The organism is Gracilimonas amylolytica, assembly GCF_002911695.1.
GTDB lineage: Bacteria > Bacteroidota > Rhodothermia > Balneolales > Balneolaceae > Gracilimonas > Gracilimonas amylolytica.
In genome coordinates this window covers 1-57,671 of the sequence record NZ_PQBS01000016.1, presented here as the reverse complement: position 1 = coordinate 57,671, position 57,671 = coordinate 1, and the positions used below count along the sequence as shown (strand labels likewise).

50 protein-coding genes and 1 tRNA gene (1 of these 51 running past the window's edge) are annotated in these 57,671 nt (G+C 43.3%); 22 read left to right on the top strand and 29 right to left on the bottom strand.

What is annotated here, in order from left to right:
• The 15 genes from C3B73_RS04965 to paaA all read right to left on the bottom strand — a co-directional run.
• On the bottom strand, window positions 1-1,692 hold the 5' portion of the coding sequence (locus C3B73_RS04965) for an amidohydrolase family protein (protein ID WP_103664522.1). It extends 1,581 nt beyond the left edge of the window; the window shows 1,692 of its 3,273 coding nt (coding positions 1-1,692); it begins with the start codon at window positions 1,690-1,692; its stop codon lies off the left edge, out of view.
• Between the two features lie 56 nt (window positions 1,693-1,748).
• Window positions 1,749-2,516 carry an enoyl-CoA hydratase/isomerase family protein gene (locus C3B73_RS04960; RefSeq protein ID WP_103664521.1) on the bottom strand — a complete coding sequence of 256 codons (768 nt, stop codon included), beginning with the start codon at window positions 2,514-2,516 and terminating at the stop codon, window positions 1,749-1,751.
• A gap of 116 nt (window positions 2,517-2,632) precedes the next feature.
• Window positions 2,633-4,675 carry a phenylacetic acid degradation bifunctional protein PaaZ gene (paaZ, locus tag C3B73_RS04955; protein ID WP_103664520.1) on the bottom strand — a complete coding sequence of 681 codons (2,043 nt, stop codon included), beginning with the start codon at window positions 4,673-4,675 and terminating at the stop codon, window positions 2,633-2,635.
• A gap of 57 nt (window positions 4,676-4,732) precedes the next feature.
• Window positions 4,733-5,350 carry an acyltransferase gene (locus C3B73_RS04950; RefSeq protein ID WP_103664519.1) on the bottom strand — a complete coding sequence of 206 codons (618 nt, stop codon included), beginning with the start codon at window positions 5,348-5,350 and terminating at the stop codon, window positions 4,733-4,735.
• Window position 5,351: 1 nt separating this feature from the next.
• Window positions 5,352-5,816 carry a four helix bundle protein gene (locus tag C3B73_RS04945; protein WP_103664518.1) on the bottom strand — a complete coding sequence of 155 codons (465 nt, stop codon included), beginning with the start codon at window positions 5,814-5,816 and terminating at the stop codon, window positions 5,352-5,354.
• A 39-nt stretch (window positions 5,817-5,855) separates the two neighbouring features.
• Window positions 5,856-7,064, bottom strand: a complete 1,209-nt coding sequence (pcaF, locus tag C3B73_RS04940) for a 3-oxoadipyl-CoA thiolase (protein WP_103664517.1) — start codon at window positions 7,062-7,064, stop codon at window positions 5,856-5,858.
• A gap of 25 nt (window positions 7,065-7,089) precedes the next feature.
• Window positions 7,090-7,515 carry a PaaI family thioesterase gene (locus C3B73_RS04935; RefSeq protein ID WP_103664516.1) on the bottom strand — a complete coding sequence of 142 codons (426 nt, stop codon included), beginning with the start codon at window positions 7,513-7,515 and terminating at the stop codon, window positions 7,090-7,092.
• Between the two features lie 61 nt (window positions 7,516-7,576).
• Window positions 7,577-8,752: a 3-hydroxyacyl-CoA dehydrogenase NAD-binding domain-containing protein gene (locus tag C3B73_RS04930; RefSeq protein WP_103664515.1), complete on the bottom strand. Its 1,176-nt coding sequence runs from the start codon at window positions 8,750-8,752 to the stop codon at window positions 7,577-7,579.
• 123 nt (window positions 8,753-8,875) lie between these two features.
• Entirely contained in the window at window positions 8,876-9,253 is a 378-nt protein-coding gene (locus tag C3B73_RS04925; RefSeq protein ID WP_232803011.1) for a DUF4260 domain-containing protein, read from the bottom strand.
• Between the two features lie 133 nt (window positions 9,254-9,386).
• Window positions 9,387-10,166 carry an enoyl-CoA hydratase-related protein gene (locus C3B73_RS04920; RefSeq protein WP_103664514.1) on the bottom strand — a complete coding sequence of 260 codons (780 nt, stop codon included), beginning with the start codon at window positions 10,164-10,166 and terminating at the stop codon, window positions 9,387-9,389.
• A gap of 108 nt (window positions 10,167-10,274) precedes the next feature.
• On the bottom strand, window positions 10,275-11,972 hold the full coding sequence (locus C3B73_RS04915) for a glycosyl hydrolase family 18 protein (protein WP_103664513.1): 1,698 nt from the start codon (window positions 11,970-11,972) through the stop codon (window positions 10,275-10,277).
• A gap of 219 nt (window positions 11,973-12,191) precedes the next feature.
• Entirely contained in the window at window positions 12,192-12,701 is a 510-nt protein-coding gene (gene paaD, locus C3B73_RS04910; RefSeq protein WP_103664512.1) for a 1,2-phenylacetyl-CoA epoxidase subunit PaaD, read from the bottom strand.
• A 165-nt stretch (window positions 12,702-12,866) separates the two neighbouring features.
• A complete protein-coding gene (gene paaC, locus C3B73_RS04905; protein ID WP_103664511.1) occupies window positions 12,867-13,652 on the bottom strand; it encodes a 1,2-phenylacetyl-CoA epoxidase subunit PaaC in 786 nt (261 codons plus the stop codon).
• Between the two features lie 130 nt (window positions 13,653-13,782).
• A complete protein-coding gene (gene paaB, locus C3B73_RS04900; protein ID WP_103664510.1) occupies window positions 13,783-14,088 on the bottom strand; it encodes a 1,2-phenylacetyl-CoA epoxidase subunit PaaB in 306 nt (101 codons plus the stop codon).
• 97 nt (window positions 14,089-14,185) lie between these two features.
• Complete coding sequence (gene paaA / locus C3B73_RS04895) at window positions 14,186-15,130, bottom strand: 1,2-phenylacetyl-CoA epoxidase subunit PaaA (RefSeq protein ID WP_103664509.1); 945 nt, start codon at window positions 15,128-15,130, stop codon at window positions 14,186-14,188.
• Between the two features lie 129 nt (window positions 15,131-15,259).
• Between paaA and hppD the strand changes: the two genes are divergently transcribed.
• Together hppD and C3B73_RS04885 are read left to right on the top strand one after the other, a co-directional pair.
• The gene (hppD, locus tag C3B73_RS04890) at window positions 15,260-16,396 is read left to right on the top strand and encodes a 4-hydroxyphenylpyruvate dioxygenase (protein ID WP_232803010.1); all 1,137 of its coding nucleotides are present in this window, start codon (window positions 15,260-15,262) and stop codon (window positions 16,394-16,396) included.
• 76 nt (window positions 16,397-16,472) lie between these two features.
• Window positions 16,473-17,633 carry a homogentisate 1,2-dioxygenase gene (locus C3B73_RS04885; RefSeq protein ID WP_408609849.1) on the top strand — a complete coding sequence of 387 codons (1,161 nt, stop codon included), beginning with the start codon at window positions 16,473-16,475 and terminating at the stop codon, window positions 17,631-17,633.
• Between the two features lie 231 nt (window positions 17,634-17,864).
• Here C3B73_RS04885 and C3B73_RS04880 read toward each other — a convergent pair whose 3' ends face one another.
• Window positions 17,865-18,326, bottom strand: coding sequence for a CBS domain-containing protein (locus C3B73_RS04880; RefSeq protein WP_103664507.1), 462 nt, complete (start codon window positions 18,324-18,326; stop codon window positions 17,865-17,867).
• Between the two features lie 245 nt (window positions 18,327-18,571).
• Between C3B73_RS04880 and C3B73_RS04875 the strand changes: the two genes are divergently transcribed.
• The 6 genes from C3B73_RS04875 (at window position 18,572) to C3B73_RS04850 (ending at window position 27,705) form a co-directional block, all read left to right on the top strand.
• Window positions 18,572-20,362 (top strand): M61 family metallopeptidase, encoded by a 1,791-nt coding sequence (locus tag C3B73_RS04875; RefSeq protein WP_103664506.1) that lies wholly within the window; start codon window positions 18,572-18,574, stop codon window positions 20,360-20,362.
• Between the two features lie 145 nt (window positions 20,363-20,507).
• Window positions 20,508-21,251, top strand: a complete 744-nt coding sequence (locus C3B73_RS04870; RefSeq protein WP_232803009.1) for a DUF305 domain-containing protein — start codon at window positions 20,508-20,510, stop codon at window positions 21,249-21,251.
• 65 nt (window positions 21,252-21,316) lie between these two features.
• Complete coding sequence (locus C3B73_RS04865; RefSeq protein WP_103664505.1) at window positions 21,317-23,338, top strand: LVIVD repeat-containing protein; 2,022 nt, start codon at window positions 21,317-21,319, stop codon at window positions 23,336-23,338.
• 147 nt (window positions 23,339-23,485) lie between these two features.
• A complete protein-coding gene (locus C3B73_RS04860; protein ID WP_103664504.1) occupies window positions 23,486-24,829 on the top strand; it encodes a M24 family metallopeptidase in 1,344 nt (447 codons plus the stop codon).
• 91 nt (window positions 24,830-24,920) lie between these two features.
• Entirely contained in the window at window positions 24,921-26,570 is a 1,650-nt protein-coding gene (locus tag C3B73_RS04855; RefSeq protein ID WP_103664503.1) for a class I adenylate-forming enzyme family protein, read from the top strand.
• Window positions 26,571-26,715: 145 nt separating this feature from the next.
• A complete protein-coding gene (locus C3B73_RS04850; RefSeq protein ID WP_103664502.1) occupies window positions 26,716-27,705 on the top strand; it encodes a stealth family protein in 990 nt (329 codons plus the stop codon).
• 8 nt (window positions 27,706-27,713) lie between these two features.
• On the opposite strand, the gene C3B73_RS04845 is transcribed toward C3B73_RS04850, so the two are convergent.
• Window positions 27,714-28,082: a PaaI family thioesterase gene (locus C3B73_RS04845; protein ID WP_198597282.1), complete on the bottom strand. Its 369-nt coding sequence runs from the start codon at window positions 28,080-28,082 to the stop codon at window positions 27,714-27,716.
• A gap of 179 nt (window positions 28,083-28,261) precedes the next feature.
• Here C3B73_RS04845 and C3B73_RS04840 point away from each other — a divergent pair, with 179 nt between their 5' ends.
• From C3B73_RS04840 to C3B73_RS04825, 4 genes are all read left to right on the top strand, one after another.
• Complete coding sequence (locus C3B73_RS04840) at window positions 28,262-30,055, top strand: AMP-dependent synthetase/ligase (protein ID WP_103664500.1); 1,794 nt, start codon at window positions 28,262-28,264, stop codon at window positions 30,053-30,055.
• Between the two features lie 27 nt (window positions 30,056-30,082).
• The gene (locus tag C3B73_RS04835) at window positions 30,083-32,428 is read left to right on the top strand and encodes a 3-hydroxyacyl-CoA dehydrogenase/enoyl-CoA hydratase family protein (protein WP_103664499.1); all 2,346 of its coding nucleotides are present in this window, start codon (window positions 30,083-30,085) and stop codon (window positions 32,426-32,428) included.
• A gap of 26 nt (window positions 32,429-32,454) precedes the next feature.
• Window positions 32,455-33,642 carry a thiolase family protein gene (locus C3B73_RS04830; protein ID WP_103664498.1) on the top strand — a complete coding sequence of 396 codons (1,188 nt, stop codon included), beginning with the start codon at window positions 32,455-32,457 and terminating at the stop codon, window positions 33,640-33,642.
• 101 nt (window positions 33,643-33,743) lie between these two features.
• A complete protein-coding gene (locus C3B73_RS04825) occupies window positions 33,744-34,601 on the top strand; it encodes an SDR family oxidoreductase (protein WP_103664497.1) in 858 nt (285 codons plus the stop codon).
• Window positions 34,602-34,614: 13 nt separating this feature from the next.
• On the opposite strand, the gene C3B73_RS13915 is transcribed toward C3B73_RS04825, so the two are convergent.
• From C3B73_RS13915 to C3B73_RS04800, 6 genes are all read right to left on the bottom strand, one after another.
• Window positions 34,615-34,770: a hypothetical protein gene (locus C3B73_RS13915; RefSeq protein WP_157939432.1), complete on the bottom strand. Its 156-nt coding sequence runs from the start codon at window positions 34,768-34,770 to the stop codon at window positions 34,615-34,617.
• Between the two features lie 76 nt (window positions 34,771-34,846).
• Entirely contained in the window at window positions 34,847-35,197 is a 351-nt protein-coding gene (locus C3B73_RS04820; protein ID WP_157939431.1) for a hypothetical protein, read from the bottom strand.
• A 96-nt stretch (window positions 35,198-35,293) separates the two neighbouring features.
• The gene (locus C3B73_RS04815) at window positions 35,294-36,148 is read right to left on the bottom strand and encodes a Gfo/Idh/MocA family oxidoreductase (protein ID WP_103664495.1); all 855 of its coding nucleotides are present in this window, start codon (window positions 36,146-36,148) and stop codon (window positions 35,294-35,296) included.
• A gap of 62 nt (window positions 36,149-36,210) precedes the next feature.
• Entirely contained in the window at window positions 36,211-36,393 is a 183-nt protein-coding gene (locus C3B73_RS04810) for a PspC domain-containing protein (RefSeq protein ID WP_103664494.1), read from the bottom strand.
• 162 nt (window positions 36,394-36,555) lie between these two features.
• The gene (locus C3B73_RS04805) at window positions 36,556-38,334 is read right to left on the bottom strand and encodes a M56 family metallopeptidase (protein WP_103664493.1); all 1,779 of its coding nucleotides are present in this window, start codon (window positions 38,332-38,334) and stop codon (window positions 36,556-36,558) included.
• On the bottom strand, window positions 38,334-38,714 hold the full coding sequence (locus C3B73_RS04800; protein ID WP_103664492.1) for a BlaI/MecI/CopY family transcriptional regulator: 381 nt from the start codon (window positions 38,712-38,714) through the stop codon (window positions 38,334-38,336). Before C3B73_RS04800 ends, C3B73_RS04805 begins: the two co-directional genes overlap by 1 nt.
• 109 nt (window positions 38,715-38,823) lie before the next feature.
• On the opposite strand from C3B73_RS04800, the gene C3B73_RS04795 reads away from it, so the two are divergent.
• The 5 genes from C3B73_RS04795 (at window position 38,824) to C3B73_RS04775 (ending at window position 44,865) form a co-directional block, all read left to right on the top strand.
• The gene (locus C3B73_RS04795) at window positions 38,824-40,392 is read left to right on the top strand and encodes a cryptochrome/photolyase family protein (protein ID WP_103664491.1); all 1,569 of its coding nucleotides are present in this window, start codon (window positions 38,824-38,826) and stop codon (window positions 40,390-40,392) included.
• A 61-nt stretch (window positions 40,393-40,453) separates the two neighbouring features.
• Window positions 40,454-41,128 (top strand): hypothetical protein, encoded by a 675-nt coding sequence (locus C3B73_RS04790; protein ID WP_103664490.1) that lies wholly within the window; start codon window positions 40,454-40,456, stop codon window positions 41,126-41,128.
• Entirely contained in the window at window positions 41,112-41,816 is a 705-nt protein-coding gene (locus C3B73_RS04785; protein ID WP_103664489.1) for a hypothetical protein, read from the top strand. The genes C3B73_RS04790 and C3B73_RS04785 overlap by 17 nt, the downstream gene beginning before the upstream one ends.
• 42 nt (window positions 41,817-41,858) lie before the next feature.
• Window positions 41,859-43,340: a hypothetical protein gene (locus C3B73_RS04780; protein WP_232803007.1), complete on the top strand. Its 1,482-nt coding sequence runs from the start codon at window positions 41,859-41,861 to the stop codon at window positions 43,338-43,340.
• A 145-nt stretch (window positions 43,341-43,485) separates the two neighbouring features.
• Entirely contained in the window at window positions 43,486-44,865 is a 1,380-nt protein-coding gene (locus C3B73_RS04775; RefSeq protein WP_103664487.1) for a replication-associated recombination protein A, read from the top strand.
• A gap of 174 nt (window positions 44,866-45,039) precedes the next feature.
• On the opposite strand, the gene C3B73_RS04770 is transcribed toward C3B73_RS04775, so the two are convergent.
• Window positions 45,040-45,567 (bottom strand): macro domain-containing protein, encoded by a 528-nt coding sequence (locus tag C3B73_RS04770; protein ID WP_103664486.1) that lies wholly within the window; start codon window positions 45,565-45,567, stop codon window positions 45,040-45,042.
• 736 nt (window positions 45,568-46,303) lie between these two features.
• Here C3B73_RS04770 and C3B73_RS04760 point away from each other — a divergent pair.
• Window positions 46,304-46,867, top strand: coding sequence for an NADPH-dependent FMN reductase (locus C3B73_RS04760; RefSeq protein WP_103664485.1), 564 nt, complete (start codon window positions 46,304-46,306; stop codon window positions 46,865-46,867).
• A gap of 27 nt (window positions 46,868-46,894) precedes the next feature.
• On the opposite strand, the gene C3B73_RS04755 is transcribed toward C3B73_RS04760, so the two are convergent.
• The 4 genes from C3B73_RS04755 to C3B73_RS04740 form a co-directional block, all read right to left on the bottom strand.
• Complete coding sequence (locus C3B73_RS04755; protein ID WP_232803006.1) at window positions 46,895-47,584, bottom strand: response regulator transcription factor; 690 nt, start codon at window positions 47,582-47,584, stop codon at window positions 46,895-46,897.
• A gap of 25 nt (window positions 47,585-47,609) precedes the next feature.
• Complete coding sequence (locus C3B73_RS04750) at window positions 47,610-49,298, bottom strand: ATP-binding protein (RefSeq protein ID WP_103664483.1); 1,689 nt, start codon at window positions 49,296-49,298, stop codon at window positions 47,610-47,612.
• 147 nt (window positions 49,299-49,445) lie between these two features.
• Window positions 49,446-49,832 (bottom strand): response regulator, encoded by a 387-nt coding sequence (locus C3B73_RS04745; protein WP_232803005.1) that lies wholly within the window; start codon window positions 49,830-49,832, stop codon window positions 49,446-49,448.
• 184 nt (window positions 49,833-50,016) lie between these two features.
• Window positions 50,017-50,104 (bottom strand) — tRNA-Leu (locus C3B73_RS04740).
• Window positions 50,105-50,377: 273 nt separating this feature from the next.
• Here C3B73_RS04740 and C3B73_RS04735 point away from each other — a divergent pair.
• The 4 genes from C3B73_RS04735 to C3B73_RS04720 all read left to right on the top strand — a co-directional run bounded on the left by C3B73_RS04735 (window position 50,378) and on the right by C3B73_RS04720 (window position 55,046).
• On the top strand, window positions 50,378-51,766 hold the full coding sequence (locus tag C3B73_RS04735) for a hypothetical protein (RefSeq protein WP_103664482.1): 1,389 nt from the start codon (window positions 50,378-50,380) through the stop codon (window positions 51,764-51,766).
• A 125-nt stretch (window positions 51,767-51,891) separates the two neighbouring features.
• Complete coding sequence (locus tag C3B73_RS04730) at window positions 51,892-52,143, top strand: hypothetical protein (RefSeq protein ID WP_103664481.1); 252 nt, start codon at window positions 51,892-51,894, stop codon at window positions 52,141-52,143.
• A gap of 3 nt (window positions 52,144-52,146) precedes the next feature.
• Complete coding sequence (locus C3B73_RS04725) at window positions 52,147-52,635, top strand: hypothetical protein (RefSeq protein WP_103664480.1); 489 nt, start codon at window positions 52,147-52,149, stop codon at window positions 52,633-52,635.
• Between the two features lie 80 nt (window positions 52,636-52,715).
• Window positions 52,716-55,046, top strand: coding sequence for a hypothetical protein (locus C3B73_RS04720; RefSeq protein WP_157939430.1), 2,331 nt, complete (start codon window positions 52,716-52,718; stop codon window positions 55,044-55,046).
• 1,355 nt (window positions 55,047-56,401) lie between these two features.
• On the opposite strand, the gene C3B73_RS04715 is transcribed toward C3B73_RS04720, so the two are convergent.
• Window positions 56,402-57,631 carry an IS256 family transposase gene (locus tag C3B73_RS04715; RefSeq protein WP_103664478.1) on the bottom strand — a complete coding sequence of 410 codons (1,230 nt, stop codon included), beginning with the start codon at window positions 57,629-57,631 and terminating at the stop codon, window positions 56,402-56,404.
• Window positions 57,632-57,671 lie beyond the last annotated feature (40 nt).

The following is a 57,671-nucleotide window of genomic DNA, read 5'->3' as shown; positions in this document are numbered from 1 at the left end:
ATATACTTTATGAAGGTTTGAGAAAGCCATCCATTTGCCATCAGGGCTTGGAGAAAATTCGTGTCCGTAACTGGAGGTGAAAATGGTTTTCTCATCATTTCCGGATAGGTCAACACTTTTGTAAGCTTTGTTTATGGAACCAAATATATACCCTCCGGTTTGATACCAAATGCGTTTCCCGTCGGGACTGAATCTGGGTTTGGCACCTTCTTCTGTTATCATAGTTTCTGAACCACCTTTAACCGGTATCGTATAAATTCCGGGGTTCAGTGTGTGGGTAAAGCCAAGCTGCCCGTTTCCACTCTCTTTGCGGAAAATGATCGTTTTTCCATCAGGACTTAATTCAGGTTCCCTGTAAATACCTTTTTCAGAAGTCAATTTTGTTGGGGTATCAGGTTCCGGGCTGGGATTTAGTTTAACCATATTGATGGCTCCCATGTCCTCATCATTCCAGGAAACATAGACAACCGACTTGCCATCTGCCGAAAAGCTTGGGTCAAACTCGAAGTCGCCGGAGTTGGTGATTCGCTTTGGAGTACCATCAGGAAGCATCTTACTCCAAAGTTTTCCGGCCGCACTCCAAACCAGGGTTCTTCCATCGGGGGAAGTTCTAAGCTGTCTGATCGCTTTGATCTTAAATTTGTCAGGGGCTACATCCTGTTTAAAGCGTACAGCTTTTGCAATATTATGGGATGATTCAGCTTGAAACGGGATTACCTCAGATTCACCGGTTTCAGTATCAATTTTATTGATCTTACCGTTGGCCCAGATAATGATATGCCGGTTATCAGGCAGCCAGTTAAAGTTAACGTTGGGGCCGAATATTGCCCATGCTTCCTGCATATCCTTACTTAGGTTTTGGTAAACAGGCCATTCTCTTCCGGTATCCAGATCTCTCAAAAACAACACTGTTTTAGTACGTACCCTGCGTACAAAAGCCAGTGTTTCTCCATCCGGTGAGATCTGAGGCCGGATAGCACCACCATTTCCACCGGTTACGGTTTCAATATCACCATCTTCCCGATCATAGCGTCGGATCACATAGATCTGACTGTTGGGGTCTTTGTTATACTGAAAATATCCGCCTGGGTATACAGCTTGACTGTAATACACATAACGCCCGTCCGGGGAAACCCACGGTTCACCTATATCTTGTTGCTCATTCGCTTTTTCTACCAGCTGTACACCGGCTCCACCACTTTTATGGTACATCCAGATCTCACCGGCACCAAGTGAACGGGTAGATGAAAAATGTTTTTTAGCGATGATATATTCACCATCCGGAGTCCAAACGGCATTATTAAGCAATCTGAAATTTTCTTCTGTGATCTGCTTTGGATTACCTCCATCAGTATCCATAACCCATATGTTATCACCCCCACCTGCATCACTGGTAAACAGGATCTGAGATCCGTCAGGGCTGAACCGAGGCTGGATCTCGTAAGCGTGACCGCCCCTGAGTAATGTGGCCTCTCCACCCTCAATAGGCAGCAGGTAGATATCTCCCAAAAGATCAAAAACGATCTGAGATCCATCGGGGCTTACATCAAGGTTCATCCATGTGCCTTCATCGGTCGTAAAAGTAAGGTCACTTGTTTCGCCCAGGTCAGGGTTTGTCACATCCCATGCATCCTGCGCAAAAAGACCGGAATAAGAGAGTATTAGCGTGATAAGAAAAGCGTAAAATTTCATAACGGAGTATTAGTTTGATTTTGATAGAGTATAATAAAATCTACCCACAGGTAAGCCTATGATTTAGATTTAAACTTTTTGATAAAGTTTTTGGTGAAATCAGATAGCACCAATCGTCCACTGATCTCCGCCCGTTGTTCCAGAAGCAGATCCCAGTCTTCGGTGCCTTTCCAAAGCACGGCTTTTAAGTCTCTCATGGCTTCAGGACTACTTTTTGCGAGTTGTCCGGCCAGTTCCGAAACAGCGTTATCTAATTCTTCAGTCGTTTTAAACACCTTGTTGAACAGGCCTTTTTCTTTAGCAAATTCTGAGTCATACCAGTTGGTGGCATCCACGGCCATGGCAGAAAAGGCGCTGGTTCCCACTTTACGTTCTACGGCAGGACCAACCACAAAGGGTCCGATACCTAAGGCGAGCTCGCTAAGTTTCACAGAGGCACTTTGGTGGGCAAAGGTATAATCTCCGGCTGAGGCAATTCCAACTCCGCCACCCACGGTTTTACCATGAACGCGAACGATGATCAATTTCGGGCAGGTTCGCATCGCGTTTAGCACTAAGGCAAATCCCATAAAAAATTCCTTGCCCGTATCGTAATCTTCAATGGCAATAAGTTCATCAAAAGAAGCCCCTGCACAAAAAGCACCCTCGCCCCGGCTTTTGATGACTACCACTTTGATTTCATCATTCTCACCGGCTTCCGTGATCGTCTTCGCTAATTTTCGGAGGATTGCCCCGGGAAGAGAATTTCCTTTGGGGTGATAGAACTCGATGGTTCCAATGTTGTTTTTGATGGTTAAGTTTACTGCTCCGTTTTGTTCTGACATTTTCCTAATTCTATATTTTTGATAAACCGCAGAGTGCGCAGAGGATTCGCAGAGTTCGCAATGTACTTGGCGCACTTGGCGCACTTTTCGCAATCTTAGCGTTCTTTGTGGTTAAATTATTTCTCGTCTATAGGTAATTTGTTTTTTCGTTTCATTAAAGTGAGTATAGTGTATTCAGCCACCAGTACATCGTCCTGATTCGTCACTTCCACATCCCAGTACACCACACCGAATGGAAATGGATCGTCTTTTTTCTGCTGCCGGACGTTTTTCCGTTTCAGGATCAGTTTAGCCTGAATGGTATCGCCGGGAAAGACCGGGGCAACGAATCGGAGATTCTCCAACCCGTAATTCAACATTACCGGACCTTCATCCGGATGAACAAATAAGCCGGCCGTTGCAGATAAAACAAAATAGCCGTGAGCAACGATCTTTCCGAAAAGGGACCGAGCCGCAGCTTCAGGATCAGTATGTGCGTAGAAATGATCTCCGCTAAGATCAGCAAATTCTTCTACATCTTTTTCGGTGACGGTTCGCTTTTCAGTAGTGAAGGCTTCTCCAATTTCGAGCTCTTCAAAATATTTCTGGAAGGGGTGTTTATCAGATTCCCGTGTTTCTGCTCCTTTGATGTGCTGTTTCACAATATTCCGCAAGGTCGTAGGAGAGCCTTGTAACGCAATTCTTTGCATATTGTGAAGGACGGAACGGGCACCTCCCAATTCTTCACCCCCACCGGCATGACCTGGTCCGCCGTGAACGAGTGAAGCAATTGGAGATCCGTGTCCCGTAGATTCACCGGCTGAATTCCGGTTGATCACCATAAATCGTCCGTGGTAGGGAGCGCAACCCATAGTTACTGTATGTGCGATCTCGTCATCAGCGGTAAACAAAGATCCCACCAAAGAACCATTCGCTTTGTTGGCAATTTCGATGGCTTCCTGTGTGTTTTTGTATGGCATTACAGTGGTCATCGGGCCAAAAGCTTCCAGTCGGTGAACAGCGTCAACTTGCATCGGTTGGTGACAAACAAGCACCCTCGGGTTCGTAAAAGCATTTTTTTGATCACCATCTGCCAAGTACACCGTATCGGTGATCTCGGATAATTCCTGAAGTTGCTCTTCAAATCGTTCAGCTTGAAGGGAACTTGCCAACGGTCCCATTCGTGTTTCTTTTTGAGCCGGATCTCCAATGGTGGTTTTCTCCAGCCGGGTTTTTAAGGCCTCAACAACTTCATCTTCTAAATGCTCCGGAACGATCGTTCTTCGGATAGCCGTACATTTTTGCCCGGTTTTTACGGTCATTTCACGCGCCACTTCCTTAATAAAGAGGTCAAATTCCTCCATATCCGGGGTAACATCTTCCCCAAGAATAGAACAGTTCAGCGAATCGGCTTCCAGATTGAATTGGATACTATTCGCAATAATGTTTGGGTGTGATTTCAATTTCTTTCCGGTCAGGGCTGAACCGGTGAAAGCCACCGAATCCTGACTGATAAGGTGATCCAGGAGATCCCCGGGCTTATCAGCGGCGATGTATTGGACTGAACCTTCCGGAAGAATCCCTGATTCTATGATATCCTTAAAAACCTCCCAGGAGAGATAAGAGCCTGTAGGAGCAGGCTTTACAATAACCGGCATCCCTGAAATGATAGCGGGGGCCATTTTCTCCAGCATTCCCCAGATCGGAAAGTTGAATGCATTGATATGAACAGCAACCCCATGTTTTGGAACACAAATATGCTGCCCCATGAAAGTGCCTTGACGGGAAAGTCGCTCGGTATCGCCCTCAACGTGCCAGGGCAAGTCCGATAAATACCGCCGCGATTTACTGGAGATGCCAAAAGCCGTTATAATTCCACCCTCAATATCAATCCAGGAATCAGCTCGTGTGGCTCCGGTATGCGTGGAAATCTCATAGTACTTTTCCTTCCGCTCCATCAAATACTGTCCAAGGAACTTGATCTTGAATGCTCGCTCGTGGATGGTCATTTCGCGGAGTTTAGGTCCGCCAACCTCCCTCGCATATTCCAGGGCAGATTTATAGTCAATATCTGCTTCAATCATTTGAGCAACCGGCTCATTGGTTACCGCGCTGATGAGGTCGGTTTCGGCGCCTTCAGTTAGCCACTTTCCTTGTATGAAGCTTTGTACTTTAATCATTTGTGTTCTATTAAAATGAAGGAACACAGGAAACAGAATTCAGAACTCAGTGTTCAGCTATTCTGACTCCTGTGTTCTGAATTCTGATTTCTTGTTCGCCCACGTCTCGTACCCCATTTTCTGATCTTCCCGGTTTTTAGGAATTTCTCTTAATGGTTCACACTCTTTTAGTGTTTTGTGAAGTTGGTCAGGAAGTTGTTGGTACAACTGAGTTCCCTTGGTTTTCCACTTAGCCATTTCATCGGTCACATCCTTCACGATCTTAGCGGGATTTCCAACCACTACTTTTCGCTCCGGAATTTCCATTCCTTCCGGGACAAAAGCCAAAGCTCCAATAATGGATTCTTTGCCAACTTTCACATTATCCATTACGACGGCATTCATCCCGACAAGGCAATTTTCACCAAGATGTGCTCCGTGAATAATAGCTCCATGTCCAACATGAGCCGATTCCTCCAAAGTCACAGTAACTCCCGGAAACATATGGATCGTGCAATTTTCCTGCACATTACATCCGTCCTTGATCACGATCTTGCCCCAGTCTCCACGAATAGCGGCACCGGGACCGATATATACATCCTTACCGATGATCACATTTCCAGTTACTGCCGCTTTGGGATGTACAAAGGCCGTCTCGTGAATGACGGGTTTGTATCCGTTGAATTCGTAGATCATGTTATTGGGAAATGGTGTAATGGTTATTTTGTTCCTCATCAAGATCATCATAGATATATGGGATCTCATCTTCATTGACGGCATTGTTCTTTGCATTTTTTAGATATCGGATATATCCGTTGAGAAGCTGGATACAATCAATGAGTTGATTTTTATGATACTTATACTCGGATTCATCAATGTATTTAAAATCAAAAGTTGTGATGATCTGATTTTTTAGCTCGTAGGCCGAACCTCTTCCTTGTCTGCAATATTGAATAATTTCCTGATAGTGAAATCGTCCATATCCTTCAGCGATGTTATCAGAAATGGACCGCGATGATCGTATCATTTGATCAGTTAACCGATATTTTTCTTCAGTAGGAAATTTTTTTACAAGCTCAAAAATCTCATTTTGAATCTTACGGGCAAGTTGCCAAACCCGTAAATCTTCAAAAGTCCGAATATTTGATTTTTCATCACCCATATTGACTCCAACTAACCATTTCCCATTAACAAATAACCATTATACTTTCTCCAAAATAACAGCCATACCTTGACCCACCCCAACACACAACATACAAAGCGCATATTTGTGCGATTCTTTTTCATGAAGTTCGACGGTTGCTGTTTGCAGTAATCGCTGTCCTGTCATGCCCAAAGGATGTCCAAGTGCAATAGCTCCGCCATTAGGGTTGAGCCGGGGATCGTTATCTTCCATTTCCAACAGTCGGGTTACACCGAGTGATTGTCCGGCGAAGGCTTCATTGAGCTCGATAACGTCCATGTCATCCAGCTTCATTCCGGCTCGTTTCAACACTTTTTGAGCTGCTTCTACCGGACCCAGTCCCATTATTCTCGGCTCAATTCCTGAAACGGCGTGAGCCACAATTAGGGCCTTCGGCTTCAGTCCAAAATCTTTAACGGCTTGATCTGAGGCGACCAACAAGGCTCCGGCACCATCATTCAGTCCGGAAGCATTTCCTGCTGTTACAGTTCCATCTTTTTTGAAGGCCGGGCGAAGTTTGGCTAAAATTTCAGCAGTAGTATCAGGGCGCATAAACTCATCGTGTTCAAATAAATATGGGTCCTGCTTCCTGCGTGGAATTTCTACAGGAACTATTTCTTTGGCCAGCCTACCGGAATCTCTCGCAGCACCTGCCTTTTGTTGACTCCAAGCCGCAAATTTATCCTGGTCTTCGCGATCGATATCATGCATCTCCACCACATTCTCGGCCGTCATTCCCATGCCATCAGTTCCATACATTTCTTCCATTTTTGGATTGATGAATCGCCATCCAAAAGTGGAATCGTGCATTTCCGTAGTTCCTGAATAGGGTGATGATCCCTTTCCTAACACGATAGGTCCACGGGTCATATGCTCGACTCCGCCGGTAATGAACAGGTCACCTTCTCCGGCTTTAATGGCGTGATAGGCTTTCACCGTAGCACTCATTCCGGATGCACACAATCGGTTCACCGTTTCACCGGGGACCGAAGTGGGAATTCCTGCAAGTAATGAAGCCATTCGAGCTACATTACGGTTGTCTTCGCCGGCTTGGTTTGCACACCCAAGGATAACATCCTCGATCGCTTCCGGATCGATCTCGGGATTTCGATTAATAAGTTCTTTAATGGGAATGGCTGCCAGGTCATCGGCACGGATGGAGGAGAGAGAGCCTTTCAGTTTGCCAATTGGAGTTCTGATTCCGTCAATGATATAAGCTTCGGACATGGAAATTTGAATTGTATAATTTGAATTATGAATTTTCTACTTCGTGACTTTGGCCGGTTCTGTATACGGTGCCTCTGAACTCTGCTACCAGCTCTTCGTCCTGGTTTGTAATGTGAATTTTATAGACTCCTATGGTTCGTCCATTTTGAAGTTCTTCAGAAACAGCGGTCAGTCTGTCACCTACATTCACTTTTTTGGTAAAGTTGATGTTGTTTTCAAGAGCGAGAGACACAGAGCCTCGAGAGTTAGAGGCAAAAGCCAGGGCACTATCAGCCAGAGAAAAGGTGATCCCACCATGGCACACCCCAAACCCATTGGTCATTTCTTCTCGAATATTCATTGAGAGTTTACAATAACCGAGTTCAGCTTCCAAGACTTCTATTCCCATCCATAGCGAGAAGGGATCGTTGGAAAGCATGTTTTGTATAACGTGATGTGATTCTTTACTCATAGCAATGTATTTAAGAATTCAGAATATTAGATCCTGAGTTCTGGATTCTGAGTTCTGACAACTATTCCTCATAAAAACTCTTTCCTTCGGCTACCATCTTCTTTAACAATGGATTTGGCCGGTAGCGATCCTCCCGGTATTCGACCTGAAGGGCTGTCATTCTATCAAGTACATTCTTCAACCCAATTTCATCACCCCACTTAAGTAATCCTTTCGGGTAGTTCACTCCATTTTGCATGGCAAGGTCAACGTCTTCTATGGAGGCAATGCTCATGAAAACAGCATCACAGGCTTCGTTTATAAGCATTGTGAGGATGCGGTCAAATATTTCTTGTCCAAGTTTCTTGTCCTTATTTGGGGCAGGATTTTTTGACTCATCTTTGTAATTATAGAATCCACGGCCGGATTTTCTTCCCAGCCATCCGGCTTCCACCATTCGTTTTTGGGCAAATGAAGGTCTGAACCGGGGATCGTAATAAAAAGCCTCAAATACGGTGCTTGTAACTTCATAATTTACATCATGGCCGATCAGGTCCATAAGTTCAAAAGGTCCCATCCGAAACCCGCCGATCTCCTTCATGGCCCAGTCGATGGTGGCGGCATCAGCAATACCTTCTTCGTAAATTCGAAGAGCTTCTCCATAAAAAGGCCGGGCCACGCGGTTCACGATAAAACCCGGAGTGTCTTTACCTGAAACCGTGATCTTATCCCAGCCTTTGATAAATTCTTTAGTGTGCTTGAAAACATCATCTTCCGTTCCTATCCCCGGAATGACCTCCACCAGTTTCATTAAGGGTGCAGGATTGAAGAAGTGAACTCCCAAAAATCTTTCAGGTCTCTTAAGAGCAGATGAAATGGCTGCAATTGAAAGGGAGGAGGTATTGGATGCAAGAACACAATCCTTAGAAACGATGCCCTCCAATCGGGCAAAAGTGTCTTTTTTGATGTCAATGTCTTCAACAATTGCTTCGATCACGAATCCGCATTCCCCAAAATTGGTGATGTTATCAACGAATTCAATGCGGTCCAGAATGCCGTCCACTTCATCCTGACTCATACGCTCTTTTTCTACTTGTCGGGCAAGTATGCTTTCAAGCCCGGCCCTGGATTTTTCGAGTTGTTGTGGATAGGCATCATAAAGGTAAACGTGGTGACCTTGTGTTGCTGCAACTTGTGCTATTCCGGTTCCCATGGTGCCGGCTCCAATTACACCGACCTTCGTATCTGTTGGTATCATAGAAAAATGTTTGATTAACGTCTGAAAAATCGCTTCCAAGATAAGGAATCTGAGACGGAATACAGTTTAAAATATGTACCAAATAATGGAGGAAATTGTCTCAAAGTTAATTAGGTGTATTCCCTATTTTCCAATCATGCCAAGGTGCGTGTGCTTAAAATGGTCGGGAAATTTGAGACCGTAGCCAAACACGCGATCAAAAGATGCATGGCCGAAAAAGACGATCCCTACAACCAATAGCCATTCTATTTCTGTAAAATATCCGGCTAAGGTAAGTCCGGTCATCAATCCTTTGTGGTGTAACGTATTATAGATCCATGAGCCGAATTGTATGTTAATGAGGTAAGCAGCGAAAGATAAATCCGGCAGGAAAAAAAGCAATGCAAATACCCACCAGCTAACGTCTGTAATTATTCCAAAAAGAATTACAGAACTGATGAAAAGGGCAAGTTCTTCAAGATTGAGGAGAAACCTGAGGTTTTTATTAAGCTCAATATTCATAATGGTTCATGTTTGTTCAATGAAATCACGAATACGAAAAGAGAGCTGAAAAGTTGAACCCGAAATTATGCAGGTGACAGGGTTTTGTAAATGAGGGTATCCGCTTTACCGAAATCCCTGAAATCCCCTGATCCTATTTTCCCCTGAACTCCGGTTTTCGCTTTTCCAGAAAAGCCTGTACGCCTTCATTATAATCGTACGTTTTTCCGGCTTCGGCCTGTAGTTCAGCTTCGAGTTTCATTTGCTGCTCCAGATTGTTGGAGAATCCGGCGTTGAAACCTCTCTTGGTAAGCCCAAATCCTCGGGTAGGCATTTTGGCAAGTTTGGCGGCAATAGCTTGGGCTTCATTCATAAATGAGTCAGCAGGATACGATTTCCAGATCATACCCATTTCAACAGCCTCTTGAGCCGTAACTTTTTCACCTAAAAAAGTAAGAGCGGTTGCCCGGGCTAAACCGATCAGCCTTGGTAAAATGTAGGTTCCGCCACTGTCAGGAATGAGGCCAATCTGTGAAAAGGATTGTATGAACCTGGCTTCTTCACTGGCGATCACAATATCACAAGCCAAAGCTATGTTAGCTCCGGCTCCTGCCGCTGTTCCATTAACCGCACAAACCACCGGTTTTTCTAATTCACGAATGCCCTTGATGATGGGAATGTAGGTATGATGAACAATTTCACTTAGGTCACGTTCTGGATCATTTGAAACTTCAGTGGCTTCAGCGAGATCCTGTCCGGCACAAAATGCTCTCCCTTCCCCGGTAATCAAAACACATCTTATCTCATCGTCAGATTCGGCATCCATGAGAGCCTGCTTCATTTGGCTGGCCATCTCAAAGTTAAAACTGTTGAGTTTATCCGGCCGGTTCAGGGTAATGGTGAAAACTCCGCTCGAGAGATTTGTTTTGATCATGAATCTAAGTCTTTGGTTGTACCTAAGGTATTGAAGTGTTTCGGGATAATACCAAAGACTCAAATCATTGTGTAGTAAAATTCAATTAAGCCTTGATTGAACTTGGTGTTATTTGATCAGAGTGAGTTTTTTTGTCTGAGTGAAGTTATCTGCGGTCAGTTTGTAAATATACATACCACTTGAAAAGTTTGTGGCATCCCAGGTTACATCGAATGAACCTGCGGGTAACTCTGAGTCCACAAGAGTTGCCACCTCTGAACCCAACATGTTATAAATTTTGAGGGTCACAGAGCCTGATTCAGGTAAACTGAACGTGATATTTGTAGTTGGGTTGAAGGGATTAGGATAATTTTGTTCGAGTGCGTAAGAGTTTGGTAAGCCATTTTCATCATCAATTGAAGTTCCAACCCCTGCAGTTTGAAATGAGTACGTTTCTGACCAGTTACTTACACCGGCCACGTTTCGGCTACGCACTCTCCAATGATGTGACGTGCCGGGTTCAAGACCAGACAGGTCAACTTTAGTTGTTTCAAGTCCGGTCTCATCAAGTACCAGGTTACTGAAGTCTGAATTCAAGGAAACCTGAACTTCAAAAGTGTTGGCATGATCGGGTTCGGCCCATTCAAGGCTGAGGGAGGTTGGAACATCTGTGGCATCATTACTTGGGGTGAGCAGGTCCGGTGAAACAGGAACAGGGGGTAGGTCACCAAACGTTTCTTGCCTCACTATTGGCATTAAAACTTCAGGTGATCCGGTATATTCCCAAATGATCATCCCTCCGACACCCTTATCACGAGCGTAGTCAAATTTTGCACGGATGGTTTGTTCATTATCAAAACTAACGAATTGATTATCGGTTCCATACCAGGAAGCCTGAGCATTCTCATCCCATTCTGGATCAGTTGCTATACCGGGAAATTCATCTACAAGATTGTCGTAACTTGTTTCTCCATACCTACGTTCTGCCCCTGAAGCATTCTGTTCGGGTGCATTCACACCGGTCCATACATATCCGTACAGATCGATCCCAAACCCAAGCTTGTCGAGTGGTACACCGGCTTCATGATATCGGTTCACCCACTGCTCTATATTAGGATACTCTGTACTTGAACCGGGTATAGTGATACGTTCGGTTCCACCTGAAGGATTAAAGATGGCAGCATTGTGCCAGCTATACCATCCCTGCCAGGCACCTGACAGGTCATAGGTCATCATGTTGATCTGGTCGAATTTATCATGAACTCGTGCAAACAGGGAGGGGGCAGCATTTATGGCTGCAGTTAAAATGGCATCAGGTAATCGTTCTCTTAAATGAGTGATAAATACATCATAATTAGGGTGGTCTCTGACCGGTTCCGCATCAATATCGGCTCCGTCAAAACCCCATTCTTCAACAAAGTCAGCAATGCCATCGGCAATGACTTCAGGTTGATCCTCAATACAATCCATGAAGGCACCGTTTCCAGCTCCTCCAAAAGACATGATGGCAGGCACTCCATATTGGTTGGCATCTTCCGTAAATGCATTTAGCCTGTCAGGAGAAACGTTCTCCCAGGCAGCCGGTACATTAGGCTGACAAGTAGAGCCTGATATAGTTTGGGCAAAAAAGATGGCATGTGTAAAAGAGTTCCAGTCAAGATCACTTCGACGAGTATTTCCCCAGTTACCGTGACCGCCAACATTATAGTTCCAGCTTGCAATGTAGGCAGAAACCCAGATTTCCTGATTTGATTGGGCTGATGCTGAGGAAGGCAATAAACTTAGTGTGAAAAACAGGCTAAATAATAGATAAACAAGTGTTTTCATAGATCATATTCATTGAGTGCTTTATTACAAGAGGTAAAAGCAAGGGGAATGTTAGGGGTGCTTCAAAAATTCTAATCTTTCGATCACACTTTTGATACCATTAGAGTCGGATTTTGTTTCCTTTTCTAATGTTTAGGCCGGTAGGAGGGCTTTGATGTTTTAGTTAAAACATCGGCTTATTTGATAAAACAGATATGAAATAATTACTCTTAAGTGATATCAAATACACTTAAAATGCTCGAAGGGCTGCTCACAGTCATTGCAAAAGTATTGGGATTTGCAGGCTGTTGACCCGAACTGACTGACCAATTCAGTCTCAAATGAATCACAAAAGGGGCAGGGAACTACTTTGGTACTTGACAGAGTTTTTAAAAAGTCGTCGTCTTCGCTTGTTTTTTCGGGAGGAGCAATGCCGTAATCCTTGAGTTTGACCTTGGCTTCTTCGGTCATCCAATCGGTGGTCCAGGTCTCTGCAAAATCGAGCTTCACCTTAAAATTCTGAACGGCACGTTCTTCAAGTTTTTCGTTGACCAGTTTTTCAATGGCGTTCATAGCCGGGCACCCCGAATACGTTGGAGTTATCTTGACTAATACATGGCCTTCTTCATTCACTTCAACCTTACGTGCAATACCCATCTCTACAATATTCAACACAGGGATCTCGGGATCGGTCACTTCCTTGAGAAAATCCCAGATCTGCTCTTCGGTATGTAATTGAATGGTTGACATGATTTTTATTTACTGCACGGTAAATTGATTTAGATTACAAGCTGTGTCCCTCACCAAAGTGGGGCAGAACTTCTACGATTCAAAACTGTTGGTAGAAATAATGGTAAGGAACATTTCGAGGTATAAATTTACATGTGCCTTGAGTCAAAAGATTCCTATTGTATTCTACTTCCATTCTGCATCCGGATAGGAACGTCTTAAAAACTGCATTTGTGCCAGCATATGCCCCAGATGCTCGGTATGAATACCCTTGCGACTTCCACTCATCATGAACTGATCCCAGTCAGGAACAGTTAGGGTGGCTTCAGTTAAGGTGTCTTCCACCAATTTCTTCCACTCGTTTTTAAACTGTGAGGAATCAACACCTAATCCTTCTTTGATCATAAGTTCATCGACCTCATCCATATAGAATAATTCGCCGGTGTACATCCAAAGTTCATCAAATGATTCCTGAATTCTGCTATGACTTTCCTCAGTTCCATCCCCTAAACGAATCACCCACTCACGTGCATGCCTCAGGTGGTATTTGATCTCTTTCAGATGCTTGTTGATCATTCCGGCGAACTGCTCATCTTTGGCATCTTTCAGCCGCTCGTATTGAAAATAACTGAACGCGCTGAATAAAAATTGTCGGGCAATGGTAAATCCAAAATCTCCCTTTGGTAACTCGCAAAGTTGAAGATTGGTGAAATCCCTATCATCCCGGAAATATGCAAAATGATCTTCATCATAGCCTTTCCCCTCGATCTCAGCAGCATACTCATAAAATGCTGTGGCATGACCGATCAGATCCAAAGCCATATTAGCCATCGCAAGATCCTCCTCAAGTTGAGGTCCGTGTCCGCACCACTCGCTCATACGCTGACCAAGGATGAGTCTATCGTCAGCCAACCGAAGAAGGTAGGTCAGGAATGCTTCTTGTTTTGTCAATTCTTTCGTTTCAGTAGTCATGAGTATTTGATCAATTTCTTAAGTAAAACCTTCAAGCGTTTGGAAGTCCTTGAAGCGTTTGGTTTAAGGCTTTTATTCTTTTACCCGCAACGCTCGCAGAGTCTATCAAACGCTGTAAGGTTGCTCCAATCTAAGACCTCTTTTTAACCGCTCTTGGTACACTGTAAAATTGAGGATGCCGGTAAGGCTTGTCATTGGCAGGATCAAAAAATGGCCCCATATCTTCTGGCGTAGAGGCCGTAATATGCTTTGATTCTACCACCCAAATACTCACGCCCTCGTTACGGCGTGCATAGGTATCCCGAGCATTTTGAAGTGCCATTTCTTTGTCGGCAGCATGAACGCTTCCGGCATGTTCGTGTGGCTTACCTGATTTAGGTTGAGTGAAAACCTCCCAAAGAGTCCAATTATCGTTGTTAGAATTACGGTCTGACATTAAAATTCTTGATTTCAGATTATAGAGGAGGAGTCAGAACTCATAATTCAGTTGTTAGAATGTTCTGAGTTCTGGCTCCTGAGTTCTGATTACTAACTTAAGATGCTTTTTCCTGCTGTAATTTCTTCTTCCGGGCATACGCATTCGCCGCTTCGCGAACCCACTCACCATTTTCGTGGGCGGCTCTTCGCGCTTTCATTCGCTCGCGGTTCATGATGCCATTTCCATTTACAACATCCCAGAATTCATCCCATGGAATATCCCCGAAGTCCCAATGACCGGTCTCTTCATTGTATTCCAGATCCGGATCCGGGATCTCAAGTCCGATAGCTTCTGCTTCCATGACCATGCGATCTACGTAATGCTGACGCAACTCGTCATTCGTTTTCAGTTTAACCTGCCATTTGATGAGTTCTGCACTGTTTGGAGAATCAGTATCGTGAGGGCCAAACATCATTAAACTTGGCCACCACCAGCGGTTTACGGCATCCTGTGCCATTTTTTGCTGTTCCGGAGTGCCTGAGGCCATTTTGGCGATCATCTCATAGCCCTGTTTTTTATGGAAGCTCTCTTCTTTACAGATCCGCACATTTGCACGTGAGTATGGTCCGTATGAAGAACGTGCCAGCATAGTTTGATTTACAATAGCCGCTCCATCTACTAACCACCCGATCGCACAAATATCCGCATAGGTCATGGTAGGATAATTGAAAATACTGGAGTATTTAGCACTACCATACAGATACTGATCCACGAGTTCATCCCGGTCAATTCCGAGAGTTTCGGTGGCACTGTATAGGTAAAGGCCGTGTCCGGCTTCATCCTGCACCTTGGCGAGGAGTACTAATTTCCGTTTTAGGGAAGGGGCTCGTTCGATCCAGTTTCCCTCGGGAAGCATTCCCACAATTTCGGAGTGAGCATGCTGACTCATCATCCTAATTAATTGCTGTCGATACCGTTCCGGCATCCAGTCTTTAGGCTCAATTTTTTCTCCCGCATCGATGCGAGCTTGAAATTCGTCTAACTTTTCTTGATTCTCCATGTGGAAGCGCTTTTTTATTTTGTAAATTAAACAATACGAGCCTTACAATCATTCGAAAGATAGTTTAAAATCGTTAAAATTCGGAAAGGCATCCTTAAGCAAATTAATAACCAAAGAGAACTTAATATGATGGCTGAAAAGCAAGACACCCTGGAAAGACCCATTGAAGAGAAATTTGATGACCATCTTGGCCTGCAGGATGTGGATTATGTAGAGCACTATGTTAATAATGCCAAGCAGGCAGCACACTTCTACATCACGGCATTTGGTTTTGAACTAAAGGGATATTCCGGACTGGAAACCGGCATTCGAGACCGCGCGTCCTATTATCTGGAACAGGGAAACATCAGATTTGTACTTTCTTCTCCTTTGAACAGTGAATCCCCGATCGCAAAATTCATCCACAAACATGGAGATGGAATTAAAGATATCGCTATGCACGTGGAAGATGTGGACCGTGCCTTTAATGAGTCCGTTAAACGAGGGGCTGAACCGGTCCTTGAACCGCACGACCTGAAAGATGATCACGGTACGATCCGAAAAGCGGCCATCAAAACCTATGGCGATGTGATCCATTCCTTCATAGATCGATCTAATTATGATGGCTTGTTCATGCCGGGATTTCAACCCAAAGAAAGTTTGATCAAGACAGAGGATGTTGGAATTCAATTTGTAGATCATTGTGTGGGTAATGTGGAACTGGGACAAATGGAGCGATGGGTTGATTTCTACCGCGATGTACTTGGTTTTACCCAATACATCAGCTTTGACGACAAAGATATTTCTACAGAATACTCCGCATTGATGAGCCGCGTAATGGCCGGCGGACGTGGGATGATCAAGTTCCCGATCAATGAGCCTGCTGATGGAAAGAAAAAGTCCCAGATCGAGGAGTATCTTGATTTCTTTGAGGGTCCGGGCGTGCAGCACGTAGCGATGCTCACCGGAGATATCATCGATACAGTTACCAAATTGCGCGAACGCGGGGTGGAATTCCTTTCGGTTCCGACCACCTATTATGAGGAACTGGAAGACCGCGTGGGCAAGATCGATGAACCGATCGACAAGCTGGCAGATTTAGGTATTCTGGTGGACAGGGATGATGAAGGGTATTTACTACAGATCTTCACCAAGCCGGTGGTGGATCGCCCGACCTTATTCTATGAGATCATCCAGCGAAAAGGTGCGCGCGGATTCGGAAAAGGAAATTTCAAAGCCCTGTTTGAAGCCATTGAGCGTGAGCAGGAGCTCAGAGGAAACCTCTAAGTAATTTATTCAGGATTAAGGTTGAAGGTCGGTAAGGATCGATCTTTAACCTTCAATTTTAAATCTTTAGTCAAGGATTATGTATTACCACGCATTAGGGAAGATCCCTCACAAACGACATACAGTATTTCGCAGAGAAGACGGAGAACTTTACACAGAGGAGCTTTTTGGAGCGGAGGGTTTCCATGGTAACAGCTCACTGCTGTACCACCATAACATGCCCACCCGTGTGATCAAGATCGAGGAAGGAGCAAAGATCGAGGTTAAAAAGGCAGATGAGAAGACCCTGCGGCATCGTTTGTTGAAAACCAAAGATATTCCTGCCGGTGGAGACCCCATCACCGGGCGAAAGGTGCTGATGTTCAACAACGACATTCAGATCGGTGTGGCACGCCCAACCGATAATATGGATTACTTCTACCGAAATGGTGAGCATGATGAGCTACTATTCATTCATGAGGGCGAAGGGCATATTCAATCGGTGTTTGGTCGCCTTGATTTTGGCTGGGGTGATTACATCTATCTGCCCCGTGGTACTACTTATCAGGTCAATTTTGAGACGGAAGAGGCGCGGTATCTCTTTGCCGACTCAACCGGACCGATCGATTTTCCAAAACGCTACCTGTCTGAAATGGGGCAGTTCATGGAAAATTCCCCGTTTTGTGAGCGTGATTTTAGATTGCCTTCCGAACAGCTGTTTTTCCCTGAAGAGGGAGAGTTTGAGATCCGAATCAAAAAAGGCGGCCGGTTCCACCACTACACAGTAGATTATCATCCATGTGATGTGGTTGGCTGGGATGGGTATTTATATCCGTGGATCTTCAACATTCGGGATTTTGAGCCGATCACCGGTCGTATTCATCAGCCACCACCGGTTCACCAAACCTTTAGAGGGCACAATTATGTGGTATGCAGTTTCTGTCCCCGTAAGTTCGATTATCACCCTGAATCCATACCGGCACCATACAATCACTCAAATGTGGATTCCGACGAGATGATCTACTATGTGGAAGGGGATTTTATGAGCCGAAAAGGAATTGGCTATGCAGATATTACGCTTCATCCCGGCGGCATTCCTCACGGACCTCAACCCGGTAAGGCAGAAGCCAGCATTGGCGCTGAAGAAACAGACGAATATGCCGTAATGATCGATACCTTTCATCCGATGTACGTGACTGAAGAAGCCATGCGATTAGACGACCCGAGTTACCCATACTCTTGGGTTGAGGATAAGTAACGGAATGGAACACGGATAAAGCGAATTGTCACTGATCTATAGTTAAGAATAATACACTCACTTATCCGTGAGCATCCTTTTATCCGTGTCATCTGGGTTCCATACAGTTTATACCTAAAGCTTATTACTTCATGATTGAGCCCATGATCCTGGTGATGATCGCTCTGAGTCGTCACCATTTAATTGAGCATGATCGAGGTTAATGGTAAATGGAAGGGTAATGTAGATGCACTAACTCCAGGTCTCATTCCTGAGTGAATCCACGGCTACCATAACGTCATATTGACTGATCTGTCCAACCAACTTTCCATTTTCCACTACCGGAAAGCGACGAAGCCGGAGTTTCAAAAACTTCTGGGCTACTTCAATAATGTTGTCATTTGGGCCAACCGTAATGGGATCGGGGGTCATGTATTCACTTACGGTTCCATTCAATTCAGGAGTGTTGGTATACTTCCCTCTCACAACTTGTTTTACACAATCACCTTCTGACACAATTCCGACTAATTCCCCTTCATCATTGACAACCGGTCCACCTGAAAATCCGTGCTTAACTAAAGAGTGAAGTACATAACCCATGGAATCATCGGGAGAAAAGGTAATTAGCTTTTTGGTCATAAAATTCTTGACCTGTATAGCCTGTCCTTTGAATTTAGGTTTTTTTTGCTTTGGAGCCTGATAACTTTTAACCATGTGTGAGTCCCCTGTTTGTTACTTTGTTTCAGTACGTAAAAAGCAATTTTTATACATCTATTGCAATAATCTTTGAAGCATTTTTTAATTCGTTACTCTGAAATCGTGCAAAAGAGTTGAGCAGAAAGTTTCATCAGGTTTTGATACAGATTTGAAATGTTTTAACGTGCCCGGTCTTTGCGTCTCATTGAAACTCTGTTCATATTCAACACCTATTTCAGATTCAGAAATCTATAAATCTTGTCATGAGAAAAATACTATCAGCCCTTTCTATAATTCTTTTATTCAGTTTTGCTGTTCAGGCACAAACCGTCACTCAATACGATATCTCTTTTGAAAATGCCGTTCATCATGAAGCGGAGGTTAAAATTGAGTTTTCAAATTTGGAGAACAAAGTACTTGAAGTGAGAATGAGCCGGACATCTCCCGGCCGTTATGCCTTACATGAGTTTGCAAAGAATGTGTATGGTGTCAGGGCAACTGACAGTGAGGGGAATGAGTTAGAAGTGACCAGACCGGATCCCCACCAATGGAATGTGAGTGGTCATGATGGAACTGTGGTCTTTGAGTACACCCTGTTTGCAAACCGTGGAGACGGGACCTACTCTCAGATTGATGAAACTCATGCTCATTTAAATATGCCGGCTACTTTTGCCTGGGCCAGGGATTATGAACACCGCCCCATTGAGATCAATTTTGATGTAGGGGATGACCTGAACTGGAAAGTAGCTACACAGTTAAAACCCGTATCCGGCACCACCTTTTATGCCCCAAATCTGTATTATTTTTTAGATAGTCCGGTAGAGATCGCTGACTTTTATGAGAGATCGGAGCAGGTGGGGGATCAAACCATAAAAATGGCTCTTCATACCCGATCCACAGATAGGGAGGTGGATGCGTATTTTGAAAAAGTCATGGCCATTGTTAATGAGCAGGTTGAGGTATTTGGGGAGTTGCCTGCACTGGATTATGGTGAGTATGTTTTTCTGAATTGTTTTATGCCCAATGCCAGCGGTGACGGAATGGAGCACCGCAACTCAACCATTGTCACTAATTCAAAACCGCTGAACCGGCCGCTTGGTGAAACAAGCATTGGAACGGTTTCTCACGAATTTGTACACACCTGGAATGTAGAACGCATCAGGCCGGCAAGTCTGGAGCCGTTTAATTTTGAGGAAGCCAACATGAGTGGTGAATTATGGTTTGCAGAAGGGTTCACCAGTTACTACACCAACCTGATCCTGACAAGAGCCGGTATCAGAACGCACCGAGAGTATGTTGAAGGATTAGCGGGTGGAATCAATTATGTATTCAATCACCCCGGAAGAGGATACTTCTCACCGGTGGAGATGAGTTATCAGGCTCCATTCGTGGATGCTGCCCGTTCAGTGGATCCTGTGAACCGGGAAAACACATTTATTTCGTACTACACTTACGGAAGTGTGCTTGGCCTGGCGCTCGATCTGTCGCTTAGAGATCTTGAAGGCGATAAAAATCTGGATGATTTCATGAAGTTGATGTGGAAAAAATTTGGGCAGCCTGAGGTCCCTTACTCAAACCGTGATATTGAAGCTGCCTTAGGGGAATATGCCGGAGAGGCGTTCGCAAAAGATTTCTTCGGTAAATACATCTTTGATAGTCAGATGCCTGATTATGAATCCCTGTTGGCTACAGTGGGAGTTGAGTTTGGTAAAGCCAATCCCGGCCAGGCTAGTCTTGGAACTAATATCCGTATAGAAAATGGTGTAGGAACCCTGCGATCAAATGCCATTAAAGGATCTCCAATTTACGAAGCAGGAATTGAGGCGACGGATGAAATAACTGCCATTGCAGGCGTTTCTCTGAACAGCGTGAATACTGTGGATCAGATACTAAGTGATCACAACCCGGGAGATGTGGTGTCGATCACTTATGAACGATGGGGAGAGGAGCGAACGGCTCAGGCTACCCTTGCAGAGGATACTGCTTATAAAACTGAGCTCATGGAAGCCGCTGATTCCTCACAAGAGAATCATAGAAATGCGTGGCTAAACTGAACTATTTAAAACAAAACTCAATCTGTCTCGTAGTCGAACTGTGAATGCAAAATTTGTGAGCATCACAACCGACTTTAAACATGGTATTTCATCAGGAATGACCTTATGATATTTATCAGAAAAAATTTGCGCAAGAATTAAAGTTATGGACAAAAGTAAAATGATCAATCATTCGTTTTCTCTGATCACAAAGATCACGGTTTTCTCTTTTTTAGTATTCGGAAGTGTGGCCTGCAAGAGTACTGAGAGTGCAAACACAAACCAATCACAAACCACTCAGACGGCATCAACAGAAACGGCCGGATTAAGTGAAGCCGAAATGGAAGAGTTATTTTGGGCGCGTCAAGATAGTGCACGCATGAACTTTACAGAGGATGATGTCAAATTCATGACAGGAATGATCGCTCACCACTCACAGGCATTGATCATGTCCGGTTTAGCCCCCGAAAACGGAGCAAGCTCACAGATTCAAACCCTGGCTGCAAGGATCATCAATGCACAGAAAGATGAGATCAAACTGATGCAAACCTGGCTTAGGGATCGTGAACAGCCGGTTCCTGAAGTGCATATTGACGGACTTAAAATGATGATCTACGGTTTGGGAGATCATCACATGCATATGGATCACACCAATATGGTTGGTATGCTTTCGCCCGAACAGCTACAGGAACTGAGTGAAGCGAAAGGCAAAGAATTTGACCGGTTATTCCTGAAATATATGATCGAACATCACAAAGGGGCAGTCCATATGGTTACGGAACTGTTTAACACCGATGGCGCCACCCGAGATGAAGCCGCATTCAGGGTAGCTAGTGATATACAGGTGGATCAAAGAACCGAGATCGCCAGAATGCAACTCATGCTTGATAACATGACTGCATCCAATTAAAAGGTATTACAGATCAATTCAATTCAATCCTATTCAACAATAACAACAACACACAAAATCAAAGTATGAAGAAACCCACTACAAACTTGAACTCATCCATTGTGATGAGGAAATCTAATGTGCTGCTGATCTTTTTAGTCAGCATGATATTTGGCTTTTATGCTTGTTCATCTTCAACTGTGGTAGAAGACAGTAAAACAGTTGAGCCGGCTATTCAGCCTAAAGCTATGACAGAAGTCACCCCTCCAACTCCTGATCCTCGTGTAGGATTAGGCGCAGGTCTTTTTGACGCTGAGGAAGCCATCTGGAACCTGAATCTTATCTCACAAAAACGTCCTCCGGCCGACTTTGTTGGAGTGACCAACTCTGACCTTGCGTTCAAGGATAACTACGTATTTCAGGGTAACTATAACGGTGTGATCGTATGGGATGTATCTAACCCACGTTCTCCTGAGCTGGTTGTAGATTATCTGTGCCCGGCATCTCAAAGTGATGTTTCCGTGTATGGAAATCTGCTCTTTATTTCCGGAGAAGGTTTTGGCGGTCGTATCGACTGTGGAACCGAAGGTGTTGAAGAACGAGTGAGTGAAGAACGACTCAGAGGACTTCGCATTTTTGATATTACCAACGTTGAGGAACCTGAGTATGTGGCTAACGTGCAAACGTGCCGTGGCTCGCACACTCACTCTGTTCTGAAAGATCCTAATGATGATGAGAACGTTTATGTTTACATCTCAGGATCTGCACCGGTTCGTCCGGAAAAAGAACTGCCTGGTTGTGTAAATGCACTGCCGGATGACGACCCGAATTCTGCCTTATTTAGAATTGAGGTCATTAAAGTACCGCTTGATAACCCTGAAGAATCAGCGGTTGTTAATTCACCAAGGATCTTTGAAGACCTTGAAGCAGCTCCAACTCATGGATTGGCTCCTGCCGATCTTGCTGCGATTGAAGAAGCCCGTGAAGCCGGTGCTTTTGTAGTGGAATTAGGAGGTCAGCCTCGCGTACTTCCCGATAGATTTGTAAGTCAGCTCATTGGTAACGTGATGCAGCAGAATGGAAATGATACTGGGACGCCCACAGCAGCCGACAGTGCCGCTCTTAGAGAGCAACTCCCTGATATGATTGCTCAAATGTTTGGCGGTGGCAATGATGAGGCTGATAACCGTGGCCCAAATCAGTGTCACGATATCACACTGTATCCTGAGATAGGATTGGCCGGTGGAGCCTGCGAAGGTTATGGACTACTGCTGGACATTTCTGATCCTGCAAATCCAACCCGTATTGATGCTGTAGCAGATTCGAACTTTTCCTACTGGCACTCTGCTACTTTCAGTAACGACGGTTCCAAAGTCATGTTTACGGATGAATGGGGTGGCGGTGGCCAACCTAAATGCCGTGAAACTGACCCAATGGAATGGGGGGCAAATGCCATTTTCACCATTAATAATGGTAAGATGGATTTTGAAAGCTATTACAAGTTGCCTGCACCACAGTCAGTTTACGAAAACTGTGTAGCTCACAATGGTTCACTGATCCCGGTTCCGGGACGTGAGATCATGGTACAATCCTGGTATCAGGGTGGTATTTCGATCTTTGACTGGACCGACCCGAATAACCCGGTTGAGATCGCTTACCATGACAGAGGTCCGGTTGATGGAACTCAGATGGCCATGGGTGGAAGCTGGTCAGTGTACTGGTATAACGGAATGATCGTGAACTCAGAGATCGCACGTGGACTTGATATCTTTACTTTAGAGCCAAGTCCTTACCTGACTCAAAATGAAATTGATGCGGCTAACACGGTGTCGTTCGAGTATCTGAATGCTCAGGGACAGCCTAAGATCGAGTGGCCGACAACCTATGCCTTAGCTAAGGCTTATGTTGATCAGCTGGACAGAGATAACGGCTTAAGTGATGCTGATATAGCTTCTCTTAGAACCGGAATTTACTCTGCTGAGAACTCACGCAACACACGCGTGTTGAGAGAACTTGCAAGTAATATTGAAGGTAAAGCGGGTTCATCTTCTCAATCTGAAAAAGTGAGAAGTCTTGCTCAAACACTGAGAGATCTGGCTACTATGTAAGCAGAACTCAGAATATAAAATGATCAGATCCCGCATGGATTCATTTCCATGCGGGATTTTTTTTGGCTTATGTTAAAGCCTGATAAGTAATTGCACCTCTGAATTTTACTCTTCATATTCAACGAAATTCAACTCAAATAGACCACCATGAAAAAAACGTTACTCCTTGTACTTATAAGTCTGATCGCAATGCCGGTAATTGCCCAGGACTACCCTAAGATCCTTAGTATGAAAGAAAGGGCAGAAGTGATCGATGATCTGTTGAAAGAACGTGTTGAAACCATTTTGCCGGACTTAATGGAACGAACCGGAATTGATATGTGGGTCATCGTTTCAAGGGAATACAATGAGGATCCGGTGATCAAAACCTTTTTGCCGGCAACATGGCACGCTGCCAGGAGGCGAACTATTTTAGTGATGCATAATAAAGGGGATGGAGAGATTGAGACCCTTGCTGTTGCACGATACGATGTGGGAGATATGTTTAAGAAAGCCTGGGAGCCTGAGGAAGAGCCCGACCAATGGAAGAGACTGGCAGAGATCATAGAAGCACGTGATCCTGAAAGTATCGGGATCAATATCTCAGAAATATGGGGTCACGCTGATGGTTTGGTGGTTACCGATCATGAAGAAATGAAAAAAGCTATTGGCACTAAGTACGCGAACCGTTTGGTCTCAGCTGATAAACTGGCTGTAGGCTGGCTGGAAACCCGAACCCCAAGAGAAATGCAGATCTATCCACAGATCGTTAGAATAGCGCATGAGATCATTGCAGAGGGCTTTTCTGATCGAGTGATCCAACCGGGAGTTACAACTACGGATGATGTGGTTTGGTGGTTCAGAGAGAAGATACGTGATCTAAAACTGATCACCTGGTTTCACCCGAGTGTATCCATTCAAAGAGCTAATCCGGAATCTTTTGACCATTTAAGAACCTTTGATAGCCGACCGGCAGACAATGTTATTTTACCGGGAGACCTTCTTCATGTTGATTTCGGAATAAAGTATCTGAGACTGAATACGGATACTCAGCAACATGCCTACATCCTTAAACCGGGGGAAACGGAAGTACCTGAGTATCTTAAGCACGCTTTTGACAGTGCAAACCGGCTACAGGATATCTTTACCGGTAATTTCAGGGAAGGCAGAACCGGAAATGAGGTGTTGGCTATGTCAAGGCAACAAGCCATAGAAGAAGGATTAAAGCCAAGTATTTATACGCATCCACTCGGTTATCACGGTCACGCTGCCGGAACTACTTTAGGTATGTGGGATGCTCAGGATGGGGTTCCCGGAGATGGTGATTATCCACTACATCTCAATACAGCCTATTCTATTGAATTAAATAATGCCACGTACATTGAAGAATGGGGTAAAGAGATAAGGATCATGCTGGAAGAAGACGCATATTTTGATAGCTCCGGTGTCTGGTACATTGATGGGCGACAAAAGGAGATTATGACGATCCCAAGAATGCCGGCTAAACAATGATGTCTAAACAATAAATTACTCTGGATGTAAATCCATTGATAGTTATTGGTGAGAAATAAGTCGAATTGTAACCTTAAATCTTATTTATCAAATGACGTTTAGTTCTTTAGAAGAAAAGATCGATCATGCAAGAACCCTTGAAGTTGAACCGGGGAGCTTAAATACTGACATCAGTAAAATGATCGATTCGTGTAAGAGTAAAGAAGACCTGTATTTAAGTTTTCTGGATACCTCCCACAATAAAACAGATATCACTTATCAGCAGTTTTATGATCACGTAATAGGCGTTGCAAGATTTTATGCGGCGCAAGGTTTAAGGAGTGGAGATAAGGTCGCCACGATCTCTCACAATCATTGGCATACCGTAGTTCAGTATTTTGCAGCCTGGTACTGTGGCCTCGTGGTGGTTCCGGTTAATGTAGGAGAAGACGATAATCGAATAGCCTATATCCTTGAAAATGCTGAGGTAAAATTAGCTCTCGTGAGAGAAGATTACATAGAACGCATTAAGGGGATCATAGTAGAGAATGACTCCATAGTTGATCTTGAGATCGTAGAATGTGGTGATGAGGTGGATGCTTTTAAGGTAAAAGACAATTCAATGACTGTTGAGCCATTTACTGACATTGAAGGGGAGGCCTTTATAGTATTTACATCAGGAACCACGGGGAACCCTAAGGGGGTGGTTCTAACTCAGCGTAATCTTCTTGAGGATGCGAGAACGATATCCCAATGGCATAACATTAATGGTCAAACAAAGATGATGTGCGTACTGCCAATTCATCACGTGAATGGCACAGTTGTTACATTGATCACCCCATTCTTTGTTGGAGCATCAACCGTATTAAATCAAAAATTCAGTGCAGGACATTTTTTCTCTGTCATCGAAAAAGAAGGGGTTCACATTGTTAGTGTGGTACCCACTTTATTACAGTATCTGACCAGTCATTATGCGGATTTAGAATCACACCGGCCGGAAAGTTTACGTCACATTATCTGTGGAGCAGGCCCCCTGACGGTTCAGGTAGCAAAGAATTTTGAGCAAAAATTTGAAGTACCGATCATTCATGGATATGGTCTTTCTGAAACCACGTGCTATTCATGCTTTTTGCCGATCAAACAATCCCGGGAAAAACATGAACACTGGATGCGAGACTTTGGATATCCAAGTATCGGAATTCCGGTTCCCGCCAACGAAATGGATATACAGGATGAAAATGGAAGCTCTGTTCCGGAAGGAGAAAGGGGGGAGATCGTTATTCGTGGTGTAAATGTGATGAAAGGATATTTCAACAATCAGGAAGCCAACGAATCCGCCTTTAAGAACGGGTGGTTCAGAAGTGGGGATGAAGGATTTTATAAACGGGATGAAGATGGCCATTCGTATTTTTTTATTACAGGTAGATTGAAAGAGTTGATCATACGAGGCGGGATCAATTTAGCTCCCCTCGAGATAGATGAAGTGATAAATAGGGCTCCCGGGGTTAAAGCCGGTATTGCTGTGGGCTTTGAAAATGACTGGTATGGTGAAGAGGTAGGTGCCTACGTTCAACTCAAAGAAGGTGCTAAGAAAGATGCAGAAGTCATCGTAGAATATTGTCAGGAGCACCTGCCTTTCTCAAAAGCACCTAAAGTTGTGGTCTTTGGCGATCAGCTTCCTGTAACTTCGACAGGTAAATATCAGCGATTGAAAGTGGCTCATTTGTTTGAAAAATGGAAAGATGTGCAATTCAGAAAATAGAACGGCGGTTTAAAAAATGAGTAAAGAACCGAGGTTCTCAAAACAAAACAAAAATACAGGCAGACTTACTTTTAAAGGCACAGTTAAGACAAATAATTTGATTTTAAAGGGTTATCTTCACGCATAAAAATTTGCAGCACGTTTAATGACATCACAAGACGAAAACATAGATGCGGTTATAACCTGGGTAGATGGAGCAGATCCTGTTCATCGCGAAAAGCGGTTGAAAGCTCTTAAGGAATCTGACAGTACAGAGGTAAATACCTTACCCAGCGGTGCTGACAAAACCCGATTCTCCAATAATGATGAGATCAAATATTGCATCCGATCCATTGTGAAATTTGCCCCATGGATCAACAATATTTATATCATAACCGATAATCAAAGGCCTGCTTTTCTGACCGATGATTACATGGAGGCAAACAACATAAAGATCATTGATCATAAAGAGATTTTCAGGGGATTTGAATGGGCTCTTCCAACGTTTAACACGAGGTCCATCATAACGGCTTTCTGGAGAATTCCGGAGCTTGCACCGCGTTTTATAAATTTTGATGATGACTTTGTGCTAACAAAAAGAGTAGAAGTGGAAGACTTTTTTGCCGGAAACAAACCCATACTTCAGGGCTCATGGCACAGGATCAAAAGTTATGGCCCGATCAGATTGAAATGGAACAGGTATTTCAGCAAACTGACCAAAAAACTATTCGGTATTACACGGTCTATGCACACATTGCTTCAGATAAAATCCGCACAGCTAGCCGGGTTTTCTGATAGATATTACTATGTTCCTCATGTTCCTCATCCCATCAATAAACAAACCTTAGCTGATTATTTTGAGGAACATCCGGAGGTGTTTGAGGAAAATTTAAAATATCAATTCCGAAGTATTGAACAGTTCTCGTCTATCATTCTGGCTAACCATCTGGATATCAAAAAAGATCAGGCAGTGCTTAAAAAGAAATCAGATTATTTGATGGTTCATGGAGAAATGGATCCGGGCTTTTTACTGAAGCGAAAACTGAAAAAGATCAAAGAAGGAAATATCAAATTCATTTGTATTCAATCTATGGAAGGGTTTAAGCCCGAACACAGAAATAAGGTTTTTAAAGTTCTGGACGAAGTGATTGGTTGAACCGATACTTAGGATTTATTTATGACAGCCAGGGTACAGCGAGAACTACACACCAGTTTATTCCTGCCATCTCTGATCTCACAGGACCAAACCTGAATCTTGCGGCCCACATGTATAGGTTTTGCGGTTCCGGTAACCTGCCCTCCCATTTTCACTGAGCGTATATGATTGGCATTGATCTCTAAACCCACCACAGCTTTATCTTTATCATCAAGCAAGAACCATCCTCCAATAGAGCATAAGGTTTCAGCCAAAGCCACTGATGCCCCGCCATGCAAGATGCCAAAAGGCTGAACGGTGTTTTCGCTTACCGGCATAGTGGCTACCAACTTATCTTTTGCTACATGTTCGATCTCAATTCCAAGAGCATGACCCATGTGTTTATGCTTAAAACTGAAGTATAGATCGGCTTTTTCTTTGAGACTTTCCTCGATGAACATAAAATTTGCTTTTGATTAACGGTGTTAAGTTATTTCAGTTAATGTATGAAAACGCTTTCAAAAGAGAACTGAAAGTGTATCTTAATCATTATCCGAGAACATGATATGGAAATAAAATGAAATACGATCCAACTACCATTTTATCGATAGTTGAACAAGGCTACGAAAAAAATAAAACCGGAATATACTCAGCGGTAAAAAGAAACGGAGAATGGATTGAAACCTCCATAGATGACTTTAAGGTTATGGTTCATGACCTCGCACTGGGTTTGTATGAACTTGGCGTGCGCAAAGGGGATAAGGTTTCTCTGCATGCGGAAAATTCCACAGAATGGTTGATCATCGATCAGGCAGTGCTCTCAATAGGGGCGGCTCTTGTTCCTATCTATACCACCCAACCCGGAGAACAGATCAAGTATATTCTGGAAAACTCGGAAGCGAAGGTGCACTTTGTATCAAATGATGAGGTTTTTGCTGAGACCAAACCACTGATAAAGGAAGTCAAAAATGTTAAGGCTATCATTTCTGTGATGGAATCGAAGCACAAAAAGCTAAGGACCTTCGATGAAATTCTCGAAACCGGCCACAAGAAAGGGGAAGAGGATCCGGGCTTATTTGATAAATTGAGAAACGAGGTGGAACCTGAGGACCTTGCGACTCTTATCTATACTTCGGGCACAACCGGCGTTCCCAAGGGGGTAATGCTTTCTCATGATAATATCGCCAGGAATGCCTTAGCTGCCTATGAGTTGTTCCCATTTGATCCGGATAAGTATGAGGAACCAAAAGTGCTTTCCTATCTGCCACTGGCTCATATGTTTGAACGAACAGCCTCCTATATCTATGCTTACTGTGGAGTGCCGGCCTATTACATTGAAGAGGTGGATGAGATAAAAGAGGATTTTGCTACTATCAAACCCATATATCTGGTCACGGTACCAAGGCTGCTCGAAAAAGTAGTGACGGGTATCAAGGTCAAAGGGCAGGAGTTCAGTGGCATTAAGAAAAGATTGTATTACTGGGCGGTAAATCTGGCGGAGAACTATGAACCCGAGGATCCCCCTTCAGCCTGGAAAATGAAAATTGCAGATAAGTTAGTTTATGCCAAGATCAGAGAGTTGTTTGGCGGCAACATGGTTGGGTTCAATGTGGGGGGAGCTGCATTATCACCAAACATTGCACGGTTCATAAATGGTATTGGGATCTATTGCGGGCTTGGTTATGGGTTGACAGAAACTTCGCCTGTACTAACCGGCCCACCAAAAGGTGAATTGCGAATTGGTTCCTCCGGAAAGCCTATTGCGGATGTCGAGATAAAAATAGCTGAAGACGGTGAGATACTGGCTAAGGGACCTTACATCATGAAAGGGTATTTCAAAATGCCGGATAAAACGGATGAAGTCATTGACAAAGATGGTTGGTTCCACACTGGTGACATTGGCCATGTTGATGAGGATGGCTGGTTGTATGTGACTGACAGAAAAAAATCATTATTCAAACTCTCAACTGGCAAGTATGTAGCACCTCAACCTATTGAGAATGCATTGGTCAACAGTGGTTTTATTGAACAGGCTGTGGTTGTGGGAAGTGAGCATAAATTTTGTGCCGCTTTGATTGTTCCGAACTGGGAAAACATGAAAAAGCGGTTTGAAACAACTCATCACACATTTCCGGAAGATAACGTCACTGAAAATGAGTATGTGCTCAAGCGTATTCAAAAAGAAGTGGACAAAGTGAATACGGATCTGTCCAAATGGGAAAAAGTTAAGAAGTTTAAGATCCTGAAAGATCAATTTACTATCGAAGAAGGCGAGATCACGCCAACCCTCAAGGTGAAAAGAAATGTGATCAACAAAAAGTATAAGGATGTTATTGATTCCATCTATGCAGATGAAGAATCCGAAGGGTAATTACAATTCAAAAAGAGATTGGTAGTTATGAGCAGTAAAAAATACAGAATTAAGAAAGTTGCCGTTTTGGGATCGGGAGTGATGGGAAGTCAGATCGCAGCTCACTGCGTAAATGCAGGACTGGATGTGGTGTTATTGGATCTGAAAAGTGATGATCAGGATCGCCCTAATAAAATGGCGGAAGAAAGTGTTCAAAAGGCAGCTAAGATGAAACCGGCTCCATTTGGGCTACCCGATTTTGCGGAACGAATTCAGGTAGGGAATTTTGACGATGATTTTGACCTGTTAAAGGAGGCCGATTGGATCTGTGAGGTGATCATCGAAAAAATGGATATCAAAAAAGAAATGATGTCCCGAATTGATAACATTCGGAAAGAAGATGCCATTGTCAGCTCCAACACCTCCGGATTACCGATTTCAGAGATAGGTGAAGATTGTTCAGATGAACTGAAAGCTCATTTTTTAGGAACGCATTTTTTCAATCCCCCCAGATACATGAAACTGTTGGAAGTGATCCCAACAGATCACACGTCTGAACAGGTAACGGAATACATGCATCGTTTCTGTGAAAAAACACTCGGAAAAGGTGTTGTGATCTGTAAGGATACTCCGAATTTTATAGCCAATCGTGTGGGGATATTTTCGATCGCTAACATCATGCCTTATTTCTTCAACGGAGAATTCAGGGCCGAGGAGATCGATCTTCTGACAGGTACACTGACCGGTTACTCTAAGGCAGCTACTTTCAGAACTGCGGATATGGCCGGAATTGACGTAACTAATCACGTAGCCAAAAATCTATATCCTTCAATTCCGGATGACGAAATGCAGGAGACCTTCGATCTGCCTGAGGAATTTCAAAAGATGGTAGATAAGGGGATGATAGGAAACAAAGCCGGGAAAGGCTTTTATACCAAAAAGAATGGTGAGTACCTGGTTTTGGATCCTGATACCTTTGAGTATGAATCTCAGCAAACCTTAGAAGATGAGGTTATAGCTGAGGCTAATAAGATCAAGGATACTTCAGAACGGCTAAAATTTTTAGTGAACTCAGAAGGTAAGATCGGAGACTTTTTATGGAACGTGCATCGCGATCTTCTAATGTATGCGGCCAATCGCATACCTGAGATCACAGAATCCCCCTTATCTATTGACCGTGCCATGCAATGGGGCTTTAATTGGCAAATGGGACCATTTCAACGCTGGGACGCCCTCGGTTTAAAAGAAACGGCTGAAAGAATTGAAAAGGAAGGCAAAGATGTGCCTTCACTGATAGCTGACATGCTGGAATCCGGGGTTGAAAATTTCTATTCAGATGGTAAAGTGTACGATCCTGCGGCAAATACAATGGTGGAAATTCCTCCTGAAGCTAAAGGAGAGATCCGTGTTGCACATTTACGCAAGGAGAACACTCCGGTCATGGAAAATGAAAGTGCTGCTTTGCACGATATGGGAGATGGAGTCGCGTTATTTGAATTCAAAACAAAAAATGCCACCCTGGGTTCCGAACTTGTACAATCCCTGTACCGGTCGATTGACCTTGTAAAAGAGGACTTCGATGCTTTGGTGATCAGCCATGATGGAGATAATTTTGCTTTTGGAGCGAACCTGAAGGAAGCTCTAACTGCTAAACAAAATGGAAATTGGGAAAGTGTGGTCGATGCGGTCAATAACTTCCAGAAAACAGCTGTGGCTTTACGCTACGCTCCATTTCCGGTTATATCGGCACCATTTGGTAAAACCCTGGGTGGCGGTGTAGAATTTTGTTTGTATTCAGACAAGGTAGTGGCTCACCATGAACTGTACATGGGTCTTGTGGAGGTGGGAGTTGGTTTGATCCCCGCAGGTGGTGGCACGACTGAATTACTCAGGCGAGCCATGGCTAAACTGGAGAGAGAAGCGGATCCATTACCGTATATCCGGGAGGTGTTTAAAACTATTGGAATGGCAAAGGTATCTGACAGTGCACACAAAGCAAAAGAATTGGGATACCTTCGTCCATCTGATACCATTGTCATGAACCGTGACCTCTTGATAAAAACTGCAAAAGAAGAGGCATTGAATTTGGTTCAGGCTGGATATCAATCTCCTGCGGAATCTCCTATCAAAGTTTTGGGGCAAACCGTTTTGGCAGCTTTAAAATTGATGCTTCATGTAATGCACGAAGGCCGATTTATCACGGATTATGACAAGGTGGTGGCTGAGCGGGTTGCATTCGTTCTGGCAGGCGGAGACCTAAGTGAGGAGCAGGAAGTTCCAGAATCGTATCTATTAAAGTTAGAGCGTGAAGCTATACTTGAGTGCCTTCAGGATGACAGAACCATAGATCGCATGGAACATATGCTCAAGAAAGGTAAACCACTCAGAAATTAAAGATCAAAATTAAGGATTTTAAAATTATGTCAGACAGAGAAGCCTACATCGTTTCAGCATCACGAACGCCTTGCGGAAAAGCTAATAAAGGGTCATTGCGCTTTACCAGGCCTGATTCGCTGGGTGGAGCCGTGGTCAAAGACCTCTTGGACCGGACCAAAGGGTTAGCCCCTGAGCAGGTGGAAGACGTGATCATGGGATGTGCCTTTCCGGAAGCTTCACAAGGACTTAATGTAGCCCGACAGATTGCTATTTTAGGTGGATTGCCTGATTCAGTACCCGGCGTTACCGTGAACCGATTTTGTTCCTCAGGGCTGCAGACCATTTCAATGGCAGCTGAGCGCATCATGGCAGGTGGAGCTGATGTGATCATTGCCGGAGGAGTTGAATCCATGAGTTTAGTTCCAATGGGAGGTATGTCGGTTCAACCTAACCCGGAGTTGGTAAATGATAAACCCGGCGTTTACGTGAGTATGGGAATTACAGCAGAAAATGTAGCGGATAAATACAAGGTAAGCCGGAAAGATCAGGATGAATTCGCCTTTCGAAGTCATCAAAGAGCGATCAATGCCTGGAAAGAAGGTAAGTTTGATGAGCAGATCACTCCGGTAGAAGTTGCAGTAAAGAAAGTGGCTGCGAATGGTGAGATGATCGAAGAGTCATTTACATTCAAACAAGATGAAGGACCCAGGGCAGATACTTCGGTGGAAGCCTTGTCCGGATTACGTCCGGTATTTAAAAATGGCGGGAGCGTAACAGCCGGTAATTCATCACAAATGAATGATGCGGCTGCCGGTGTGGTGGTTATGAGTGGAAAAATGGTCAAGGAACTTGGGTTAACACCAATGGCTCGATATGTGGGTTTTCAGGTGGCCGGAGTGGCTCCCGAAATTATGGGCATTGGGCCGATAGAGGCCGTGCCTAAAGTATTGGATAGAACCGGATTAAAACTGTCTGACATAGATCTTATCGAATTAAATGAAGCCTTTGCATCTCAGTCATTGGCTGTGATACGTGAATTAGGGCTCGATGAAGAGATAACCAACGTGAATGGTGGTGCGATAGCTATGGGTCACCCTTTGGGTTGTACCGGAGCCAAGTTGACCACGCAAATATTGTATGAGATGAAAGCCCGCGAGTCAAAGTATGGGTTGGTTACAATGTGTATTGGTGGGGGAATGGGTGCAGCAGGAATTTTTGAGAATTTGAGCTGATAGATCTTTAATCGGCGGTTTGAAATCGAAATAATGTACCCGTAGGGGTAATTCATGAATTACCCCTACGGGTACAATGAAACAACCATTAATTCAATTTTATGTATACAGACGATACGCTTTCAGGAAAGACCATTTTAATAACTGGGGGAGGCAGCGGCCTTGGGTTAGCAATGGCTAAAGCATTTACAAGAACAGGAGCCAATGTTGCTATATGTGGGAGGACAGAGGAAAAACTTCAAAAGGCAGTAAAAGAAATTGAAAAGGAAAGAGAAGGAGCTATAGTCGGTTACTATCAATGCGATGTCAGAGACTACGACGGCGTAACATCGATGTTTGAACAGATCATCAATGATTTTGGCTCTTTAGAGGGATTGGTAAACAATGCGGCCGGAAACTTTTTGTCAGCTTCAGAAGATCTAAGTCCTGGAGGATTTAAAGCGATCGTTGATATTGTTCTTCACGGAAGCTTTAATTGTACCCATGTATTCGGTAATTATCTGATCGATAATAAAAAGGAAGGTACCATACTGAATATGGTGACAACCTATGCCGAGGGAACCGGGTGTGCCTTTGTGTTGCCATCAGCATGTGGAAAGGCGGGTGTGTTAGCTATGACACGTTCCTTAGCTTTTGAATGGGCTGAATATGGTATAAGGCTAAATGCCATAGCTCCCGGACCATTTCCCACAGAAGGAGCCTGGTCGCGCTTAGTTCCCAAAAAGACCATGGAGAAAAAGTTTATCGATAAGGTTCCCCTAAAAAGATATGGCGAGCCGGAAGAGCTCGCCAATCTTGCTGTATTCTTAATGTCTGACCTCTCTTCATATATGACCGGTGAATGTGTGGTCATTGATGGAGGTGAAAGGCTTCAGGCCGGACAGTTTAACTTTATTGACAGTTTAATGTCGCGCAGTAAACTGAAAAAGATATTCAAGGCCATGAAGCCTAAAAAGTGATCATTAACTGTAATTAAGAAATGACCAAACCGATCATCAGCATCGTTGCGATGATCACATAGTAGAATCGTTTTATATTTTTATCCGGCTTATGTAGGCCAAAAATGTTTTTAAAGATATAGTGGTCAAATCCCAGTTTGTAATATTGTTCGTATAACTTAGCTCTCATAGTGGCACCTCCTGTTATTTTTGGTGCTTGTATTTAGTGTATAGATGATTGTTGTTGAATAGTGGAAATGTAGTTGCTACAGATTTTTTGTAGCTATCAACTCTTTATTAGCCTTTACTACTTTTCCATCAATAATAGTTTCAATACTTAGTTTTTCTCCTTTGTCGTAAACAGCTTTGGTAATAACCTTGTCAGAATCAAAGCCATATAATAACCACGTTCCGTGTGGTTTAACCGTATTTCCTTCTTTCCAATACTGACCTTTTTGAAGGATATTTCCTTCGCTATCTAAAAACTTAACGTCGTACACGTTGTTTTCTACATGTGTGATCACATAGTCGTGTTCAACGTTTTTGATAGTTTGTTGTGCAAAAAGGCCTGTAGAAATAAAAAAACCAAGTAAAATGGTTGTGATAATCGTTTTCATAGCATTCCTCCATTTGAATCTACCCAATGTTAAGGAATTGTTAACTCAATGTAAATGATTTGTTAACGATAAGTTAACATAAAGTTAACATAGCCCTCAGTGATACTGTGAGAGGCGTTTTCCTACTTGTTTTACCTGTAAAGACAATTGATAGGCATCGTAAGGAGTGTAAGCTGTCTCCCGATTCATTTGCACTGATTTCAAAAACATAAGTGCAGATTTTTCAGCGGCTTTAGCAGGATCGAAGGCATGTTTTTCAAAAAATAAATGCTCCCCGGAGTTCAAACGGCCGATCCTGATGTTCTGCTCCGGAGCATCACACTCAAAGATCTCTTGTCGGTTAGCGGCAATGCGAATATGTCTGTTGGTCGATGCTCCTGTATAGAGATTAATATCTGCCGTAGAGCCATTATCAAAGCGGATGAACAGATGGAATACGGAAGGATGCGTATCGTTCAGTAAAACTTGTTTGGCCTCAATATGATGAATGCCACTATCCAGCCACTTCATGCAGAGGCCTAGCTCATCGATCCAGTAATGCCTGAATTCATTTACTGTATTCATGAATTGCGTGTACTGAACATTCCGGGATATGCTAAGATAGGATGGGCGGGGCATACGGTTCATCATCCATTGGGTGGCAGGAGCGAGCGTTGGCCAGTGAGAAAACTGCACGTGAACACCGGCTTCCATGGATGCTCTGTAAATTGTTTCAAGCTTATCCGTATCAGTTGGCTGTAAAGCTATCAAAAAGCAGTGCAACCCCTGATGGACTCCCTCCAATAGCAGATCCAGGTTGTTATCAGATTCATCAACCAGGAAACAAGCATCTACATCTCCCAACTCTTTGATACTTGGGCACAGTTCAACTTCCTGTACGATCTGATGAGGACGTAAATGTCGCTCCCACGCTACCGCCCGTTTTGCATCTCCAATAATACCAACTTTCATAAACGCTCCGGATTAAGTTGGAGGGCAAGATGCTAAGCCGGTACGACTTTTACAAGAAGGGCTTAGTCAGGCATTACAATTGCCAGAATAAAATAAAGAAGTACCGGAGATCCCCAGCCTAAGAAAATGAGTAAAATGAAAATGATACGGATCAGGGTTGAATCCCATCCGAGATACTCCGCAAAGCCACCGCAAACGCCTGCAAGCATTTTATCGGTGTGAGATTTTCTGAGTTTAGCTGGCATGATGATAGAATTTGTTGATTATAATCTACCGTGCTGGTACGCCATATAAAAATAGTTGTTGCAAAAAAGTTCAAATAAAAAAAGCGAAGTCTGTTAAGCTTCGCTTTTTTAAGAGATTATTTGTAATAAAAGATCAGTTCAGGCTATCATCTTTTTCGAGCTCTATTCGGTTTCTATACTTGAATAATTGGAGTCTTCTAGCCTAAAATTGATTGAAAGAGCGTATTGAACCCTGACTGCCCTTCCACGCTGTATCCCTGGTTCAAACTTTGCTTGTTTGACGACCCGAAGGGCTTCTTCATCAGCGCCACCGCCGATTCCTCGTACAACTTGTGGATTTTCCACATCTCCTTGTTCATTCACAATAAACTGAACGGTAACCCGGCCCTCAATACCTGCTTGGCGCGCCATGGCAGGATATTCGATTTTACTTTGAATAGACGCCATACCGTCAATAAGCTTTGGCATTTCTTCTACGACTACGAAATAGTCTCCAAGATCATCGTCAAAGCCTTTTGTTGGTATAGCTGGTGGGCGTGGAGGCATTGGAGCTCCAGCGTTTTCATTGGCAAAAAGCATGGGCCCAAATTCTTTAGAAGCTCTTTCTAAAGGAGCAACGTGTTTAACCCAAAGCGAAGAATTGGAAATACCAGACAAAATTTCTGATGAAGACCTTAACTCCACATTTAGTTCGTTAATCTTAAAGGAAAGATTGTTTCCTTCGATTTCACCTGTTTTAATGGCTCCATCAAACGGACGTGGAGCGATATTAAAAGCTCCATATTCCCCCGTCATTATTATTATTGATCCGAGACCTCCAGTTGAGACATTCTTGAGGTTTTTATTGTCTAGAGAAATTCCATTTATGGAAAGCGCTGCATCCCGAATGCTAATTTGTGTGTTTTCCAGTTCTTCATTAGACACAACTTCAGGCCCTCTCAAATCTGAGCAGGCAATGGGTAGTGTGATCCCAACGATCATCAGCAATAAAAAGGCGATGCTTTGCCGGAATGAGGCTTTATGTAGTTTATGATATTTCATGGTTTTGATCCGTTTCTTTAAGGTTGAGTTCTTCACTGCCATGCTTACTGACAACCGTCCCGCACCGCTGCTCAAAGGAACTAACTCATAAAGCAGGCTGGCATAGGATTTTATGGAGAAACCGGATCTGGAAAGCACTTCCTGATCACAGGAAATTTCCCGATAGGTGTCGATCTCCTGATTGCCATAACGAATGAGGGGATGAAACCAAAAGAGCGATTCGATCATGGATAAGGCCAGCTGCAGCAGATAATCACCGCGTTTGATATGGGTGAGTTCGTGCTGAAGGGCCATCTCCAGTTTTTCCGGTTCGTGCTGCAATAATTTTGGTAGCACGATCACCGGCTGCTTCCATCCAAAAGTAAATGGAACCAGCGGATGATCATGAAAAGCTAATTTAATGGCCCGGTTGTTATCCGGTTCGTTTGTAAGCACATCCTGTAATTCAGTGATGTCGAGATTTCTGTATAGGGATTTCAATGCCAGGTAACTGCTAATGAGTCGTCCGAGCATAAAGAGTGATACAAGTCCAAGTATAACCGTGGTCAAACCGATCAATAATGACGGCTCCATCCAGTTGATAGAGATCTCTGCCGATGAATTCCCGCCCGAAGGTACTAACTCAATAGGATTCTGAACCACAAAAAAAGCGGTCTCAATATTGGATTCAGCAAACCAGGCCGGGATGCGATTCATCAGTGCAGCCGCACCTATACCAAATGGGAGTGAAAGCAGGGCTGCGGTTCTAAGGTGATAATGAAACAGTGGATTCAGGCTTTCGCGGTTCCGCAGTACAATAAACGCAATTCCACAGCATAACGTCCATATTGCCAGAGGAAACCAAATGGCATCCAGGCTGAAATTTCCGATCTCTTTCAGATAATAGATAAGCTCATACATCACTGATCCTCCATACTATCGATCATATCACGAAGTTCTTTCAATTCCTTCTCACTGATATTCTCACCTTTAACCAGCGTTTGTACAAGGGCAGAGGTAGATCCTTTGAATACTTTGTCGATCAGTCCTGAAACGAGGTTGGACTGAACCTGCTCCGGTTCGATGCGGGCACTATATACATAGGTATTGCCATCTTTATAGTATTTAAGAAATCCTTTGTCGTTCAAATTCTTCATAATGGTCATCACCGTGGTGTAAGCAACTTTCCGGTCATTCAGGATTCGCTCCCTGACCTGTGCAACAGTAGCTTCTCCAAGTTCCCACACATGGTGCAGGATTTCCATTTCCGATTCTCCAAGTGGTGTCAGTGATTTTCTCATGGCAGTAGTAATTAGTTAGTACTAATATAATAGTAATGAATTAAACTTCAATAAATTTTCTTAATAACTGTCCGGAACGCTTAAAACTGTATAAAGCATTAAGATAAGTATGAAGAACAGAGCTTTTTTGTCGCAAGTGGATAGTAGCATTTCAAAGACAAACTTGAAAGAACATGCCCGGGCGGTATTCATTTTACACGATCAGTTGAACCTGGATGCTTGGCCAAGCTGGATTCGGGAAGAAAAACCGCTGCTTATCTTTTTGGAATCAGCGGAAAAAGGAAAGGAACTGCCTCACCACAAAAAGAAAGCAATCTATGTATTGAGCAGTATGCGTCATTTTGCCCTTGAGTGCGCAGAAGCAGGGTTCCCGGTTCATTATCACTCTACAAAAGCACATTTTGATGAGGGCTTAGATACGCTACTTTCTAAGAATCAGAATATGAAGCTGACTTACATGAAGCCATCAGAATGGGATATCAGAGAGCGACTTCAATCGGTTCGTGCTAAATTCATCGATCGGGTAAAGGAAATTCCCAATAACTTTTTTCTGGCTGACCCGGAGGAATACAAAGACCGTGTAAAGGATGGCTGGCTGATGGAATATTTCTATCGTGAAATGCGACGTAAAAGCGGATACCTGATGAACGGAGATCAGCCGGAGGGTGGCGAATGGAATTATGATGAGCAAAACAGAGAGAAGCTTCCCAAAGATCATCCCGTGCCGGAAATAGTGGAGACTGCACCCGACGCTGTTACTGAAGAGGTTATTGAGATGGTTGAAACCTGGTACGAAGAGAGTTTTGGCGAAAGTGATGACTTCAGCTATGCAGTTACCCGAAGACAGGCTTTGTATCGTTTAAATGAATTCATTGAAGAGCGGCTCGATGAATTTGGTCCGTATGAAGATGCTATGGTTCATGGAAATTATGAGCTTTTCCATTCTAAGTTATCAATGTACTTGAACAATGGATTGATACTTCCAAAAGAAGTGTGTGACAAAGCGGAGCAAGCCTACAAACAAGGCAAAGCAAGATTGAATTCGGTGGAAGGTTTTATTCGTCAGATCATTGGTTGGAGGGAATATGTGCGGGTGTATTATGAAGCCATGATGCCGGAAGTGCGGGAAACCAATCATTTCGGGTTCAACAACAAGCTTCCCGAAATGTACTGGACAGGTGAGACCAAAATGAACTGTATGAGTGAATGTCTTAAGCCGGTCATTGAAGAAGGTTATTCCCACCACATACCACGGCTGATGGTGCTTAGTAACTTTAGCAATCTTACTGAAACTGATCCGAGGGAACTGAACCGGTGGTTTCATTTGGCTTATATTGATGCCTATGAATGGGTGGTGCTGCCAAATGTATTGGGAATGTCCACTTTTGCAGATGGAGGGGTATTGGCATCAAAGCCTTATGTGAGTAGCGGGAATTACATTAATAAGATGAGTGATTACTGCAAGCATTGTAAGTATAAGATCAGCAAGAAAACCGGGGAAGATGCCTGTCCTTTTAATTATCTATACTGGAATTTTATTGACAAGCAGAGAGAGACCTTCACCAAAAACGGCAGGGCAAACTTTATGGTGAATATGTTTGATAAGAAGAGTGATGAGGATAAAAAGGAAATCATGGAATGTTCGGATAAGTTTATCAAGTCTTTGGGGCGTATGTGATTGTTTGCTTTAAATACAGAATTTCCTCTTATTCTGTAAAATAGAACTAAAAAATTGTTTTATGGAAAGAGAAACAAAACTCTTATTCGGGGGTATGGTCGTTGCTGCATTAGGCTTTTTTATCCCGCTTTATTTTGGAAAGATCTGGTTAGGTCTGTTTATCGCTTTGATCACCGGGGTGATATTTCTGGGAAGGATACTGAGCCTGAGTGAAAAAGAGTTTGAATCGAAATGGGCTTACCGAAGCACCTATGGATTGGTTGTTTTGGTTGTTCTATTTCATGCCATCGCTTTTGCCCATGATTATGGTAGAAAGGATTACCAAAAAGACCTTCTGCTGGAAATACGTAAGACAATTGATTCCGGGGCCACGCAGGCCGATGTCCGTGAAAAATTGATCTATGTGCTGGGAGAGTATCATCAGAACGACAGGGAATCCATAGTCACTACCTTTAAGGACCTGATGAATGAGCAAATAGGTGAAGATGGGATCTATTTATCAGATTTCGATCTCAGAAAGGCTGCCGGGGATAGCTCGATGGCCGATATTGATGAGGATAATCTGAATCATTTCTATGAAATTGATGAGGAAGCCGATGAAGTACGTGTGATCGTAGTAGCAGATGTCTCAATAGGATCCGATCCGGACTACGAAAATTACGATGGGCAAGTTGGTCGGTACGAAATGAATTTCACCTTAAACGAAGAAGGGGTCAGCTATGAAGTTCTCAATTAGAAGATTCAATGAGTGGCTTATACTTGTGATGGTTGTGATTTTGGTGCCGATGGCCTTTACTATGGTTCAGGATAGCTGGGATTTCCTTCCAGACAATATAAATTACCTGTTCAATATTCACCCAACTATCGTGATCATAGGGCTTGCTACCGTGGATGCCATCAATATATTTGGCGGGGGCGCTGCAGAGGGGTTTTCGATAAGCTGGAGAACGGCCTCAATATATTTCAACGTGGTGTTTTACTTGATGATCGGGCCCTACTTGTTTTATAGAGGTTTCAAGAGATCAAAATCGGACCCGGACAGGGCTAAGCCTTGGTATTGGTATTTAGGTGGGGCGATCTGTATTTGGGCTTTTATGATCATTCCGGTTGAAACAAACCACATACGTGTGTTTAATAACAACGATGTAATGTCGGAAAAAAGCAGAGAGAAAGATATGATGCGTTCTGAATTAGCAGAGGTTGGATTTGCTGCGGCTGAATATGGGATCCTTAAAGGTGATATAAATGATTCGTTCAAAATTGAGGATCTGAATCTGAAAGACCTGAAATATATTCATGCAATTGATAGCATTGCATCGGATTCATTAATGTTTATCACTGTAACCAATCCCGATCAACCCGATTATTCATTGACGATGGAGGTCAGGCCGTTCAATGAAGGTGTTCTTAGTATTCGGAATTAGTTATGACTCAAATTGGTTTGCAAACTCAGAATGCAGACCACTATGAAAAACATCAACAGCCTACGCAAATTTAAGCGAAACGATAAAGATCCTAACCTCGAAGGGGATTATATCCTGTATTGGATGCAGATCAACCGGCGCACTCAGTATAATTATGCCCTCGAATATGCGGTTGCTCTTGCCAATAAATACGATAAGCCCCTGCTGATCTACGAAAGCGTGATGGTGAATTATCCCTGGGCCAGCGATCGATTTCATGCGTTTTTGCTGGAAGGAATGAAGGAACATCTTGATAAATTAAAAGAAACGGGAGTTAACCATTACTGCTATGCGGAACGTGAGTCCGGCACGGTCAAGGAGTCATTTTATGAACTCGCCGGGAATGCGGTGACCGTGGTGGCTGATGAATATCCTGTTTACATCATCAGAGAAAACAATGAGAAAATGGCAGGTGAGATCGATGTTCCATACGTCTCCATCGACTCCAATGGCATCATTCCTCTAAAAGTAACCGACAAAGATCCATACTCCGCCTATCTTTTTCGTAAAGTGATGCAAGAGCATTTTCTGGAGGCCTATACCCATCCACCCAAAAAAGATCCGATAGACGATCTTGAAAATCATAATGTTGCCAGTTTACCCGGTGGATTTGAAGATAAATATCCACGGGCGGATAAAAATTTAGAGGATATCCCGGGATTTATTTCAGAATTGGATATTGATCACAACATTGGTATCACCGATTTGAGAGGAACCCGGCAGTATGCGTTGGGTAAACTTGGGGATTTCATTGCACACGGATTAAGTCGCTATGATGAGGAAAGGAATGATCCTGATGCCGATGCCGCAAGTGGATTGAGCCCATGGCTGCATTTTGGATTGATCAGTGAATACGAGATCGTGAAAGCTGTGTTGGATCATCAGCCGGAAGGTTGGGATCTGGATGATATCACCCCAAACAACGGGAAGAATTCAGGCTTTTTTAATGGTGATCCTAACGTGGAAAGTTTCCTGGATGAGGTGATAACCTGGCGTGAAGTTGGGTTTCATTTTGCACATCATCGACCCGATTACGATCAATTTGAAAGCCTACCGGATTGGGTGCATAAAACACTCAGCAAACATCAGGATGATGAGCGAGAGTGGATCTATGAGCTGGAAGAGTTTGCTCAATCCCAAACCCATGATGAGATCTGGAATGCGGCACAAACACAGCTTCGGGAAACCGGCATCATGCAAAATTATCTGCGAATGCTGTGGGGCAAGAAGATCATCGAATGGACGAAAGACTACCGAACGGCATTGGATTACATGATCGAGCTCAACAATCGGTATGCGTTGGATGGGCGGGATCCTAACAGCTATTCAGGTATTTTCTGGTGCTTCGGACGGTTCGATCGCGCCTGGCAGGAACGCCTGATCTATGGAAAACTGCGCTATATGACGAGTGAGTCAACCCGGAAAAAATTAAAGATGGATAGGTACCTGGAGAAATATGGGAGCCAGAAGTCGTTAATGGATTAAAACCATAAATAACATACACCGTAGGGGCAATTCATGAATTGCCCCTACGGTGTATTTGGGATTTTGGCCTTTCTGAATTCTGACTACTTCTTTCCCTTAAAACACATATCTTACATATACTTTAGAATCATCCCGAAATTCATTCATGGATCTCTTCGAAGAAAAACGATCAGCCGGCTTTTCTACCTCTTCTCAAAAAGATAATCCGCAATACAGCGAGCCATTGGCCACCCGAATGCGGCCGCAATCATTAGAGGAATTTGCGGGACAGGAGCACCTGGTTGGGGAAGGAAAGATGCTTCGACGAATGATCGAAAGTGGGGTGATCGGTTCACTGATTTTTTACGGTCCGCCGAGTTCGGGGAAAACCACGCTGGCACATGTCATATCGCGGGAGATCAAGGCACAGTTTGAAGTGATCAATGCAGTACTGGATGGGATCAAAGAGCTGCGGAATGTGGTTGACAAGGCCGAAAAGCTACGTAAACTCAACGGTCGAAAAACTATCCTCTTTGTGGATGAAATTCACCGCTGGAATAAAGCTCAGCAGGATGCTCTATTACCACATTTGGAATCAGGCATCATCACATTAGTTGGAGCCACCACAGAAAATCCATTTTACTCGCTGGTAAATCCGTTATTATCACGATGTCAGTTGTTTGAGCTTCACCCCTTAACGATGGATGAAGTGAGGCTAATGCTGAATCGGGCTCTGAAGGATGAGGAAAACGGATTGGGTGATAAACAAATTGAAGTAACCGAAGAGGCCTTCAATCACCTTGCAGAAATGGCCGGCGGGGATATCCGAAATGCTTTGAATGCCCTTGAGGTAGCTGTGCTTTCCAGTGAGCCGGATAATGATGGAAATATCACCATCGATTTAGATGTGGCCAAAGAAAGCATTCAGCGCCGAAATGTTCGCTATGACCGAACCGGAGATGAGCACTATCACTACGCCTCCGCTTTCATAAAGTCGATGCGGGGTTCCGATCCGGATGCGGCTTTGTACTGGATGAACGCCATGCTGGAAGGGGGTGATGATCCGATCTTTATTTTCCGGCGCATGCTTATTTTTGCCAGCGAGGATGTTGGATTGGCCGAACCGAATGCCATCACCATGGTGAATGCCTGTCAGGATGCCTTCACTAAATGCGGAATGCCGGAAGGTATGTACTTTTTGTCACACGCCTGTTTGTATTTGAGTCAGTGTCCGAAAAGCAACAGCACCAAAGCTATTTTTGAAGTAAATCGGGAAATCAGTGAACGGGGGGTGAAGGAGATTCCACCTTACCTGAAAGATAAAACAGCCAACAAGCTGGAATCGAAACATCTTGGGGTAGAGAATGCTTCCGATGATTATAAATACCCGCATGATCATCCGAACAACTGGGTAGATCAGCAGTATTTACCGGATGCTCTAAAGAATAAGCGGTGGTATGAAGCGGGAACTCAGGGACGGGAAGCCTTGCTGTGGAAAAAGTGGCAGGAGATAAAGGGGAGTGGGAAGGATTCAAACTCCAAGTGATCAAGTGACAAAATTAATTCTAAAAATGCTGCTAGTGCAAGTGTCCGATTGTATGGGGTTAGATTTTTGAATAGTGGCTTTAATTTAAAATGGTCCAAGCGGACGCTTGAGCCAGATTGTTTGAAATGGGTCATCCTCATTCCATTCATGTTGCGTCGGAACGAATAGAATGAGCTAAAGTACTTCTTCCATCACTTTCTCATGTAATCTCAGATCCTCTTCGCTATACAATACAAACCTGATCTCTTTCACAGTTTTCAATTCAGGAAGTAGATCTTTGATGGTCGAAAAAGCAATTTTAGCAGCCTTTTGCATCGGGTACCCAAATACTCCGGTTGAAATGGCCGGAAAAGCGATGGAACGGACCGAATTCTCTTCTGCCAGTATCAGTGCATTGCAATAGCAGTTTGCCAGTAGTTTATCTTCCGGTTTATCCTGACCGTAAACCGGACCTAAACAGTGGATCACATAGTCATTGGGTAAATTATGTGCACCGGAAATAACGGCATTTCCCGGTCTGATAGGTGCCAAGGGCCGACATTCTTCTGCAAGACCGGGTCCGGCCGCACGATGGATAGCTCCTGCCACTCCGCCACCGGTGCGAAGCTGGGCGTTTGTTGCATTCACAATAGCGGAAATATCTTCCTGATTTGAGATATCACCTTGTACGCATTCGATATTTATGTTCTGAATCGTTTTCATACAATTTACAGGTGCATTTGATCTAAGGTAACGGTTAATACCCGCATTGATATGATCACAGACTATTCAGCAGATTCCCTCTTGTTCCTTTTTCTCCAAAAATAGTATCCGATCAGTATTAGTATTGGCATCCCAATCACCAGAAAATAATCAAATGGCGTACTGAGGGTTAGAGGTTCATTATTGGAAGGGTTAGGTACATTTCGGGGGATCTGAAGAAGTATAGTAAGCAGGAAAGTGTAGCTTTGACTAAAAATGAATGACATCATAAGCATATGGTCAAATTGAAATTACCTGTTGATCTGTTCGGATATATAACAAAAAAGAAGGCATTAAAATTTAAAGAATTCACAAAAATTGAAATGTGAATCATTTATGATGTTCGGCAAGAGCCCGGAATCCAGAAAATAAAACAGGCGAAGAGGATCAAGTCTTCGCCTGTTGTTTTGGAGTTATCGATACCATCAGATAAAAGCAGCCTAACCAACTTTCTGAATGGCATCGATTGGAATAAATCGGTTTAGAGAACTTTAATTCTTCCAGGTAATTAAATCTCATTCAAAATATAGGCAAAGCACATTAATAATTAAATTAATTATGCAAAAATACGTATTAATTTATGTGTTTATCATAAAAGCGCTTTCATAAATAAAAAATAGAAAAAGAACCTGTCTGGAATGATTCTGCGTAAGAATTGGTATTTTTGACCAAATAACAAAACAGAATTAAATATTAGATGGATTTAAAAGTAATTAGCAGCACTGACCGACCAAATTCAAATGCCCTGAAGGTATCAAACTATGTAAAGACCTTGTATGAACAAGAGGGGGCTGATGTTGAGGTCATAAGCCTGGAAGATTTTCCCCTGGCTGAGGTGGCCGGTGGTAAATATGGCAAGGAGATTCCCGAAGTAAAGGCATTCAGAGATCCCATCATCAATGCCGATGGGTTGATCTTTGTCATTCCGGAGTATAACGGAAGCTTTCCGGGTATTCTGAAGATGTTTATTGATTATCTGCCATTTCCCAAAGCGTTTGAAAAGATGCCTATGGCTTTTATCGGGGAAGCGGATGGTGCATTCGGAGCTTTACGTTCTGTTGAGCAGTTTCAGATGATCGCCAACTACCGAAACGCCCTACAGTTTCCGGAACGGGTATTCATTGCCAGAGTGAATAAGGAATTCGATGAAATGTCCGGAATAAAAGATGAATTTACGCAAGGATTGCTGGAATCACAGGTGCGTAATTTCGTTAAGTTTGTGGAAGCATCTACTGAGAAAGAAATGGATCAGTTGGTTTGAATCTAGCTCTGATGCAGTGCAAACCCATTAGTTGTTTCGGAGCATATATCCGACACCATGCAGGGTGATCAGATAACGTGGGTCGTCGGGGTGAACCTCGATCTTTGCTCTCAATTTTGATATATGTACATCAACCGTACGGGTGTTGGTACTGAATTCGTACCGCCACACCTTTTCAAGAAGTTCATCCCGTGATACCGGCTCGTTCGAACTTTTGAGAAGGTATCGGATCAACTCTACTTCTCTTGAGGTCAGTTCCACTTCCTCACCGTCTGGGCGATAGACCATGCCTTCCATAAGGTCGATCTTTACATCACCAAGATTTAAGATATCAACCTCGCCGGAAGTTGAGTAGGTGCCCGCACGTCGGAGTCGGGCTTCGATGCGCGCCAGTAGTTCTTTTACACCAAAAGGCTTGGTCAGGTAATCATCGGCTCCAAGGCTGAGCCCCTTCACCTTGTCAGGTTCCTGATCTTTTGCGGTAAGCATAATGACGGGAAAAGTGTATTTCTCCTTACGCAGTTCTTCCATGATATCGTAACCGCTTTTGCCGGGGAGCATGATATCTAGCAGCATCAGATCCGGCTTGTGTTCCTTCACCATTTCGATGGCCTGGGTACCTTCTTCACTGACTACAACATCATAACCCTCGCTTTCAAGAGTGTCACGAAGGGTGAAAATAAGACTGGGCTCGTCTTCTACTACAAGAATTTTCATGCGCTTATCCGACATATTCAGTGTGCTATTTTAAATTATCATTATGATCTAAGGAAGTATGAGACTGACCACTATCCTGACTTAATTTAGGAAATCTGACAATAAATGTTGTCCCCTCACCGGGATTACTTTTTACTTCAATGCTTCCCTTGTTAAGATCAACCATATTCTTCACAATACTTAGCCCTAATCCATGGCCCTTTATTTTAGAGCTGGTTGTATCTGAGTTCTCAACCCGATAAAACTTTTTGAATATATTTTTCTGCTCCTTCTTTGGGATACCGATTCCATGATCAGTAATACTCATATAAACATGTTTATTATCAGAGGAGACTTGATACTCTATGATTTTTTCATCCCGGCTGTATTTGATCGCATTTTCAGTGAGGTTGCTAATGATGGTTTCAATATGGTCTTTATCTACCAGGCAAAGGGTATTTTCGTGATCGGAGGTGAATTTAACCTCAAACCCTTTCTTTTCAACATAAGCTCTGTTTTCCTCCAGATAGGATGTCATCAGATCATGTAAACTGTAGGGGGCAGCTTTGGCGAGATTTTGCCCTGAGTCGACCCGGGCAACATCCAATAGCTTTTCGATCATGCCTTTTAATCGGATAGATTCATTGTAAATGTGATCTCCGTACTGCTTCAAGCGTTTTGGTTCGGTAACCCTGCCATCCGAGATATTTTCGCCGGCAGCCTGCATGACGGCCAGGGGAGTTTTAAGTTCATGCGTCACATTTGCCAGAAAATTTGCCTGAGTTTGTGCCAATCTTCTTTCCCTTTGAGCCGTGACGAACATGAAAATAAGTGAACCTGTAAGAAACAGCATGGCAAAACCCAATACAAAGAGGTTCTTCACCAATGTGGCATTATAAGCGGCAGAGACGGGCGACTCAAGAAATGCCAGGTTTAGCGTCCAGTTATCAAAAAATCCGGATCCTGAAAAACGCATCCGATGATCGACGATATCGAAATTAAACTCAACAGAGGGGTCATTGGTTGCCAGTATCTCATCATTTGTCCAGTCTCTAATCCAAACGGCAACGCCCGATTCTTCACTGTTGCCGAAATAATTTTTGAGGTAGGGAGGAAAGACCTCTTCGATGATATACTGTTCATTCAGGATCAGGGTGAGGATCCCGATCAAACTGTTCTCATTCAGATTGATCAATCCCAGGTTCAGGCTTCTGTGAGTATCGAATTCAAAATTGTTATTCCAGCGATAGTTGAAATCATTCAGTTGGATCTTGGTTTTAGTGCGGGCAATACCCACTCCGTCACATACCAGTTTAGGGTACTGATCAGTCGGTACGATCTGATTGTTGACAGGATCGTAGCGGTAAACCTGTGAGCCTTCGGTGCAGGGATCTGTGCCATCCGGAGTGAAGTAAATATCTTTAAAAAATGGGCTGGCGGCAGATCGCATCAATACTTCGTTGATGTTATCAGGTAACTGACCGGAATGCTGTATTGAATTTTCGATGGTCTCAAGTTCTATGGAAGAAATGCCCCTGAGCGGATCAATGATCTGATTGCGTATGGTGTCATTGATCTCATCAAGCTGATCGACTCTGCGTTCTTCCTCTCCTTCAACCATTCGGGATCTGAGATCATAAAGGGAAAGTACATTCATGGTAGTGAGGGCTATGATGGCAAATAAGCCGATCATTAAAAGTGCCCATCGAAATGCCCTGTTTCCTAAAATTTTCATGTGTCTTGTCATTTGAATCAGATAACCTGAGGTAAATATACCGAGTTAGTGCAATGAATGAACTCAAATTTGGTAAAAGCTACAGCATAAAAAAACCCTTCTGATCAAGAGAAGGGTTCACATTCAAACCTTAAGAGGTATGTCAGGCTATTTTTCTATTTTGTCGATATTTCTCTCGATTGACTCCTTCAGGTCGTTGAATTCAATTGGTTTTACCAGGTAATCAAGATAATTGGTTTCCTTGGCTCTCTGCACGTGGTGAGGGTCTGAGTTTCCGGTAATATAAATAACCGGCACATCCGAGAATTTACGGATCTCTTCCATAGCGGTAATACCGTCTATTTCACCTTCAAGCGAGATATCCATTAAAATAAGGTCAGGTTTGATCTTTTGGGCAACTTCAATGGCGGTTTTACCATAAACGAGTTCCCCTTCAGCATCGTAACCCAGTTTTTCCAAATAGCTCTCATACAGAAGATTCAGAATTAGATCGTCTTCCACGATCATCACTGTTTTATTCTGTTTGTTATCCATCTTATTCGATTAATTCAAAAGCTGTAAACATTGTAATCCCTAATAATAACATGAAAAGATATTAAAGGAAATTTTGAAGGAATAAAAATCCTTGAAAATTTAAAGCTTATACAGTAAAGGGTAAGCTAAAGAAAATATGAAGCAAAAAAATAGCCTGCTAAACCATTTAATTTAGCAGGCTAAGTACCGCTGATCGGACTCGAACCGATACGGGCATTTTAATACCCATTGGATTTTAAGTCCAACGTGTCTACCAATTCCACCACAGCGGCTAATTTTGTAATTACCTGTTTTTACGTTACTTAAGCGGTGTATTTTCGAGTATAAATACGTCCTCGCTCGTACTACTTTTGCCCCCAATTTTGCCCCGTTTGGTAACAAAATGGTAACAAAAGCTCAGATATTACGCTCTGTCATTATGTTTGTGAACATCTCTTTTCAGAGAGCCACAAATATAAGGGATTACGAACTACTTCTACAAAGTAAATTGGATATAATTTGCGGTAATTCTTACCCTTCGCCGAATTTTTAATCCAATACATTTTATGAGTCGTAAAGGCAGTGCAGATATTTCGGAAAAACTTAGAAAAGTTAATATCCACAAATTTAGGTTCGCTAAGTTTTTACGCTACCTAAAAGATGCAAATGCGGAAATAAAAACGGTAAGCCCATTAAACGGTGAAACCATTGTATATAAAAGTAATGCCTCAAAAAATGAATCAACACTTGAAAACTTAGTTTCAGATGCCTTAGGAGTTAAAGATGGGTACGCCAGGGATTTGGTGTCACGGAAGTTGAGTATGGATGACAAGCATTACAACAAAGAGCGCTTAAGTGGTTTAGGAGATATACTCAATGATATTGTGGTTCAAAAACAAGATAGTCAAGATGAGGTGAGTGACCCTGTAATGGTTCCCATAAGAGAGGTATCGTATAAATACTACAGAAGGAAAGGCTACAAAAAGTATCCTAATCAAAATCTATCTGAGATTTCATCACTATGGTTAACAGAGCGAAATAAAAAACGAGAGTTTACGGTCAGGCCAAAACTTAAGCATTTACTTCAAAGACATATTGATACACTAATTTCTGGATTCGTAAGTGAGAATGATATAATTAGTCGAGTTGCTGGAGTACATTTTGTGGAGTTTCCGATATTTGAAGAGTCCATAAAACAGCTCAAGGAATTCCTAAACGATAAAAGTAGAGTTACTAAGGAAAATGAAGCTCATTTTGAGTTAAAAAGTGAGCTTCTGAAATTGACCAGAGTTTATAATGAAGTGCTTGATCGCCACGATGTTCAGAATAGTATCATACCTTATTACAGAGATTTTGCCATCCTTTCTTTTGATGAGCAAATGGGACTCAGTATCGAACAATTTTTTAAGTATTCAAGAAAAGAACTGGTAGAAGACCCTGAATTAATAACTTTGAGAAAAGTAATCTATTACCGGTATGAAATACTTCAATTGCTATCGAGTAATGATCAGGACGTTAGTGATTGGCCTGTTAGGTTCCAGGCACTACTAATGCTTTGCAACTTTGAGTTAGAGGGAGCACATGCCCTACTAAATGAGGTAATTGAAGAAGAGCTCAATAGTCTTCGATTTACCATAGTTACAAACAATGTCTACAATGATCATAGGGTGCAGAAAGATGATTTAACATTGGATAGCCTCATAGAGGTGCTTTCAGATTACAATATCAATAAACCGCTTAACGAAGTGTTTCAGCTTAGGGACAATCACATACTTACCTCAGCTATTCAAAAGTACCCTGAGAAATATGCCGTAAATTACAATTACACCAGTAGAGAAGTTCATCAAAAATTAGTGCTAATCTTAAAAGAGTATTTAAGACAAAAATTATTTGAAGGTTTACGTATTACTGAAAAGATCTGTCCAATACACCAAGAGAGCCGTTTCTTTATATAATTAAATGTGTGGATCTAACAATGTTCTTAGCTCCACAGTTTTAGACACCTGTTTCGAGATCTTCAAATTGAGATGGCCGGACGAGCTATCCAATTTGTTAATACTAACTCTTAAATCTCGAAATAATGGATATAAAACATTATCTCACTTCTGGAGAGGCTGTAGAATTTCTCTCCCAACAGTTAAAACAAGAGGTATCCTACTACGACTTGGATAACCTTATAAGATCAAACGCCATTCAAGCCCCGGAAAAAATTGCGGGCCGTAGGGTTTGGACGCATGATAACTTAAAAGATGCGGTAAGAGTGCTTCGAATCCGTCGTGCAAAAAGACCTGTGTTGACAGAAGAACGCAGAATAAACAAGATGGAGGGGTAAGACATGGACGATTTACTTAAAAAGTTACAAAGCATGCCTTCGGGTACTCTTCGTAAGTATTTGGAGACAAACTTTGATTCCTCTTCAGAGGGAAAATTATGGGCTAATCATCCTATGTTGTTTATGAATCAACCCATAAAGAAAAGGCTACGGCTTTGCCTCAATCCATTTAGCTATGGTTTACCTGTTTGTAAACTTAAGATGCTATCTCAATCAGATATTCTTCTTGAAGAGATCAAACAAATAATTGATGAGGATTTAAATGAGCTTTTACCTTCGTTATACGAGAAGGTAGTATCCTATTTCAAAGCAGAACTCACAGATCCAAATTATCCAGCATTAGTGTTGATCTCTGAAAATCATGCTAAGCTAATTTTCGGAGTGCAATCTGCTAGACTGCAACTTTACCGTAAAGCTGGATTATTAAAGTTCGCCAAGCTTGAAGGCTCCTATTGCTATCCCTGGACCCAACTTAAAGGGCTATTCGGCTAATCCACTAAACCCAATCAAAATTAAAACGGCAGCAAGACCTTACTCTGGCTGCCATCATTCAAAAATCATTATTAATGATCATGGAAAAAGTATACCCAGAAAATACAAATTATAGTCACAAAACTGACCTAAAAGAAGCCATTTACTATCTTCCACTCGAGTTCGGCCACCAAACGCTATACAAATCGCTTCGAGCGGTCTATGGTGAAGAAGACGGGAAAGACTTAGCGGTGGAATGGTTTGCGAAAGCCAAGATAGCACTTCCATCTACCTTCGATAATGACTGGGAGGAGGCTATTTTACCACCTTACCAGAAGCAAAACTTGGACGACTATCTAAGTAAACACCTGTATGCCGTAGCCCGGGAATCTGGGTGGGCGCCTAAAGCGTTTCGCAAAGGCAAAAACACCAAGAAACCACCCCGAAAGCGTAACATTAAAGAGGTCGGAGTGCGACTCAAATCCAGCGAAAAACTGGAAGAAGGTTTAACCAAAGCAAAAGAATCTGGTCTTCCGGAATCGAACCGCTCCTATATTTCTCCTCATATCACCAATATGGATGGAGCCTGCTACTTTCACCCTTACATGAAAAAGCATGATGTCCCGGAGCAACGAGACGACTACCTCGATCTGCTCGAAAAGATCGTGGACTGTGAGGTGATCGTGGAAGAGGCTATCGAAATCCTGTTAGAACGACCCGGCCAGCAGGTGGAGGACAAAGAGGTTCGGTACAAACTTCGTCTAACCAACCGAAAAGATAAAGACGTCATCACAGTGGCCAGCTTTGAAGAGCTGACGACCATGGCTCACTTTTCCTCTTTTCTGGTGTCCAAAGGGTTCGTCAAGTTTATTGGCAATAGCGAGCGCTTTGACCAGTTCCACTCCTTTCTTATCAACGAGCAGGAGTACCAGACGGTTAAAAAACTCACCAGTTGGGGCGAGTATAAACCCGGACAGTTCTTGTTTGAGAATGGTTTGTTTGACGTTAACCGAGGGCTGTACTATCCCGCCGACGAACAAAACCGCATCGAGAAGGGCCATCACATGCTGTCTTGCCCGACAGGGAGCGACTTAATACGCCCGCCCCGGCTTTCGGTGCCGGAGGATATGGAGGAATCCGCTCGCTTTTTAGCCGAAAAGTTTAACCTTTGGGAGTCTTTTAATGGTCGCCTCAATGTTCGTGTGACCTTAGGCTATGCGGTAGCCTGCCTATTTAGTCGCCATATCGTAGAGAAAGAAGGTGGATTTCCACTTCTGTTTAAGTTTGGCGAACGTGGAACCGGAAAAAGCTCAAGTATGGACTGGTTTATGTCCCTGTTTGGCTACCAGAGTGGAAATCGGCAGTCGGTCTCCAAACAAAACACCATCAAAGGGCTCATACGAAACATGACACTGCCAACCTGCTTTCCCTTTTTCCTCGATGATTACCGTAATCACGAAACCAATAATCAGGTTCCGGATCTAACCAGCCCGATCCTGAACTGGTATCACCGCATTGGAACGTCGATGGCGAAGAAAAGTACGGACAATCAAACCATTGACACCCGCATGAAAGCCAGTGTAGTGATGACAGGGAACGACAAGCCGTTTGATCCAGCCGTACTCAGCCGGCTTATCATACTAAACTATAAGAAGTTCCTGACGGGCGGTGACCTGGAGAAAGTCCCGGAGGTAGCCCAGCATACACACCGCTTCTCCGAGTTCACCTACTTAATCCTGAGTTCGTATGACGAAATGAAGGGGCACTACATGGATTTTCTGGAGGGCAACAAGAAAGCGTTAGCTGATAAAGGCTTTCAGGGCCGGACGGTTAATAACTGGGCGTACGTAATGGCCGGAATACAGTGTGTTCCGTACATTTTAGGCGACCTTGGCCATTGGCAGGATGAATTTGAAGCTCTTAAAAGCGAAATTCACGAAGCCATCCGCAAAGAGATCGTCCACCAGAAGGAACACAACCCGCTCCATGAGTTTTTTCAGGCGCTGGAGTACTACGCCACGCAAAAGATCGACTCCGGCTCGGAGTACAACCGAAGATTTAAGGTGCTGGATCATCGCCATTTTCGGTATAAGGCGTTCAAGGAGTTTGAGACGGGCGGCTCGATCTACAAAGGGGAAGTGTTATACCTTAACTTGCCTGGCCTGTGGCCGGTCCTCAGAGACCTCAACGCAGAGGTAACCAAACAGACGACCCTGCCAAGTATAACTGACCGGTTAGAGCAGAGCTCGTACTTTTTGGCCCGGAGTGAACAGATCTTACTTACCAAGGACATAGATGAGCCTGGTAAGGAGAGCAACAGGCGCAGCCTGGTCCTTAATGTCAGACAATTAAAAGAAAAGGAGGTACTTGAGGAGCTCATAGAGAAGGCTAAGGAGTATGAGCTGCAGCGTCCGGCCCGGTTAGGCGGATAATGATAACACATTCAGCCCTTGGTAGTGCTAAAGTGCTATAAAATGGGCTGAATGTGCCTTTATCAACCCCTAAACCCATATTTCGTCTAACAAAACAACTGCTTAACACTGCTAAAGAGTGCTTAAACCTGCTCAAAATCTTAGAGCATTTAAGCACTCTTTTTTAATATCTGCTAAGACAAACATGCCTTTCTAAGCCCTGCTAACTGCTTTTTACTACTATTCATCACCATTAAGCAGCTTAGCAGCAAAAAAGTATATCATTTTTTGAGGGGAGCGATTGATACCCTTAGCGTATTACATGACAACTAAGAGAAGGATTTACAGCTCACCACTATTTTCATTACCCACGCAGTACTTATCAATAATGATATAATTCAATAATTCAATAAATATATAATTATATATGGGTAGAGATTTGCACGACTCTGAGTGTGTCAAGTCATCAGAATAGCGTTCAACAGCAGGCCATTCGATTCCAGATTAGTAGCAGTTTGCATAACCAAATTGGTTCTCTTTGCAGCTTACCAGCCTTCTATTGGTAACAATGAGCCCACATAGTAGCCAGAATGTCTGACTTTTTAGAGGGTAGTAATTGATACCCTGAGGATAACAGAACCTAAGGTTGGAGGTATTAATAGTTAGATTCTATAGTTCGTTATACCATTTTCGGAGCCGCCATGTGTTGCTATCCACAAATTAAGATCACAACACTATATAATTCAATAATTATATAATTATATAAGGGTAGAGACTTGCACGGCTCTGGTTGCTTCACCTCGTCTGGGTAGCGTTCAACCGTCAACAATTCAGATACAGATAAACAGTAGTTTTGTATAGCTAACGGCCTCTCATATTCAGATTGTCAGTCGTCTATTGCAACAATGACCCTACGCAATAGCCAGAATGTCTGACTTTTAGATAGTGGTGACTGATGCAGGGAGGGTAACAAAACCCAAGATAGACAGGCATTAGAAGTCAAAACCTTAAGATTGTAATACCAAATACCGCATCAAGATTTGTTGAAATCAACAAAACAACAATTCAACAAACCATCACCTACAAAAATACAGACCGGAACCTACAATTATATAATTGTACATAAATACAAAAATACAATGGGGTGTTATCTGTCCATTTGCATAACTTTTGATCTATTGCAGGTTAAAAGAGCAGGGGGCACCTTGCTTTAGATGATGGGTTTGTTAGTAAAACGGGCACGGGAATGAAGGCAGGTATAAAGCAATTTGTCTGACAATATGTGGCAATTGTGGCTATAATGTCCTCATTATCTACCATTTCTATTGGGGGAAGCTTAATTGCCTTGATAAGATTGCATTACTAGGGAGTGTTCATTAAAGTGTGTCAGGGGTTAAAAATCTATCTTCAAAGTAATCTACTAAATCCCGACGAACCGAGGACCATCCAAACATAGCTCCACTCCATTTGGTTTGGGCGTTTATCGTGGCCAGGTAGATTTGTTTAACAATAGCATTCTCGCAGCTGAATGCTCCTTTGGTCTTGGTTACTTTACGAACCATTCGGTGATAACTTTCAATTGGGTTATTGGTATAAATAACCCTGCGTAGTGCCGGTGGATACTTATAAAAATTAGTCAGCCGATCCCAGTTATTATGCCAGCTGCGAAAGATGACCTTGTATTTTGCTCCCCAGGTTTGTTCGGCCTGCTCCAGATACTGCTTTGCCGCTGATTCATTCAGGGCTGTATACACTTTCCTCAAATCCCGGCTTACCGCCTTATAGTCTTTGTAGTTGACATACTTGAGACTGTTACGCATTTGATGCACCAGGCATAACTGCACATCGGTGTGCGGGAACAGGTCCTCAATAGCTTCGGCGAAGCCAGACAAGTTGTCGATGCAGGCCACAAAGATGTCTTCCACACCCCGGGTTTGTAATTCGTGGAGTACGCTGCGCCAGAAACTAGCCGATTCAATATCTCCAAAGTAAATCCCCAGCACCTGCTTGACCCCTTCGGTGTTTACTGCCAGTACTGAGTACACGGCTTTGGATATGACTTTTCCGTGCTCGCGTACTTTAAAATGCATCGCATCCAGCCACATGACCGGATAGACCGAATCCAAGGGCCGGGACTGCCAGTCCAGGATCTCCGGCAGAATCCGGTCGGTGATCGCACTGAGCGTGCCTGTACTTACCTCTACGCCGTACATATCGCTCAGATGAGCCTGAATATCCCGGTAACTCATGCCCCGGCTGTAGAGCGAGAGAATCTTGGTATCCACATCACTGGTAAGCCGCCGCTGACGCTTGGGGAGTGTTTGTGGGGAAAAACTGCCATCGCGGTCACGGGGAGTAAAAATCTCAAATCCTCCCAACGAGCTTTGCACATTCTTGCTTCCACGGCCATTACGGCGATTGGAGCTCGTGCCCTTCTCCTGTTCCAGATGAGCATCCATCTCACCTTCCAGACTCGCTTCTATCACGCGTTTGAGCAGGGGCGTGAATACCCCGTTCTGACCCGTTAAGGGCTTTCCCTGGGTTAATTGCTCCGATAACTGTTTTACCAAAGCATCCAGGTGTTTGTTGTTTTTTGTAGGTTCCATGTGTCTAAGTTAGTTATGACACACTTAATTGAACAGTCTC

Coding starts and splice junctions, on each gene's coding strand:
- C3B73_RS04760 (WP_103664485.1), top strand. CDS start 46,304: ATGGATTTAAAAGTAATTAGCAGCACTGACCGACCAAATTCAAATGCC.
- C3B73_RS04725 (WP_103664480.1), top strand. CDS start 52,147: ATGGACGATTTACTTAAAAAGTTACAAAGCATGCCTTCGGGTACTCTT.
- C3B73_RS04715 (WP_103664478.1), bottom strand. CDS start 57,631: ATGGAACCTACAAAAAACAACAAACACCTGGATGCTTTGGTAAAACAG.
- C3B73_RS04850 (WP_103664502.1), top strand. CDS start 26,716: ATGACATCACAAGACGAAAACATAGATGCGGTTATAACCTGGGTAGAT.
- C3B73_RS04830 (WP_103664498.1), top strand. CDS start 32,455: ATGTCAGACAGAGAAGCCTACATCGTTTCAGCATCACGAACGCCTTGC.
- paaA (WP_103664509.1), bottom strand. CDS start 15,130: ATGGAGAATCAAGAAAAGTTAGACGAATTTCAAGCTCGCATCGATGCG.
- C3B73_RS04915 (WP_103664513.1), bottom strand. CDS start 11,972: ATGAAAACACTTGTTTATCTATTATTTAGCCTGTTTTTCACACTAAGT.
- C3B73_RS04815 (WP_103664495.1), bottom strand. CDS start 36,148: ATGAAAGTTGGTATTATTGGAGATGCAAAACGGGCGGTAGCGTGGGAG.
- paaB (WP_103664510.1), bottom strand. CDS start 14,088: ATGTCAGACCGTAATTCTAACAACGATAATTGGACTCTTTGGGAGGTT.
- C3B73_RS04755 (WP_232803006.1), bottom strand. CDS start 47,584: ATGAAAATTCTTGTAGTAGAAGACGAGCCCAGTCTTATTTTCACCCTT.
- paaD (WP_103664512.1), bottom strand. CDS start 12,701: ATGTCAACCATTCAATTACATACCGAAGAGCAGATCTGGGATTTTCTC.
- C3B73_RS04775 (WP_103664487.1), top strand. CDS start 43,486: ATGGATCTCTTCGAAGAAAAACGATCAGCCGGCTTTTCTACCTCTTCT.
- C3B73_RS04745 (WP_232803005.1), bottom strand. CDS start 49,832: ATGGATAACAAACAGAATAAAACAGTGATGATCGTGGAAGACGATCTA.
- C3B73_RS04935 (WP_103664516.1), bottom strand. CDS start 7,515: ATGAGTAAAGAATCACATCACGTTATACAAAACATGCTTTCCAACGAT.
- C3B73_RS04735 (WP_103664482.1), top strand. CDS start 50,378: ATGAGTCGTAAAGGCAGTGCAGATATTTCGGAAAAACTTAGAAAAGTT.
- C3B73_RS04950 (WP_103664519.1), bottom strand. CDS start 5,350: ATGATCTACGAATTCAACGGATACAAACCCGTCATTCACGAGACGGCC.
- C3B73_RS04820 (WP_157939431.1), bottom strand. CDS start 35,197: ATGAAAACGATTATCACAACCATTTTACTTGGTTTTTTTATTTCTACA.
- C3B73_RS04785 (WP_103664489.1), top strand. CDS start 41,112: ATGAAGTTCTCAATTAGAAGATTCAATGAGTGGCTTATACTTGTGATG.
- C3B73_RS04920 (WP_103664514.1), bottom strand. CDS start 10,166: ATGATCAAAACAAATCTCTCGAGCGGAGTTTTCACCATTACCCTGAAC.
- C3B73_RS04835 (WP_103664499.1), top strand. CDS start 30,083: ATGAGCAGTAAAAAATACAGAATTAAGAAAGTTGCCGTTTTGGGATCG.
- C3B73_RS04800 (WP_103664492.1), bottom strand. CDS start 38,714: ATGAGAAAATCACTGACACCACTTGGAGAATCGGAAATGGAAATCCTG.
- C3B73_RS04730 (WP_103664481.1), top strand. CDS start 51,892: ATGGATATAAAACATTATCTCACTTCTGGAGAGGCTGTAGAATTTCTC.
- paaC (WP_103664511.1), bottom strand. CDS start 13,652: ATGACTACTGAAACGAAAGAATTGACAAAACAAGAAGCATTCCTGACC.
- C3B73_RS04870 (WP_232803009.1), top strand. CDS start 20,508: ATGGACAAAAGTAAAATGATCAATCATTCGTTTTCTCTGATCACAAAG.
- C3B73_RS04770 (WP_103664486.1), bottom strand. CDS start 45,567: ATGAAAACGATTCAGAACATAAATATCGAATGCGTACAAGGTGATATC.
- C3B73_RS04825 (WP_103664497.1), top strand. CDS start 33,744: ATGTATACAGACGATACGCTTTCAGGAAAGACCATTTTAATAACTGGG.
- C3B73_RS04865 (WP_103664505.1), top strand. CDS start 21,317: ATGAAGAAACCCACTACAAACTTGAACTCATCCATTGTGATGAGGAAA.
- C3B73_RS04845 (WP_198597282.1), bottom strand. CDS start 28,082: ATGGGTCATGCTCTTGGAATTGAGATCGAACATGTAGCAAAAGATAAG.
- C3B73_RS04810 (WP_103664494.1), bottom strand. CDS start 36,393: ATGCCAGCTAAACTCAGAAAATCTCACACCGATAAAATGCTTGCAGGC.
- C3B73_RS04960 (WP_103664521.1), bottom strand. CDS start 2,516: ATGTCAGAACAAAACGGAGCAGTAAACTTAACCATCAAAAACAACATT.
- paaZ (WP_103664520.1), bottom strand. CDS start 4,675: ATGATTAAAGTACAAAGCTTCATACAAGGAAAGTGGCTAACTGAAGGC.
- C3B73_RS13915 (WP_157939432.1), bottom strand. CDS start 34,770: ATGAGAGCTAAGTTATACGAACAATATTACAAACTGGGATTTGACCAC.
- C3B73_RS04925 (WP_232803011.1), bottom strand. CDS start 9,253: ATGAATATTGAGCTTAATAAAAACCTCAGGTTTCTCCTCAATCTTGAA.
- C3B73_RS04880 (WP_103664507.1), bottom strand. CDS start 18,326: ATGGTTAAAAGTTATCAGGCTCCAAAGCAAAAAAAACCTAAATTCAAA.
- C3B73_RS04840 (WP_103664500.1), top strand. CDS start 28,262: ATGAAATACGATCCAACTACCATTTTATCGATAGTTGAACAAGGCTAC.
- C3B73_RS04945 (WP_103664518.1), bottom strand. CDS start 5,816: ATGGGTGATGAAAAATCAAATATTCGGACTTTTGAAGATTTACGGGTT.
- C3B73_RS04860 (WP_103664504.1), top strand. CDS start 23,486: ATGAAAAAAACGTTACTCCTTGTACTTATAAGTCTGATCGCAATGCCG.
- C3B73_RS04855 (WP_103664503.1), top strand. CDS start 24,921: ATGACGTTTAGTTCTTTAGAAGAAAAGATCGATCATGCAAGAACCCTT.
- C3B73_RS04795 (WP_103664491.1), top strand. CDS start 38,824: ATGAAGAACAGAGCTTTTTTGTCGCAAGTGGATAGTAGCATTTCAAAG.
- C3B73_RS04875 (WP_103664506.1), top strand. CDS start 18,572: ATGAGAAAAATACTATCAGCCCTTTCTATAATTCTTTTATTCAGTTTT.
- C3B73_RS04720 (WP_157939430.1), top strand. CDS start 52,716: ATGGAAAAAGTATACCCAGAAAATACAAATTATAGTCACAAAACTGAC.
- hppD (WP_232803010.1), top strand. CDS start 15,260: ATGGCTGAAAAGCAAGACACCCTGGAAAGACCCATTGAAGAGAAATTT.
- C3B73_RS04750 (WP_103664483.1), bottom strand. CDS start 49,298: ATGAAAATTTTAGGAAACAGGGCATTTCGATGGGCACTTTTAATGATC.
- pcaF (WP_103664517.1), bottom strand. CDS start 7,064: ATGTCCGAAGCTTATATCATTGACGGAATCAGAACTCCAATTGGCAAA.
- C3B73_RS04790 (WP_103664490.1), top strand. CDS start 40,454: ATGGAAAGAGAAACAAAACTCTTATTCGGGGGTATGGTCGTTGCTGCA.
- C3B73_RS04930 (WP_103664515.1), bottom strand. CDS start 8,752: ATGATACCAACAGATACGAAGGTCGGTGTAATTGGAGCCGGCACCATG.
- C3B73_RS04780 (WP_232803007.1), top strand. CDS start 41,859: ATGAAAAACATCAACAGCCTACGCAAATTTAAGCGAAACGATAAAGAT.
- C3B73_RS04805 (WP_103664493.1), bottom strand. CDS start 38,334: ATGTATGAGCTTATCTATTATCTGAAAGAGATCGGAAATTTCAGCCTG.